This window comes from Sellimonas catena (genome assembly GCF_027924685.1).
Lineage (GTDB): Bacteria > Bacillota > Clostridia > Lachnospirales > Lachnospiraceae > Sellimonas > Sellimonas catena.
The window spans coordinates 1-54584 of sequence record NZ_BSBO01000030.1 but is presented as its reverse complement, the minus strand read 5'-3'; the positions used below and the strand labels follow the sequence as shown (position 1 = coordinate 54584).

50 protein-coding genes and 1 pseudogene are annotated in these 54584 nt (G+C 46.6%); 43 read left to right on the top strand and 8 right to left on the bottom strand.

The features are described from left to right. Nucleotides 1-142: 142 nt before the first annotated feature. From Selli1_RS13745 to Selli1_RS13720, 6 genes are all read left to right on the top strand, one after another. Nucleotides 143-721 (top strand): PTS sugar transporter subunit IIA, encoded by a 579-nt coding sequence (locus tag Selli1_RS13745; protein ID WP_330677601.1) that lies wholly within the window; start codon nucleotides 143-145, stop codon nucleotides 719-721. A gap of 10 nt (nucleotides 722-731) precedes the next feature. Continuing rightward, nucleotides 732-2186 carry a glycoside hydrolase family 32 protein gene (locus tag Selli1_RS13740; RefSeq protein ID WP_281845605.1) on the top strand — a complete coding sequence of 485 codons (1455 nt, stop codon included), beginning with the start codon at nucleotides 732-734 and terminating at the stop codon, nucleotides 2184-2186. Nucleotides 2187-2314: 128 nt separating this feature from the next. Continuing rightward, the gene (locus tag Selli1_RS13735) at nucleotides 2315-3394 is read left to right on the top strand and encodes a GNAT family N-acetyltransferase (RefSeq protein WP_281845604.1); all 1080 of its coding nucleotides are present in this window, start codon (nucleotides 2315-2317) and stop codon (nucleotides 3392-3394) included. Continuing rightward, nucleotides 3379-3981, top strand: a complete 603-nt coding sequence (locus tag Selli1_RS13730) for an HD domain-containing protein (protein ID WP_281845603.1) — start codon at nucleotides 3379-3381, stop codon at nucleotides 3979-3981. The genes Selli1_RS13735 and Selli1_RS13730 overlap by 16 nt, the downstream gene beginning before the upstream one ends. A 64-nt stretch (nucleotides 3982-4045) precedes the next feature. Further along, nucleotides 4046-7462 carry a hypothetical protein gene (locus Selli1_RS13725; protein WP_118636018.1) on the top strand — a complete coding sequence of 1139 codons (3417 nt, stop codon included), beginning with the start codon at nucleotides 4046-4048 and terminating at the stop codon, nucleotides 7460-7462. A 14-nt stretch (nucleotides 7463-7476) separates the two neighbouring features. Next, nucleotides 7477-9816, top strand: a complete 2340-nt coding sequence (locus tag Selli1_RS13720) for a L,D-transpeptidase family protein (RefSeq protein WP_281873465.1) — start codon at nucleotides 7477-7479, stop codon at nucleotides 9814-9816. A gap of 80 nt (nucleotides 9817-9896) precedes the next feature. On the opposite strand, the gene Selli1_RS13715 is transcribed toward Selli1_RS13720, so the two are convergent. Next, nucleotides 9897-10736, bottom strand: a complete 840-nt coding sequence (locus Selli1_RS13715) for a polysaccharide deacetylase family protein (RefSeq protein WP_405121934.1) — start codon at nucleotides 10734-10736, stop codon at nucleotides 9897-9899. A gap of 90 nt (nucleotides 10737-10826) precedes the next feature. On the opposite strand from Selli1_RS13715, the gene Selli1_RS13710 reads away from it, so the two are divergent. From Selli1_RS13710 to Selli1_RS13605, 22 genes are all read left to right on the top strand, one after another. After that, nucleotides 10827-11738: a tRNA dihydrouridine synthase gene (locus Selli1_RS13710; RefSeq protein WP_138372686.1), complete on the top strand. Its 912-nt coding sequence runs from the start codon at nucleotides 10827-10829 to the stop codon at nucleotides 11736-11738. A gap of 40 nt (nucleotides 11739-11778) precedes the next feature. Next, complete coding sequence (locus tag Selli1_RS13705) at nucleotides 11779-12270, top strand: pyridoxamine 5'-phosphate oxidase family protein (RefSeq protein ID WP_281845601.1); 492 nt, start codon at nucleotides 11779-11781, stop codon at nucleotides 12268-12270. Between the two features lie 73 nt (nucleotides 12271-12343). Beyond that, complete coding sequence (gene yqfC, locus Selli1_RS13700; protein WP_242960197.1) at nucleotides 12344-12676, top strand: sporulation protein YqfC; 333 nt, start codon at nucleotides 12344-12346, stop codon at nucleotides 12674-12676. Beyond that, nucleotides 12670-13905, top strand: coding sequence for a sporulation protein YqfD (locus tag Selli1_RS13695; protein ID WP_281845600.1), 1236 nt, complete (start codon nucleotides 12670-12672; stop codon nucleotides 13903-13905). Before yqfC ends, Selli1_RS13695 begins: the two co-directional genes overlap by 7 nt. Continuing rightward, a complete protein-coding gene (locus Selli1_RS13690) occupies nucleotides 13868-14878 on the top strand; it encodes a PhoH family protein (protein WP_087168929.1) in 1011 nt (336 codons plus the stop codon). Before Selli1_RS13695 ends, Selli1_RS13690 begins: the two co-directional genes overlap by 38 nt. A 1-nt stretch (nucleotide 14879) precedes the next feature. Then, the gene (ybeY, locus tag Selli1_RS13685) at nucleotides 14880-15401 is read left to right on the top strand and encodes an rRNA maturation RNase YbeY (protein ID WP_087251977.1); all 522 of its coding nucleotides are present in this window, start codon (nucleotides 14880-14882) and stop codon (nucleotides 15399-15401) included. Nucleotides 15402-15412: 11 nt separating this feature from the next. Further along, the gene (locus Selli1_RS13680; RefSeq protein WP_281873463.1) at nucleotides 15413-17062 is read left to right on the top strand and encodes a putative polysaccharide biosynthesis protein; all 1650 of its coding nucleotides are present in this window, start codon (nucleotides 15413-15415) and stop codon (nucleotides 17060-17062) included. A gap of 11 nt (nucleotides 17063-17073) precedes the next feature. Further along, nucleotides 17074-17886 carry a pyridoxamine kinase gene (locus Selli1_RS13675; RefSeq protein ID WP_281845599.1) on the top strand — a complete coding sequence of 271 codons (813 nt, stop codon included), beginning with the start codon at nucleotides 17074-17076 and terminating at the stop codon, nucleotides 17884-17886. Between the two features lie 46 nt (nucleotides 17887-17932). Beyond that, on the top strand, nucleotides 17933-18316 hold the full coding sequence (locus Selli1_RS13670; RefSeq protein WP_281873461.1) for a hypothetical protein: 384 nt from the start codon (nucleotides 17933-17935) through the stop codon (nucleotides 18314-18316). 18 nt (nucleotides 18317-18334) lie between these two features. Continuing rightward, a complete protein-coding gene (locus Selli1_RS13665; protein WP_087168924.1) occupies nucleotides 18335-18568 on the top strand; it encodes a DUF896 domain-containing protein in 234 nt (77 codons plus the stop codon). Beyond that, nucleotides 18534-19091, top strand: a complete 558-nt coding sequence (locus Selli1_RS13660; protein WP_281873459.1) for a 5-formyltetrahydrofolate cyclo-ligase — start codon at nucleotides 18534-18536, stop codon at nucleotides 19089-19091. The genes Selli1_RS13665 and Selli1_RS13660 overlap by 35 nt, the downstream gene beginning before the upstream one ends. Before the next feature lie 16 nt (nucleotides 19092-19107). Further along, the gene (locus tag Selli1_RS13655; RefSeq protein WP_330616926.1) at nucleotides 19108-19290 is read left to right on the top strand and encodes a DUF4250 domain-containing protein; all 183 of its coding nucleotides are present in this window, start codon (nucleotides 19108-19110) and stop codon (nucleotides 19288-19290) included. 255 nt (nucleotides 19291-19545) lie between these two features. Further along, nucleotides 19546-20199 (top strand): TasA family protein, encoded by a 654-nt coding sequence (locus Selli1_RS13650; RefSeq protein ID WP_138372682.1) that lies wholly within the window; start codon nucleotides 19546-19548, stop codon nucleotides 20197-20199. 18 nt (nucleotides 20200-20217) lie between these two features. Continuing rightward, complete coding sequence (locus Selli1_RS13645) at nucleotides 20218-20751, top strand: hypothetical protein (RefSeq protein WP_281873457.1); 534 nt, start codon at nucleotides 20218-20220, stop codon at nucleotides 20749-20751. Continuing rightward, complete coding sequence (locus Selli1_RS13640) at nucleotides 20748-22745, top strand: isopeptide-forming domain-containing fimbrial protein (protein WP_281873455.1); 1998 nt, start codon at nucleotides 20748-20750, stop codon at nucleotides 22743-22745. Before Selli1_RS13645 ends, Selli1_RS13640 begins: the two co-directional genes overlap by 4 nt. Next, nucleotides 22742-23866 (top strand): hypothetical protein, encoded by a 1125-nt coding sequence (locus tag Selli1_RS13635; protein ID WP_281873453.1) that lies wholly within the window; start codon nucleotides 22742-22744, stop codon nucleotides 23864-23866. The genes Selli1_RS13640 and Selli1_RS13635 overlap by 4 nt, the downstream gene beginning before the upstream one ends. After that, entirely contained in the window at nucleotides 23859-24317 is a 459-nt protein-coding gene (locus Selli1_RS13630) for a signal peptidase I (RefSeq protein ID WP_281873451.1), read from the top strand. The genes Selli1_RS13635 and Selli1_RS13630 overlap by 8 nt, the downstream gene beginning before the upstream one ends. Nucleotides 24318-24445: 128 nt before the next feature. Next, a complete protein-coding gene (locus tag Selli1_RS13625) occupies nucleotides 24446-25192 on the top strand; it encodes a copper homeostasis protein CutC (protein WP_281873450.1) in 747 nt (248 codons plus the stop codon). Nucleotides 25193-25264: 72 nt separating this feature from the next. Continuing rightward, nucleotides 25265-27793 carry a transglutaminase family protein gene (locus Selli1_RS13620; protein ID WP_281873449.1) on the top strand — a complete coding sequence of 843 codons (2529 nt, stop codon included), beginning with the start codon at nucleotides 25265-25267 and terminating at the stop codon, nucleotides 27791-27793. Between the two features lie 10 nt (nucleotides 27794-27803). Further along, nucleotides 27804-27935 (top strand): hypothetical protein, encoded by a 132-nt coding sequence (locus Selli1_RS13615; RefSeq protein ID WP_275532814.1) that lies wholly within the window; start codon nucleotides 27804-27806, stop codon nucleotides 27933-27935. Nucleotides 27936-27954: 19 nt separating this feature from the next. Next, a complete protein-coding gene (locus Selli1_RS13610) occupies nucleotides 27955-28086 on the top strand; it encodes a hypothetical protein (protein WP_281873444.1) in 132 nt (43 codons plus the stop codon). 335 nt (nucleotides 28087-28421) lie between these two features. Next, nucleotides 28422-28691, top strand: coding sequence for a hypothetical protein (locus tag Selli1_RS13605; protein WP_118636032.1), 270 nt, complete (start codon nucleotides 28422-28424; stop codon nucleotides 28689-28691). Nucleotides 28692-28706: 15 nt separating this feature from the next. Here Selli1_RS13605 and Selli1_RS13600 read toward each other — a convergent pair whose 3' ends face one another. Continuing rightward, nucleotides 28707-30371: an AAA family ATPase gene (locus Selli1_RS13600; RefSeq protein WP_281873443.1), complete on the bottom strand. Its 1665-nt coding sequence runs from the start codon at nucleotides 30369-30371 to the stop codon at nucleotides 28707-28709. Nucleotides 30372-30554: 183 nt separating this feature from the next. Between Selli1_RS13600 and Selli1_RS13595 the strand changes: the two genes are divergently transcribed. From Selli1_RS13595 to Selli1_RS13570, 6 genes and pseudogenes are all read left to right on the top strand, one after another. After that, nucleotides 30555-31088: a type II toxin-antitoxin system RelB family anti-toxin gene (locus Selli1_RS13595; RefSeq protein ID WP_087168914.1), complete on the top strand. Its 534-nt coding sequence runs from the start codon at nucleotides 30555-30557 to the stop codon at nucleotides 31086-31088. A gap of 14 nt (nucleotides 31089-31102) precedes the next feature. Next, a pseudogene (locus tag Selli1_RS13590) lies at nucleotides 31103-32191 on the top strand (ABC transporter ATP-binding protein); the annotation flags it as partial. Nucleotides 32192-32680: 489 nt separating this feature from the next. Continuing rightward, nucleotides 32681-33523 (top strand): ABC transporter permease, encoded by an 843-nt coding sequence (locus Selli1_RS13585; protein ID WP_087168912.1) that lies wholly within the window; start codon nucleotides 32681-32683, stop codon nucleotides 33521-33523. Continuing rightward, nucleotides 33520-35415, top strand: coding sequence for an extracellular solute-binding protein (locus Selli1_RS13580; RefSeq protein ID WP_281873440.1), 1896 nt, complete (start codon nucleotides 33520-33522; stop codon nucleotides 35413-35415). The genes Selli1_RS13585 and Selli1_RS13580 overlap by 4 nt, the downstream gene beginning before the upstream one ends. A 148-nt stretch (nucleotides 35416-35563) precedes the next feature. Continuing rightward, the gene (locus tag Selli1_RS13575; RefSeq protein ID WP_087168910.1) at nucleotides 35564-36001 is read left to right on the top strand and encodes a MarR family winged helix-turn-helix transcriptional regulator; all 438 of its coding nucleotides are present in this window, start codon (nucleotides 35564-35566) and stop codon (nucleotides 35999-36001) included. Beyond that, entirely contained in the window at nucleotides 35994-37337 is a 1344-nt protein-coding gene (locus tag Selli1_RS13570) for an MATE family efflux transporter (RefSeq protein ID WP_281873438.1), read from the top strand. Before Selli1_RS13575 ends, Selli1_RS13570 begins: the two co-directional genes overlap by 8 nt. Before the next feature lie 40 nt (nucleotides 37338-37377). Here Selli1_RS13570 and Selli1_RS13565 read toward each other — a convergent pair whose 3' ends face one another. Next, the gene (locus Selli1_RS13565; protein WP_281873436.1) at nucleotides 37378-38298 is read right to left on the bottom strand and encodes an AraC family transcriptional regulator; all 921 of its coding nucleotides are present in this window, start codon (nucleotides 38296-38298) and stop codon (nucleotides 37378-37380) included. Between the two features lie 136 nt (nucleotides 38299-38434). On the opposite strand from Selli1_RS13565, the gene Selli1_RS13560 reads away from it, so the two are divergent. From Selli1_RS13560 to Selli1_RS13520, 9 genes are all read left to right on the top strand, one after another. Continuing rightward, entirely contained in the window at nucleotides 38435-39082 is a 648-nt protein-coding gene (locus Selli1_RS13560) for a sugar O-acetyltransferase (protein ID WP_281845588.1), read from the top strand. Nucleotides 39083-39130: 48 nt separating this feature from the next. After that, nucleotides 39131-40573, top strand: a complete 1443-nt coding sequence (gene miaB, locus Selli1_RS13555; protein WP_281845587.1) for a tRNA (N6-isopentenyl adenosine(37)-C2)-methylthiotransferase MiaB — start codon at nucleotides 39131-39133, stop codon at nucleotides 40571-40573. 81 nt (nucleotides 40574-40654) lie between these two features. Further along, nucleotides 40655-41071, top strand: coding sequence for a putative ABC transporter permease (locus tag Selli1_RS13550; protein ID WP_087168906.1), 417 nt, complete (start codon nucleotides 40655-40657; stop codon nucleotides 41069-41071). A 134-nt stretch (nucleotides 41072-41205) separates the two neighbouring features. Then, nucleotides 41206-43857, top strand: coding sequence for a DNA mismatch repair protein MutS (mutS, locus tag Selli1_RS13545; RefSeq protein WP_330677599.1), 2652 nt, complete (start codon nucleotides 41206-41208; stop codon nucleotides 43855-43857). 9 nt (nucleotides 43858-43866) lie between these two features. Beyond that, complete coding sequence (gene mutL / locus Selli1_RS13540) at nucleotides 43867-45828, top strand: DNA mismatch repair endonuclease MutL (protein WP_281845586.1); 1962 nt, start codon at nucleotides 43867-43869, stop codon at nucleotides 45826-45828. A 15-nt stretch (nucleotides 45829-45843) separates the two neighbouring features. After that, nucleotides 45844-46812 carry a tRNA (adenosine(37)-N6)-dimethylallyltransferase MiaA gene (gene miaA / locus Selli1_RS13535; protein ID WP_087168903.1) on the top strand — a complete coding sequence of 323 codons (969 nt, stop codon included), beginning with the start codon at nucleotides 45844-45846 and terminating at the stop codon, nucleotides 46810-46812. A gap of 1 nt (nucleotide 46813) precedes the next feature. Continuing rightward, nucleotides 46814-48103: a methionine gamma-lyase family protein gene (locus tag Selli1_RS13530; protein ID WP_087168940.1), complete on the top strand. Its 1290-nt coding sequence runs from the start codon at nucleotides 46814-46816 to the stop codon at nucleotides 48101-48103. A gap of 10 nt (nucleotides 48104-48113) precedes the next feature. Beyond that, nucleotides 48114-49415: a BaiN/RdsA family NAD(P)/FAD-dependent oxidoreductase gene (locus Selli1_RS13525; RefSeq protein WP_281873434.1), complete on the top strand. Its 1302-nt coding sequence runs from the start codon at nucleotides 48114-48116 to the stop codon at nucleotides 49413-49415. Further along, nucleotides 49409-51037 carry an NAD(P)/FAD-dependent oxidoreductase gene (locus Selli1_RS13520; RefSeq protein ID WP_281845584.1) on the top strand — a complete coding sequence of 543 codons (1629 nt, stop codon included), beginning with the start codon at nucleotides 49409-49411 and terminating at the stop codon, nucleotides 51035-51037. Before Selli1_RS13525 ends, Selli1_RS13520 begins: the two co-directional genes overlap by 7 nt. Nucleotides 51038-51374: 337 nt before the next feature. On the opposite strand, the gene Selli1_RS13515 is transcribed toward Selli1_RS13520, so the two are convergent. From Selli1_RS13515 to Selli1_RS13495, 5 genes are read right to left on the bottom strand one after another with little or no spacing between them, the layout of a single operon-like run. Beyond that, a complete protein-coding gene (locus tag Selli1_RS13515; RefSeq protein WP_191436454.1) occupies nucleotides 51375-53057 on the bottom strand; it encodes a hypothetical protein in 1683 nt (560 codons plus the stop codon). Next, a complete protein-coding gene (gene tnpA, locus Selli1_RS18585; protein ID WP_087168899.1) occupies nucleotides 53038-53466 on the bottom strand; it encodes an IS200/IS605 family transposase in 429 nt (142 codons plus the stop codon). The genes Selli1_RS13515 and tnpA overlap by 20 nt, the downstream gene beginning before the upstream one ends. Continuing rightward, entirely contained in the window at nucleotides 53450-53641 is a 192-nt protein-coding gene (locus tag Selli1_RS13505; RefSeq protein WP_087168898.1) for a hypothetical protein, read from the bottom strand. Before Selli1_RS13505 ends, tnpA begins: the two co-directional genes overlap by 17 nt. Nucleotides 53642-53690: 49 nt before the next feature. Then, nucleotides 53691-54167 carry a hypothetical protein gene (locus tag Selli1_RS13500; protein WP_281845583.1) on the bottom strand — a complete coding sequence of 159 codons (477 nt, stop codon included), beginning with the start codon at nucleotides 54165-54167 and terminating at the stop codon, nucleotides 53691-53693. Further along, nucleotides 54154-54369, bottom strand: a complete 216-nt coding sequence (locus Selli1_RS13495) for a type II toxin-antitoxin system RelB family anti-toxin (RefSeq protein ID WP_138372670.1) — start codon at nucleotides 54367-54369, stop codon at nucleotides 54154-54156. Before Selli1_RS13495 ends, Selli1_RS13500 begins: the two co-directional genes overlap by 14 nt. Between the last annotated feature and the right edge of the window lie 215 nt (nucleotides 54370-54584).

The window sequence follows — 54584 nt, the reverse complement described above, 5'->3', positions numbered from 1 at the left end:
ACGTGTTTTATTTTGCAACTAACATCATAAAGAAAAACTGTATGATTGGGAAGTAGGGATTTTCTCTGCTTCCCTTTTTATTTAGGAAAAATTCCTATTTTTGCCAATAATAATTATACACTAACGCTTCCTCTTTGCATTCCTGATCGGAATCGGATTTGATAAAAAGAGCGCTGTACAGGCAGTACCTGTATCGACAGTAGAACAGAAAGAAACAGTAAAAACAGTCGAAGCCAGGGAAGAGGCTCAGGAAGAAACAGCAGCACTTCCGGAAGAAATCGGTGCATTTACGAAAGGCGATCTGATCGGAATTGAGGAAGTCAACGACCAGACCTTTGCCCGGAAAGTTCTCGGCGATGGAATTGCGATTGTACCAAAAGAGGGAGCGATTTACGCCCCGGCAGATGCAGATGTTGAGATTGTTATGGATACGAAACATGCTCTGGGACTTCGCACAAAAGCAGGAAATGGAATTCTGATTCATGTAGGAATTGATACGGTTAATCTTGGAGGAAGGTATTTCACTCTTCATACCGGGCAGGGAAGAAGCGTGAAAAAAGGAGAGCTGCTTCTGGAATTTGATCAGGAAAAGATCAAGGCAGAAGGATATGATACAACGACCAGTCTGATCATTACAGAACCAGTGGCAGACAGCCGTCTTGAGAAAGAAGCAGACAAACCGGTTCAGGTTGGTGACCGGATTTTGGAAATCGTGAAGTAGAGGAACCGATATGGGAAAAGAAATAGAAAATGAAAACTGGGTGAATAAAGTCAGAGCAGAAGAAAACCGGCAAAAGGACAGACTGAACAGCTGTCCTTTCCGGATGAAGTATCACATCATGCCGCCGGTCGGCTGGCTGAATGACCCGAACGGACTGTGTCAGTTTCAGGGTACTTATCAGGCTTACTTTCAATATTCACCGCTCAGTGTGAATGGTGGAGGAGGTTTCTGGGGGCATTGTACCAGTCAGGATCTGCTGCACTGGCAGTATCAGGATCCGGTTCTTACGACAGACCGGCCGGAAGACCGAAGCGGAGTGTATTCCGGCTCAGCGCTGATAGAAGATGGAACGATGTATCTTTTTTATACCGGAAATGTCAAACTGCCGGGTGACTATGACTATATTGATGAAGGAAGAATTTCCAGCCAGCTGATGGTAAGTTCAAAAGATGGGCAGCATATGTCAGAAAAAACGGTTCTTCTTGGAATGAAAGATTATCCGGAAGACATGACAGCACATATCCGGGATCCGAAAGTATGGAAAGATCAGGGGCATTACTACATGATTCTTGGCGCGAGAAAACGGGATTTCGATGGTGACAGACGCCGTGATACCGGCTGTGCGCTGGTCTATGTTTCGGATGATAAGAAACAATGGAAGCTGGATCATGAGATTCTTCCGAAAGAAAATTTTGGCTACATGTGGGAGTGCCCGGATCTGTTTGAACTGGATGGAGAGAAAATTCTTTCCTACTGTCCACAGGGACTCCCTGCGGAACCGGAACGCTGCCAGAATCTGTATCAGTCCGGCTATTCGATTCTGACAAACGGCGAAACTCCGGAAAAGACCTTCCGGGAATGGGATCTGGGATTTGACTTTTATGCACCTCAGACATTCGAGGATGAGAACGGACGGAGAATTCTGATCGGATGGGCCGGAGTGCCGGATACCATTGAGACGCACCGGAATCTGTCTGTACAGAATGGATGGCAGCACTGCCTGACGATTCCAAGAGAGCTTCATACAGAAAACGGAGCAGTATACCAGAGACCGGTATGTGAGATCGATACACTATCCTGGAAACAAGAAGAAGGAACCCATTGCAGTTTTGAAAGAGAGATGGTAAAAATCGAGACTACGCTACAGGATGGAATCCCGGCAGAGATCCGGATTGGAACGGAAGAGAATGGTTTGATGATTCATATGGAAGCAGACCGCATCCAAATGACATTCTTAAATAAAAAGGGAGAGCCATCTGCCTGCGGCGGAGGAAGAGCCATACGGATCGGGCGGACGGCATCGGAAATCAGGCATGCATTTGTACTGATTGATAATTCCATTGCGGAGATTTTTGTAAATGATGGAGAAGTGGTAATGACAACCAGGATCTATCTGGAAGAACCGGAGCGGATGATTACGGTAAACGGATGCCGGACATGTGAAATCTGGAAGACAGAAGAATAAAAAAGAAGAGAAGCAGGACTTTCAAAAGAAGTCGAAGCTTCTCTTTTTTTGGTGAAGATCCGACATTTACATCAGGGGAAATTTCAGATAAAATATACTGTAGCAAAGGAGGAAAGGCGGAGAAAAGAATGCGGGGGAAAGAAAATCTGGTCTGGAGGTATGAAGAATATGTGATGCGGCCTGCAAGATTCGAGGATGCAGAGTCCTATTATGAGCAGAATTACAGACCGCTTGATAAAGAAATCATACGCATGACAGGAAGTAAAGAGTCTTATACGAAAGAAGAAGTTGTAAGCTTTTTCAGGAAAGCGGTAGAGGATCCACAGTATTTTTTGTTTCTTATTATTGACAAAGACGGGCAGATTGTTGGGGAGAGTGTAATCAACGAACTAGACGAAACGCTTAAATGTGCCAATTTCCGAATTGCAATCTTTCGTCCGGAAGCACGTGGAAAAGGGATTGGATCCTGGGCGGTACGAGTAACGCGTGACTTTGCGTTTCAGGAGCTGAAGTTACATCGTCTTAGCCTGGATGTGTATTCTTTTAATAAAAGGGCAGAAAGAGTCTATCGTAAAGCTGGATTTCAAAGAGAGGGGATCTTGCGGGATGCGATAAAAAATGAAAGACAGTATAGGGATGTCATTTTGATGGCGATGCTGGAAGACGATTGGAAAAGAAAAGTGGGAAAAAGCTTGAAGGTAGCGGTTATCGGACACAGCGGCTGCGGAAAATCTACCATCGCGGCATGGATTGCCAAAAAGAGAAGACTTCCGCTTCTTCATCTGGATAAGGTTCACTGGCTGCCCGGGTGGATAGAACGTCCGAAAGAAGAGGAACAGAAAATAGTCAGGGAATTTCTTGACAGTCATGATTCCTGGGTGATTGATGGGAATTATCACAGTGTGGAATACGAGCGCAGGATGCAGGAAGCGGATCGCATTCTTTTCCTTGATTTTCCAAGACTTGTCTGTCTTTACCGGGCATGGAAACGGGCAAGAAGGTATCGTGGGAAAACGAGATCCTCCATCACAGAAGGATGTACAGAGAAACTGGATCTGGAATTTGTTTTCTGGATTCTTTATCAGGGAAGAAGCGGGAAGGCAAAAATGGAGTATCAACGTGTGATGCGAAAGTATGGATCCAAAGTGGTGCGGATCACAAATCAGAGAGAACTGGACAGGGAGAAGCGAAGATGGATAAAGCATTAGATCAGCTGTTTGATTTTATCAGAGAGATTGACAAAGAAAAGTTTATCGGACGCCAGACTTATCTGACGGACGGTGAGAGAAAAGAAAATGATGCAGAACATGCATGGCATATGGCGATTATGGTACTGCTCTTAAGCGGATATTCCAATGAAAAAATCGATGTTCTCCGAACGATTTCGATGCTTCTGATTCATGATATTGTAGAAATTGATGCAGGAGATACCTACGCCTACGATGAAGAAGCCAAGAAGACGCAGAAAGAAAGAGAAGAAAAAGCGGCTGAGCGGATCTTCGGGCTGCTGCCGGAGGAACAGGGTAATTACCTGATGGAATTGTGGAAGGAATTTGAGGCAAGAGAAACACCGGAAGCAAAATTTGCGCGGACCATGGACAATCTTCAGCCGATGATGCTCAATGCGGCTACAGATGGGAAGGCATGGGTAGAGCACGAAGTGTCAATAGACCAGATTATGAAAAGAAATGCGCGGACGGGTGAGGGCGCTTCTGTGCTCTGGGAATACGCTCAGAGGAACTGGCTGGAACCAAATCTGAAAAAAGGCCGGATAAAGCCACAGAAAGATTTGTAGTTCCGGTAGAAGTACGTTATAATAAGTTAGCAGGAATTTTGCTTAGGAATGGAGAGATGAGGGAATGATTAGAACGAAGTTAAAGAGAATGCTTGCAGCATCTTTATGCGCAGCACTGTGTTTGTCATCTGTCCCGGTTTATGCCGAGGAAACTCCGAACGGGCAGACTGAAGTTCAGACAGATACCATGCAGGAAGATGTGCAGCAGGACGGCACAGAAGAAGGAAGCAGTCTGAACAGTGAAACTTCGGAAGAGCCGGAAGAATCACAAGATATGACTTCCGAAGAAGAAACACCGCCGGCAGAGTCGCAAGACGATGTTCAGGAAGAAACGATTCTGGAGACTCAGCCTTCAGAGGAGACCAGGCCGGCTGCAGAGGAAAGTCAGGAGCAGGAGAACAGTACTCCGGAAACATCAGAAGAGACTGCAAAAGCAGCAGCTCAGGAAGAACAGCAGACTAAAACAGAGGAGACTGAGAGAGCAGCGGGAGCACATGTAGTATACAGAACGCATGTACAGGATAAAGGCTGGCTGAAAGAAGCAGCAGACGGAGCTCTGGGCGGAACGGTCGGAGAGTACAAGCGCATGGAAGCGATCGAAATTAAGCTGGAAGGTGTATCGGGCGGCATTCAGTATCGTTCTCATATTCAAAAGTATGGATGGGAGAATGGATGGAAGGCAGACGGCACTTTGAGCGGAACAGAAGGTGAGGCAAAGCGTCTGGAGGCAATCCAGATCCGGCTGACCGGAGAGGCTGCCGAACAGTATGATGTTTACTACCGTGTCCATGCGCAGGACTATGGCTGGCTTGGATGGGCTAAGAACGGTGAAAATGCAGGAACGTCCGGGAAGTCAAAACGTCTGGAAGCAATTCAGATCCAGCTTGTCGATAAAGGAGGAAAGGCACCAGGCACTACAGAAAATGCCTATGTGCATCCACTTGTCAACTACAGTACCCATGTTCAGACGGCAGGATGGCAGAGTTCAGCAGCAGATGGGGCAGTCAGTGGAACAGTTGGAAAATACAGACGCCTGGAAGGAATCAAGATTCGCCTGGACAGTGAAGCTCCTTCTGGAAATATAGAGTACCGGACTCATATTCAGAATATCGGATGGGAAAAAGAATGGAAGTCTAATGGAACACTGAGCGGGACAACAGGGAAAGCACTTCGCCTGGAAGCTATACAGATCCGCTTAAGTGGAGAAATAGCCGAACAGTATGATGTGTATTACAGAGTCCATGCACAGAATTACGGCTGGCTTGACTGGGCGAAAAACGGAGAAAGCGCAGGAACTTCCGGTTTGAATCTCAGGCTGGAAGCAATTCAGATTCAGCTTGTGAAAAAGGGAGAAAAGGCTCCTGGAAAAACGGATACACCGTATGTGAAAATGATGATCCGTTATATGTCTCATGTACAGGATCTCGGCTGGGAGAATTATGTTAACGACGGGGCGATGAGCGGAACAAAGGGAAAAGCAAAACGTCTGGAAGCAATTAAAGTTCAGATCAATAATGCGGATGTTGCCGGAGAAGTAGAATACCGTACACATGTGCAGAATCTTGGCTGGGAAAATAAATGGACGAAAAATGGAGCTGTCAGTGGAAGTGTTGGGAAATCACTCCGTCTGGAAGCGCTTCAGATCCGGCTGACGGGAACCGTGTCAGATCAATATGATCTGTATTACAGAGTTCACGTGCAGGATTATGGCTGGCTTGACTGGGCAAAAAATGGAGAGATTGCCGGAACAACAGGATTATCCAAACGGATGGAAGCCATTGAAATTCAGATGGTAGAAAAAGGCGCGAAAGCACCCGGCTCGACAGACCATCCATACATTACAACCGGATGGGGAACGAAGATTGGACAGATTGGAGATTCCACATCAATTAATATAAGACCGAATAAGCTTGACCAGCTCAAAAAGTCCGGAAAGGCTACAAGTATAGAAGTAACCGCAGCAATGAAATATCGGGGGAATACTGTCCGTCAGGTAAAGAAAGAAGTGGATCTGAACAGTATATCATCCGCCGGATTCAACATGAATGTGGGCTACTACGGAAAGTATTATGTTTCAATTTCTTATAAAAAGAATGGGAAAATTATAGAAGCCGAAGAGCAGATCGCAGGCGTAAAGGCAGGCGAATATAACCTGGCACCGGTTTCCGCATCCTTCCCGGTTGTATACTTTTCACTGTCCCTGTGGGATATTACCACTTCTCCGGAGACAGGAAAAACAATTCCAACGATTGTAATGCTGGACAGACCTTCAGCGTATAACTGGGATCAGCTTCCGGAAGGTGTTTATGGAATGCCTTATCTTACAGATGAACAGATGCAGAAGACATATAATTACAGCATGTATGCACAGTATGTCAAGGATTTGTATGAGGTGAGTCCGGATTCCAGGTTTAACCTGTATATTAATGATATTACCTGTACCCTGATTCATTCACTGATTTATGCAAACCGGATTCCGGATAAGCAATATACAATTACAATGATGTCGGATGGTTCCGGAACATTCAACATTATGAATAAGACTTATAATGTGGCTGATCCTTCCGCAAAACATCGGCAGCTGATTAATGAATGGAAGAGTGCAAAACAGGATGCCTACGAGACTGGAAAGGTTGCAACGGAATGGGGATGGCATAAGCGTTGGGACTGTATGTACGCAGTGCTTGCGTGCGAACCTGGAACCGAATGGTGGGTAGCACGAAACAATCTGTTCACCAGCGGGGATAATAATGCTTTTGCCGAGAAGATCAAAGCAGATGTGACAGTGAAAAATGTTAACACAATGCTCCAGGATCTTCAGGCAAAAGGCGAGGGAACCGTAAATGCCTTTAAAGCCTTGTATGATTTTAATGATGGATATTTTGCGGAATCCGAAATTCAGAATAAGAAATCCATGATGCTTTTAGGTACTTATGCATACAACGAAGAGACATTTGAAAACTATGCAAGACTGACAATGCTTTATTACGGGGATGAGTATGTTTATTATTACAAAGGTCATCCAAATACCCCGACCGGAATGTATCCGGCAAAACAGGAGCAGTTAGAGCGGCTGGGAATGATTGACGTAGATTCCTCAGTGGCGGCAGAGCTGATTTTATTCTTCAATCCGGAAATCAGTATGTCCGGTTACAGTTCCAGTACATTTAACTCTGCATCCAGAGAAATGGCATGCGGGCTGTTCAGTTCGACGAAGTCAGAGGCGCTGGGTCAGGCAGGCAGCATCGACTATTCCGGAATTGACTGGTTTGCTTCCGTAATTGATCCGGATAATGTGGACAGCAGGATTGCAGCATTATGTCCGGATGGAGCAGACTGCTATCTGCTTGAGTTCTCGGATGAAATTTTAAGCAGGAGCAAATACGACATTGGAATTTTCAATGCAGATACTGGAGAACTTACATACTACGGGCAGGATGCACAGGGAAACTACATAAAAGTTGCATCCGTAACAGAATAGGGAGGAAATGAACTATGAATGTAAAAAAGTTCATGAAAAGAATGACCGGAGTTATTTTAAGCCTGACAATGATAATGGGATCTTTTTCAGTACAGGCAGCTGATTCGTCCATAAATACAACAGATACAGCTGTTTTATCAGAGCAGGAAGCTGAAAATCCGGCAGAAAGCGGGCAGGAGATTCTGATTGAATCCGAAGACAGTCAGGCAGAAGAGACGGTGGAACCTTCAGGGGAGACAGGTGACCAGTCCGTAGCGGATAAACAGGAAGAAACCGGAGAGACTGATTCGGACATCGATGTGCAGGAACCGGTGAAAAATACAGAAAACCAGACAGATACTGCTTCGGAATCAGAAGCAGTATCTGAAGAATCAGAAGCAGCGGAAGTGCCGCAGGTGCAGGCGGAGGAAACAGAAGAAGTCAGCACGCCGCATATCTTTTATCAGTCCCAGGTTCAGACAGACGGCTGGCAGGATGAAGTACAGGACGGTGCTACAAGCGGAACGGTCGGAGAATACAAGCGAATGGAAACGCTCAAAATCCGTCTGGAGGATCAGTCTTACAAAGGCAGCGTAGAATACCGTTCTCATGTGCAGAATCTCGGATGGGAATCCGCATGGGCAAAAGACGGTGCTGCAAGCGGTACTGTTGGAAAAGGACTGCGTCTGGAGGCGGTTCAGATCCGTCTGACCGGAGAGATGGCACAGCATTATGATATTTACTACCGTGTTCATGCACAGGAGTTTGGCTGGCTTGGCTGGGCAAAGAATGGAGAAAGTGCCGGAACGGCAGCATTCAGTTACCGGCTGGAAGGTATTCAGATTGTTCTTGTGGAAAAGGGAGGCCAGGCACCGGGAAATACGGCCGATGCATTCTGGCAGCGCCCGTCGGTTTATTACCAGTCTCATGTTCAGTCAATCGGCTGGCAGAAAGAAGTAAAGAACGGTGGCATCAGCGGAACCGTTGGACAGTACAAACGAATGGAGTCTGTAAAGCTTCGTCTGACAGATCAGGCATACAGCGGGAATATTGAATACCGTTCCCACATTCAGAATCTTGGATGGGAATCATCCTGGAAAGCAAACGGAGCTATGAGCGGAACGACTGCAAAGGCTCTCCGTCTGGAGGCAATTCAGATCCGTCTGACCGGAGAAATGGCACAGCGTTTTGATGTGTATTACCGGGTTCATGCGGAGCAGTTTGGATGGCTTGGCTGGGCGAAAAATGGCGAGAGTGCAGGGACAGCCGGATTTGGCTATCGGCTGGAGGGACTCCAGGTGGTACTGGTCGTAAAAGGAAAAGCGGCGCCGGGAAGTACAGCATCTGCATTCCATCAGCTTCCATCTGTATATTATCAGACACATGTACAGAATGACGGCTGGAAAAGCGAAGTGAAAGATGGGGGCACAGGTGGAACCGTCGGACAGTATAAACGCATGGAATCCATCAAAATCCGTCTGGCAAATCAGGATATCAGCGGAAATATTGAGTATCGTTCCCATATTCAGAATCTTGGGTGGGAGTCATCCTGGAAAAAGAATGGCGCTTTAAGCGGAACAACGGGAAAAAGTCTTCGCCTGGAAGCGATTCAGATTCGCTTGACAGGAAATATGGCAAAGTACTTTGACATTTATTACCGCGTTCATGCGCAGCAGTATGGCTGGCTCGGATGGGCAAAGAACGGTGCAAGCGCCGGTACCGAAGGATGCAGCTACCGCCTGGAGGCAGTACAGATCCGTCTGGTAAAGAAAGGAGCGGCAGCACCGGGTTCCACGTCACGTCCATTTGTGAAGAGTAAGAATGGATGGTACTACGAAAACGGATATAAGTATTATTACAAGTCCGGTGTCAGACAGACAGATATCCGTAATATCATCGGAAAGCAGTCCTCTTATCTGATCAAGATTAACAAACAGATGAGCTGCGTGACAGTTTATGCAAAAGATGGAAGCAGAGGATATATCATCCCGGTTGTGGCATTTGCTTGTTCACCGGGAGCAGGAACACCGACCGGTACGTTCCATACCTCTGACAAATACCGCTGGCATGCACTGTATGGGGCTCAGGGCCAATGGTGTACGAGAATTACAGGACACATCCTGTTCCATTCTCTTCCATACACACATTTCAACAACCGGACAATGATGCCGAATCAGTACAACAGACTTGGAACATGGGCATCTTCCGGATGTATCCGGCTGAGAGCCATTGACGCGAAATGGATTTATGACAACTGTGCTTCCGGCACAACAGTCACCATTTACAACAGTTCTGCAGCAGGACCGCTTGGAAAACCGGTATATGCGAAGATTCCGGCTTATCAGAACTGGGATCCGACCGACCCGACGATCTGATGATCCGTTGGTTGGGCAGAATGGAAAAGTAATATGAATAAGAAAGAGGGATACGGTTCAAAGACCATATCCCTCTTCTGCTAAAGCTGATTTTCTACAAGCTGTGAGAGCGGAGCAAAGTGATAGCCCATTTCTTCCCATTTGGTCAGCAGTTCATCCAGAATCTGCGCGTTGGTGGAAGATGTGTTGTGGAGAAGAACGACTGCGCCGGGATGAATACGTCCGAGCAGCTTTTCAAATGCTTCTTCTCTGGTGGGCTGGTCGTCTTCGTACCAGTCTACGTAGGCGAGACTCCAGAAAAAGGTAGAGTATCCCAGCTCTTTTGCCATCTGTAGATTTGCGGTACTGAATTTCCCCTGCGGAGGTCGATAATACGGGCTCATTTTCTGTCCGGTTGTCTCTTCAAAAAGAGATTCTACGCTTTCCAGTTCTTCGCGGAAAGCGCCTTCTGTAGAGATGGCGGACATATCCGGATGATGCCACGTATGATTTCCGACTGTATGCCCTTCTTTGACCATCCGTTTTACGATGTCCGGATTGTCACGAAGAAAGGTGCCTACAATAAAAAAAGCCGCGGGAGCGTCATGCTTTTTCAGGGCATCAAGGATTGCTTCCGTATTTCCGTTTTCATATCCGCAGTCAAAAGTCAGGTAGATGACTTTTTCATCCGTATCTTCACAGTACGCGGCATTCAGAGCGGAGAGCTCGGAAATATCGGCATTGCCGACGGGACGTTCTCCTTCGTTTGGAAAGCTTAATCCCCAGTTCCCGGAGGCTTCGGCAGACGTCTCCCGGACCGGGGCTTCCCGGAAGGAGGAAATAAGAAATCCGACGCCGGTTCCGGCGCAGTAGGCGGCTACAAAAAGCAGGAGAAGAAGCAATGCTTTTTTTAATTCAGGAGCATGTTTCATAGTTTTGATTCCCGAAAATATTGTTGGTTTCAGTGTATGATGAATTAAAAGAAAATAGAAGCAGGCTCAGAAAAGGAAAAGAGAGAGGAATACACGAACATGAAATATTATCTTGCTCCCCTGGAAGGGATCACAGATCATATCTATAGAAGAACATATCATAAGCTGTTTGAACCGATGGATAAATATTTTATCCCTTTTCTTACGCCAAATGAGAATGGAAAACTGTCCAAACGGCAGCGACAGGACGTACTTCCGGAAAATAATGAAGGAATGTATGCGGTTCCACAGATCCTGACAAATAAAACAGAAGAATTCCTGAGCGCAGAGGCGTATCTTGGCAGCCTTGGATATGAGGAGATCAATCTGAATCTGGGTTGTCCTTCCCGCTGTGTGGTGTCGAAAGGAAGGGGAGCAGGATTTCTGGCGGATCCGGACGGTCTGCGCAGATTTCTGGATGAAATTTTTGAAAAATCCAATATCCGGATTTCCATTAAAAGCAGAATCGGAGTGAGGGATGTGGAGGAGTTCGGAGCACTGCTGGATTTGTATAATCAGTATCCGCTCGAGGAGCTGATTCTCCATCCACGTACCGGGAAAGAATTTTATAAAGGCAGCCCGCACCGGGAAGTTTACCGGTATGCAATGAAGGAAAGCAGACATCCATTATGTTATAATGGCGATCTTTTTACGAAAGAACAGTACGAAGACTGGGAGAAGAAATTTCCACAAAGCGATGCGGTGATGCTTGGGAGAGGAATACTTGGCGATCCGCTTTTGTTATCTAAAATTAAACAAAACCACAGGCCGGCCCATACCTGGATGGAGCTTCAGTATGAGCTTTATCTCGCATATCAGAAAGAAATCCAGGAGGAGCGGCATGTGCTGTCGAGACTGAAAGAATTCTGGACATACCGTGCATTGGTACACCGGGAAGAACGGGAAATGATTCAGAAGATTTACAGAACAAATACGTTGAAAGAATATGCGGAGCTTCTGCATTTTGAATAGAAGATGATCAGAAAAAAAGGAGGAAGACAGGATGCGGACTATGAGATTAAAGAAAAGAGAGATTCGGGACAAAGAGGTTTTAAGAGACCTGATTGATGGATGCAGTGTTGTACGAATCGGCGCGGCGGATGAAGAAGGAATGTTTATTGTGCCGGTGAATTATGGATATGAATTACTGGAGAAAGAAGACGGGACACTTGACTGGAAACTGTATTTTCATTCCGCGGCTCAGGGGAGGAAAGCAGAGGCTTTTGCAAAAGAGCCGGTAGCAGCGCTGGAACTTGACCGGGAAGGTGGGGTGATCCGGGGAGATTACACCTGTTCCTATTCATATGCCTACCAGAGTATTATGGGGACAGGAAAGATCAGAAAGCTGGAGTCGGAGAGCGAAAAGCGTTACGGCTTCGAAAAGATTATGGAGCATCTGGCACCGGAGGCAGAATTAAAATTTGATGAAAATCTGCTGAAAGCGGCGGATGTGTACTGCATTGAGGTCATTTCTTTTACCGGGAAGGAGAGAAAGGCACAGTAGCTTTTGGAAACAGATGGTGTATAGGATTGGAGACTGCCGCATATATTGCTAGAAAAGCAAGGTGTGCGGCAGCATGATGGGAAGCAGACGAAGAGACCAGACCAGGCAGGAAGAGACACGAGGGGACGTGATCCGCAAAAAGATCGCGGAGACTGCAGATGCACCAAAAGACGTGATCATGGGGCTTCCGCTGATCCATCTGACCGGACAGTGTGAAATCTGTATAGAAAATTATAGAGGGATTCTGGAATATACGGAGGAACTGATCCGTGTAAAAACAAAATCCGGAACGATCCGGATTATCGGAAAAAGAATGTGCATAGAATACTATATGAACGATGAGATGAAAATTACCGGGAAGATCTGGAAGGTAGAGTTTGAAAAGAAGGAGGATGCACATTGCTGACACGGATCCTGCGGTATGTGAAAGGGTATGTCCGGATACGGATCACCGGATATTCTCCTGAACGATTTCTGAATCTGTGCAAATACAAGAAGATTCCGGTCTGGGGACTTTTGCCGGGCCGCAATTTTTATGACATGAATATTACAATAGCCGGCATGAAGAAACTAAAACCGATTCTCAGAAAAACCGGCACGAATTTACGAATCATAGAGAAAATCGGACTTCCTTTTTTCCTTTTCCGGCACCGCAAAAGGAAGATTTTTTTTGCCGGAGCAGCGGGCTGCGTTCTGCTCGTATATATCCTTTCCCTTTTTATATGGAATATTGAGATCAACGGAAATCATGTCCGGACGGATGAGACCATTCTGGCTTTTTTAAGAAAACAGGATGTGCATTGCGGAATGCCGGCTTCTTCTGTGGACTGTGCCGGGATTGCACGGATGATCCGGAAAGAGTACGATGATGTCATCTGGGTGTCGGCATCTCTGAAGGGCAGTAAAATCCAGATTGATATTAAGGAAAACAGTGATTCCAGAGAGATTGAGGAAGAGGAAATGACAGAGGAAGGAACCGATCTCATCGCTGAAAAGGACGGCGTGATCAAAGAGATTGTCACCAGGTCCGGTGTTCCGATGGTTCATGCCGGAGATGAAGTAAAAACCGGAGATATTCTTGTGTCGGGACGTGTGGAGATCAAAAATGACAGTCAGGAAGTCGTAGGATATCAGTACCAGAATGCGGATGCGGATATCCGGATGGAGACAAAAGAAGCATATGAAGATACGCTGGATTTATCCTATACGGTAAAGAGATATGAAAAACGAAAGAAACGTCAGGTGTTCTTACGTTTCTCGGATCAAGAATACACTCTGGGACAGAAAGTTGAAGCAGGGGAGAAAAAAGAAATCTTTTCGTTTGAGATCCTTCCTCAGTTTTCAAAAAGCTTTCCTCTCCCGTTTTCATTTGGCATCCGGGAGGAGAAACAGTACCGGGAAGTGAAGAAAACCTATACAAAAAAGGAATGTCAGGAGATTCTAAGCAGAGAATTTGAACGCTTCTGCAAGGATTTAAGAAAAAAAGGGGTTCAAATTCTGGAGAATGATGTTAAAATATACAAGGACACGCAAAGTGCAAAAGCAAAAGGAACACTGATTCTTCTGGAATCATGCGGAAAGGAAAGAAAGACAGAACATGGGAATCTTGGAGAGAACAATGCAGATACCAGCTGAGCATGAGGCAAATGTGTTCGGTCAGCTGGATGCCTACGCAAAGAAAATTGAACGCACGTTCCATGTGACTTTGATCGAGAGAAACGGCGAGATCAAAATCATGGGTGAAGAGGGAAGGACCAGAAAAGCAGAAGAGATTCTGGAAAAGCTGCTGGAGCTGTCCCGGCGGGGAAATGTGATCACAGAACAAAATGTAGACTATCTCATTTCATTGGCTATGGAAGATGATGAAAAGGGCGATGTTCTGGAAATAGATAAAGAGGTTGTCGCATATACAGTTCAGGGGAAGCCTGTCAAGGCGAAGACTCTGGGGCAGAAAAACTACGTGGATGCAATAAAAAAGGATATGATTGTCTTTGGACTTGGACCGGCCGGTACGGGGAAGACCTACCTCGCAATGGCAATGGCAATCTCAGCATTCAAAAATAATGAAGTGGGAAGGATCATTCTGACCCGTCCGGCAATCGAGGCGGGGGAGAAACTTGGATTTCTTCCGGGAGATCTGCAGAGCAAAATCGATCCGTACCTGCGGCCGCTCTATGATGCGCTTTATCAGATCATGGGGGCAGAGAGCTTTGTAAAGAATTCAGAGAAAGGACTCATTGAAGTGGCTCCGCTTGCCTATATGAGAGGACGTACACTTGACAATGCGTTTATCATTCTGGATGAGGCGCAGAATACAACGCCGGCCCAGATGAAAATGTTCCTGACACGGATCGGGTTCGGATCAAAGGTTGTTATTACCGGTGACGAGACACAAAAGGATCTGCCGTCCGGACAGACTTCCGGCCTTGATGTGGCAGTCAAAGTTGTAAACGGACTGGAAGGGATCAGCGTCTGCCGCCTGACCAGCAGGGACGTTGTAAGACATCCGCTTGTTCAGAAAATCGTAAAGGCTTATGAGAATTACGAGAAAAAGGAAGAGAGCGGAAAACGGGGAAACAGAAGAAAAAGTATAAGACACAGAGGTTGATATGACGATATATTTAGAAGAAGAATCAGAAATCAGACTTCCGGTAGACTGCCGGAAAACAGCAGAGCAGGTGGTGGAGGAAACTCTTGATTATGAGGGGTTCCCATATGAAGCGGAAGTAGAAATCCTGCTCACCGATAATGAATCAATCCGGGAAATGAACCGGGAACAGAGAGGAATTGACCGGCCGACAGACGTACTGTCTTTCCCGATGATTGATTATGAAAAAGCGGGAGAATTCGATTTTCTGGAAGAGCGCCCGGACTGCTTTCATCCGGAAACCGGGGAAGCACTTCTTGGAGATATTGTGATTTCAAAGGAAAAAGTACTCTCACAGGCAGAGGAATACGGACATTCTCCTTTGCGGGAGTACGCCTTTTTGATTGCGCACAGCATGCTTCACCTGCTCGGATATGACCATATGGAAGAGCAGGAGAGGGTTATTATGGAAAAGAAGCAAAATGAAATTCTGGAGCGCCTCGGCATCTCCAGATCAGGAACTGCAAAAGACGAAACGAAATAGCGGGGTGTTTTATGGGTAAAAAGAAGAACGGAAATGAATTTCTGGTACAAGGCGGAATCCTTGCGGCGGCTGGAATGATTTCCAGAATCATAGGGATGATCTACCGGATTCCACTGCTCAATATTATGGGGACGACCGGTCAGGGATTCTACGAGGTTGCTTATCAGATTTACAGTATTGCACTGATTCTTACATCCTACAGTATGCCGCTTGCGGTTTCCAAACTTGTTTCCGCAAGGCTTTCCAAAAATCAGGAAAAAAATGCGTTCCGGATTTTTAAATCGGCATTATTGTTGACATTAGTGGTAGGTGGAGTTGTCAGTCTGATTATTTTCTTTGGAGCAGATGTTCTTGCAGGCGGGGTTATGAAGATGAGCATGAGTGCCTACGCGCTCCGGGTTCTGGCACCTGGACTTGTCATTGTCTCCGTGATGGGAGTTTTAAGAGGATTTTTCCAGGGGCGCGGATCCATGGTGCCGACAGCGGTATCACAGATTCTGGAGCAGGTTGTTCATGCGATTGTCAGTATTATCGGGGCATATATTCTGCTTCAGTACGGAAAAACCGTAGGCTCTGAGCAAAGAGATGATCTTTACGGGCCGGCTTTTTCAGCTGCAGGTGCTACACTTGGCGTTATTGCCGGAGGATTGATCGCACTGATTTTCCTTGTGCTGATTTTCTATGCGTATCGCGGAAAACTGCGGAATAAAATCAGACGGGACAAAACCGTGGAGGTGGAGAGCTTCGGATTTATTTTCAAAGTGCTGATTCTTACGATCGCACCGGTTATTTTAAGCTCTACCGTATACAATATTCAGAATGTGATTGACAGCGCCATGTTCAGCAGCATTATGTCCGCACAGGGATTTTCAGAGGAGCATTGCGCGGATCTGCTTGGAAGTCTGGGACAGTACTATACGCTGTTTAACGTGCCGCTTTTCATGGCTAATGCGCTCGGTTCATCGATTGTACCGCCGCTTGTACGTGCATACGAGAACGGAAACCGGGAGCAGATGCATCAGAAGATTGAGATGGCAATGCGCGTAACCATGCTGATTGCAGTGCCAAGTGCAGTTGCGTTTATCGTAATACCAAAGCCGATGCTGGATCTGATCTGGGGATCTATTGATAATACAGTGGCAGCAAATCTGTTCCGGATCGGTGCAATTTCGATCATTTTCTATGCGGCATCTACTCTGACCAATGCAGTGCTGCAGGGAGTCAACAAGATGATGTCACCGGTGAAAAATGCGGCGACTTCCCTTGTGATTCATGTTGTTTCCCTGTTTATCATGCTTGTATTTTTCCACTGGAGCATTTATGCAGTTGTTGCAAGTAAGGTGATCTTTGGTCTTGCCATGTGCATCTTAAATTCACATGATCTTCGGGAAGCGGTCGGATACGTACAGGAAAAGAAACGGACCTTTGTATACCCGGCAGTAGCTGCTGTCATTATGGGGGTCGTTGTTTTCGTACTTCAGTTTGTACTGGCTCTTGTGATCAGTGATGCTGTTGCAACGGTCATTTCGATTGTGGCTGGAGTCTGCATCTATGCGGTCAGCCTCCTTGCAATCGGCGGACTGACAGAAGCGGAGATTCTTGCACTTCCGAAGGGCGCGAAAATTGCGGCAGTTCTGCAGAAAGCACATTTGTTAAAATAGAGGTGCACGAGATGAAACGAGTGTTATTGATCCATGATCTGTGCTCGGTTGGGAAAGCGGCCATGATGAATATGATTCCGGTTTTAAGTGTTATGGGAATGGAGGTATGTCCGCTTCCGACCATGCTGCTGTCAACCCATACCGGAGGATTCGGCAGGCCGGAAATGCTTCCGGTACCGGGGACGTATCTGGAAGAAAGCCTTAAACATTTTCGGAGAGAACAGATCCGGTTTGACTGTATTTTTGTCGGGTATCTGGGAAATACGGAAATGGCACAGACTGTTTCCGGACTTCTGGAGATGGATTGCAGGCCGTTGGTGATTCTGGATCCGATTATGGGGGATCACGGAAAATATTATTCTAATTTTGATGAAACATATAAGGAAGCCCTGCTTCCCCTTCTTGGGAAAGCGGATCTTCTGCTTCCGAATCTGACGGAAGCGGCCTTTTTGAGCGGAATTCCCTATTCCGAATGTCAATCGGAAGAAGGACTGGGAAAAGTTGTGGAGAAACTTCGAAAAATGGGAATGAAAGACGGTGTCATTACCGGAACAAAAGCAAGAGAAGATGAGATCGGCATGGCGGTTCTGGAAGGAAATAACATGAAAATCTGCAAAGAACCGGAGATTCCGTATCATTCTCATGGTACCGGGGATCTGTTTGACGCGGTACTATGCGGAGCTCTTCTTGGCGGCGTTTCGCTTGAGGCTTCTGCGCGGAAGGCCCATGCATTTGTTGCGGACTGCTTAAGGGCGAAAGCAGTGGAAGCGGGCGAAGAACGCGCAGGACTTCCGTTTGAACGTCTTCTGGGAAAACTTGTATAAATTTCAGTGAGAAGGCAGATACTGTATAAAAAAGGAGTGTGCTTCTATGAAAAAATACAGTATCGGACTTTTCGTCCTTTTTCTCGGCTGCGTTGCGCTGATCGGCGCGGCCTATCAGTTCAGCTTTCAGTATTCAAAAAGACAGGCAGAAGAGGAAGCAAGACTGAAACAGGAAATCATGAAATCTGTAAAAGAAGAAGAGGAGGACGCCGTAACGGCGGAAGGTGATGTCAGTAAAGGGGAAGTTTTTTACCTTATGGATCTGAACGGATTTGTCGCCGTATATAGATCAGATAAAGAAACGATTTATGAATATACCAATATTGTTGTAGAAGATCTGCCTGAAGATATCAGGCAGGAAATTCAGGAGGGAAAGGAAATCCGGACAGTGGAAAAACTGTACGGATTTCTGGAAAATTACTCCAGTTGACGGGAAAGGTACAAAAAGATGAAAGAAGAAAAAATCAGAAGAATTAATGAGCTATACCATAAGTCAAAAGCAGAGGGGCTGACTGAGGAGGAGAAGAAAGAGCAGAAAATTCTGCGTCAGGAATACATCGAATCATTTCGTGAAAATCTCAGAGGACAGCTGAACAATATTTCAATCAAAGAAAAAGACGGTACGATTGTTAATCTTGGTGAAAAATATGGAAAAAAAAGAAATCAGAAAAAAGGTTCTTGATAGGAGAGACAGGATACCGGAAGAACAGCGAAGAGAAAAAAGTATCCGGATTGCAAAAAGGCTTTGCGGGATGCCTTGTTTTGCAGGGGCGTCCTCTATTTTAATTTACCGCCATTTCCGGTCTGAAGCAGAGACTACTCTTTTGATGGAACAGGCCTGGAAGACGGGAAAGAGAGTCTATTGTCCCCGTGTGGAAGGAAAGACAATGGAGTTTTTTCTGGTCCGGACATGGGAAGATTTTGAACAGGGATGTTTTGGAATCGAGGAACCGGGATCGGAGTGCCCTGCCTTTGAAGAAGACCCACAGGAGCAGGCGCTTGTAATTCTTCCGGGAGCAGCTTTTGACCGAAAACGGAACCGGATTGGTTACGGAGGCGGATTTTATGACCGGTATCTGGCAGAACATCCGGGCCTTGAGACTGCGGCAGTCTGCTTTGAAGAGCAGATTGTGGAACAGATACCCGCCGGACCGTATGATATCCGGCCACGGATCATAGTTACCGATCAGCATTGTTACGAATAAGAAAAGGATGTGAGAGATGATGGCAGACCTGCCAAAAGATCCAGTGATGCTTCTTGGCACCATAAATATGAAACTGCGGGATTTTTATCCGACTCTGGATGCGCTGTGCGAAGATCTTCAAGTTGGAAAAGACTGGATTTGCAGCACGCTTTCCGGAATCGACTATGAGTACGATCCGAAGCGGAATCAATTTGTATAAGAAAGCAAAAGGAAGACTGCAAAATAGGCAGTCTTTTTTCTTGCTTTTTTGCGGAGGGCATGCTATACTTTAGACATTTCTAACAGGGGCAGATCATTGCCCTGATCTATTTTTCTATATTTATCTATTTGAGACCGAGACGAATTCTGTTTCGGAATCCCGAAGAAAAGAAAACTTCATGTTCAGAGGGGGTGAGGCCGTTGATTGTCTGATCATATTTTGTGCAGCCAGTAGATATGACATGGAGGAAATACTATGAGAAAAAAAAGAATATGGAAACACATCACGGTCATTGCATTGGCAGTGGCTGCAGCAACTGCTGCGATTGGCGGGATTTCCGCGTATTTTACGGATACCCAGGAGAAAACCAATACATTGACTGTAGGAAGTGTAAAAACAGATCTGGAGGAGCCGGAGTGGGAAGATGTTCCATCGGACGAAAAAACAGATATTACACCGAACCAGACGATCAAAAAGGATCCGAGGATCACCAATACCGGAGCGAATGATGCGTACGCATTTCTGGAAATTCAGGTTCCGGTGAAAAAGATTATTACGGTAGGTCCAGACGGGAAAAAGCTGCCGGCAGCAGATACAGAGCTCTTTGCTTATAAAGTAAATGACGGATGGGTACAAGTCCGGAGCTCCGATATTACCACATCGGGGAAGGTGACGGCAAGAAGCTATGTTTACGCCTATGGAACAAAAACCCAGTGTACGGTTCTGAAGAAAGGAGAGACGACGACTCCACTTTTTGACAGTGTTACTCTGGTCAATGCCATTGAGGGGCAGATTGACGAAGAAACGCTGAATATTCCGGTGAAAAGCTACGCAATTCAGGCGGAACACATTGGAGAGTCCAAAGTACCTTCAGACGTATTCCAGATTTACATGAAACAGAACCAGTAAACAGAAGGGGAGATTACAATGAGAAAAAGAAAACGAACTCCCTGTGGCCGGGCTCTGGCGGTTTTGGTGCTGACCGGAATAGTGGTACAGTTGATTCATATGCCGGAAGTGTCAGCTTATTTCGCGGACCGCAATGAAAAGAATAATGTACTTCAGGTCGGTGATAATACATCTACGATTGAAGAGAAATTCGATCCGCCGGATACGGTCACCCCGGATACAACTTACAACAAAACCGTTTCTGTCAGAAATCAGACTGACACGCCATGTTACGTCCGGGTTTTTGTAGAGAAAGATCAGTCGGAGATCCCGCTGTTCATTGCGTTTGACACGAAACACTGGACGGAAAAACAGGCGGACGGCTATTATTACTACCGGACAGTTCTGGAAGGAAAGAAAAAGACAGAACCGCTCTTTACCAGCGTAACAACCGGAAAGACTGAAGAGACATTTCGGATTCTGATTTATGAGGAGACAGTACAGGCGCAGGGATTTCAGACGCCCCAGGAAGCATTTGCTTCCATCCGGGGAGAACAGGAGAGTGGTGTATGAAAAAGAGCAGATGGAAAAAGGGACTGGTTCTGGCATTGTTGCTGGCCTGTACAGGAACAGTCAATGTAAGGAGTGCAGGTCATGTCAGTGCGCTGGAGGCGGCAGAACAGGCCGGTTCACCGATTACAGTGAAACAGTACGGGGAGGAGGAAGATTCCAGCTTTTCCTTTCGCCTGAAAAGGACTGAACATACAACCTGTACCTGGAAAGATACGAGTGGAATCGCCGATCCGCAGCTGATTCATCAGACAGGAAACGGAATTGAACGGTGGGGACAGATGGTGACCAGCGATGCCCAGAAGGGAAAGATTTCCTGCTATCTGACGAATATGGGAAGTTACAAAGGGAAAAATACGAATCTCAGGATCACCTTTACGGACTGGCCGTCTTACCGGACAGAGTCAGGGGAACGGTATTATCCGGTTCTCGGGGTCTCACTTTCTCTTACGACAGATTTTTACGGCCTGATCTTCAGCGATATCTGGTATGAGGCAAAGATGGAGATTCTGGATGATCAGGGACGTCCCCTTGCCGTCAATATGACCTACCGGGCGGATGATCTGGATTTCGGACAGATCTTCGGCGTGAAAAAAAGTGATGCCATATCCGGACTTGCGGTTCCGGAAGACAGCCGGGTATATTATATCGACCGGGATGGATTTTACTATTTTTATGCGGACAATATTGCTTCCAATGAATACGAAAAAGACAGTGTACAGGTACAGTACAAAAATGCTTCTGCATTTACCCTTCGTGTTGGCGGCGGTGTTGCATTTCCGGACAGCTTTACCTATACCAGGTATGTGTCGGAAAAAGTAAAGAAAGATTACGAACGCTTTCGGGATCATCTGGTCGGAGAATCAAGTGTAGAAGAATCAACGAATGCGGGAGCAATACTTGGATGGATTGCAGGTTCCGCAAGAGGATATGGTCCGTTTACTCCGCCGGTTCCGGTAAAGAGCGTAGACCGGACAGAAGTCCATGGAGAGGACTCGTTTACATACCGGATTAATTTTAAAGTGCCGGAATGTCAGCCGGCTGACTACTATCAGAGTCTGGTTCTGACAGATCCGATGCCGGAGGCTTTGACGGTGGAGAAAGTCGTTGTATATGATGCGGACAATCAGCAGGATGTCAGCACAAAATTTCATATCCAGATAACAAAAGGGACATCGGATCAGGTGAAAGTATCTGCAAGAGATACGTCATCCGCATGGATCTATGGTCGAAGTTTTGAAATACGCATTCAGGTTCATAAGCGGCCGGAGTACATCTTCGGGAAATCCAATGTGGTATCCAACAAAGCCGGGCTGAGCGTAGATCAGAAAACACCGAAAGAAACAGAGCAGGTCAAGACATCCTTCTATTATCAAATCACAACGGAAGCAAAGAATGGTTCGATTACCGCTTCCAATCTGAAAGTTCCCGCGGGAGGAACGATGCAGGTCACCTATTCTCCTCTTCCGGGATACTATCTGAAGTCGGTTACCGTCGATCAGAAAGAAACCGATAAAAATCAGTACATTTCGGGTTATTCTTTTACAAAAGTCAATGCAGATCATCATATCCGGGTCGTATACGAAAAAAATCCCATTCTTACAATCACAAAAGAAGTAAAAGGAAAATGGGACGAATTTGGAACGCCTGTCTTTTTATTCCAGATCACGGGAACAGATTATAACGGAATCAGCCGGACGTATTATGAGGCGCTGGAAATTCCGGAACAGTTTAAAGAAGACGGTGTTTACAGGAAGTCCTTTACCATGCAGATCCCTGCCGGGATCTGGACGGTCCGGGAAATTCCGGTTTCCAGATACCGGATGACAGGAATCAAAGAGGTGGAAAATGGAAGCATCGAGGGCAGTACAGTCAGGCTGGACACAAAGGATCACGATACGGCAAAGGCAACATTCTGCAACGAACTGGTGAATTATGGAGATTTCAGCCACAATGATCTTGAGATCAATGTATTTGGAAAGCAGGTGGGAAGGTGAAAAATAGAAGGCAACTTGCAGTGATGGCTGCCATCTGGATGCTTGGCGGTATTCATGCGGCGGCAGCGGAACAAGAGGCTTCTGTGACAACGGATATCCAGTCCGGCGGGGTCAGTATCCGGATGAACCGGTACGGTGACGCTGAAAAAAAGCAGGAATGGGAAGATGTCGAAGACATTCTGCCGGGGCAGGAGATTCCCATGATTACAGAGATTGAGAACCTGGGGGAAGACTGTTTTATCCGTTACCGTATAAGGGCGGAAGCAGAAAGTAAGCGGGAAATACCTTCCGCTTCTTTTCGGGGCCTGCCGGATGACTGTGTGCAAAAGGGAGAGTATTTTTATGATACGAAAATTTTAGAACACGGTGAAAAGGAGGAGCTGTTTACTGCGTTTATGCTTCCGGAAACATGGGAGCAGGAAGAGGAGGATGAAATCCGTATTTATGTGACAGCCGATGCGATTCAAAGCCGAAATTTCACACCGGATTTTGAATCGGAAAATCCATGGGGAGATACGAGAGTCCAGAAAGTTTCGGAAGAGGAAAAAGAAAATCAGCTTCGTGTAGCGGTACCTCAAAAAGGGCTCTGTCGTGTTGTAGTGGAAGGGGACCGGATTATCACCGTACCGGACAGCTTCTTTTCGGAACTGGGAACGGTCGTTCCCGGAGATACGGTTCAGGGAGAAATCCAGATTGAAAACGGGTGTGAGCAGACAGAAGCGGTATACTGGAAACTGGATTCGGAGGAGCAAACCCTGTTAAATCCGGTGGAACTCAAAATCGAAAAGAGCAGCGGTGCAATTTTGTATCAGGGAACCATTCAGGAATACCAGACAGATCAGTTTGCCCTGCTTGGGCGTTATTCACCGGAGGAGAAAGACAGTCTGATGTTCACGCTTCATTTCCCGGAAGAGATGGATAATCTCTACCGGCTTCTGAATGGTCAGATGACATGGACATTCCGGGCAGTTTCCGAGACACAGGAGGCAGACTTCCTGCAGGAGGAGCGGCGGGAAACCGTGAAAACCGGAGAAGAAAGCCATTTGTTTCTGCTGTTGCTGCTGATGGGATCAGCCTGTCTGGTTCTCCTCCTGATCAGAAAGAGGAGAGCTGATGAATAAGTGGTTCCGAAGGCTGGATACCATTCTGATTCTGTGTGCGGCATGCTATGTTCTTTTGTTCGCCTGCCCGACCACATTTGGAATCCTGCCTGTCCGGGTATTATCCGGCTCCATGTCACCTGAGATTCTGGAAGGGGATATGGCCTATATCCGACAATGTAAGGAGAATGCTGTCGTGCCTGGTGATGTGATTGCCTTTCGGACGGAGAATGATCAGCTGGTGCTGCACCGCCTGATTGAAAAGACATCCGAAGGGCTCGTTACAAAGGGAGATGCCAATGAACACGAGGATTTCAGCACGGCAGATCCCGCAAACGTAGTTGGAACACTTTTATTCTGTCTCCCTAAAGGAGCGGTCTGGTATGAAAAGATCACTTCGTGGAAAACACTTGGAATCCTGCTTTTTTACAGCGGAATCCGCATGATAACAATAGTTCACCAGAAATTTTGACGGCAGATTTTCGGTTCCTGCTGTTGTTCTCCTTCAAACTGCGGTATAATAACCGAAAAGTGTAAAATGAAATGATTGAAACAAAAATAGAATGATGTGCCTGATGGTCAGGAGAAAGAGGGAAGAATATGCAGGATTACATACTGGAAATCTGTGCAGACTCGGCAGAGTCTGCGATAGCGGCCGAAAAAGGCGGGGCCACAAGGCTGGAACTTTGCCAGAATCTGATTATCGGAGGGACAACGCCGGGCCCGAAACTCTTTGAGATAGTACGACACGCAGTGGAGATCCCGGTTCATGTGCTGATCCGACCAAGATTCGGTGACTTTTGTTACTCGGACTATGAGATGGAGCAGATAAAAGAGGAAATCAAAATGTTCCGGGAACTGGGAGCGGATGGAGTTGTCATCGGTGTGCTGAGCCCGGACGGAAGCATTGACCGGGAAAGGATGGAAAGACTTCTGGAAGAGCGGGGAGACATGTCGGTGACACTTCATCGGGCTTTTGATGTCTGCCGGGATCCGTTGAAATCACTTCAGACGGCAAAAGATCTTGGAATCCAGACGATTCTGACGTCCGGACAAAAGGACAGCTGCATGGAAGGAGCAGATCTTTTACGGGAGCTTCAAAAAGAGAGCCAGGGTGGGATCCAGATTCAGGCGGGCGGAGGCGTGACACCGGAGAATCTGGAAACACTTTTCTGTCAGACTGGGATCCGGGCATGGCATATGTCGGCGAAAACCGGAATTGAGAGCCGGATGAAATACCGGAATCCGGACGTTCATATGGGAATTGCAGATATCAGCGAATATATACTGTTTCAGACATCCGAAGCAAAGGTGCGTCAGGCAGCAGATATTCTAAAGCGGCTGTAGGCAAGAGTGTCTAAAACAGGAGAAAGAGAAAAGCAGATAAAAATCGAGCAGGAGACAAAGGAGAGAAAGCAGATGTTTTCAGAACAGAGCCGAAAGAAAATCGAGGAAGCATACCGTAAGGTCAAAGAGGATCTGGGGGATTTTATGGAACCGGTGGATCAGTATATACGGTCTCTTCCTGAAGCAGAAGCGGCTGCGATGCACTATCTTTACGCATCCATGCCGTACAGTGATGTAGGGAATTATCCGGTGGAAACGTTTCTGGACTTTGCACGCCATGGAGTGTGGCTGTATAAACATAATATGTATGTACGGGAACTTCCGGAAGAATTGTTTTTGCAGTATGTTCTTTACCACCGGGTTAATGAGGAAGAAATCCGTCCGTGCAGGAGTCTGTTCTATCAGGAACTGAAAGATCAGATAGAAGGTAAAGATGCAGAAAAGACAGCGTTGGAAGTGAATTACTGGTGTGCGGGGGAAGTCTCCTATGAAGCGGGAGATGACCGGACTCTTTCGGCTCTTTCTGTCTGGCAAAGAGGATATGGACGATGCGGGGAAGAATCTGTCTTTAGCGTCAATGCCCTTAGAAGTGCGGGGATTCCTGCCAGACAGGTGTATGCGCCGTACTGGTCCCATTGCGATGACAATCATGCCTGGGTAGAAGTGTGGATTGATGGAACGTGGCATTTTCTGGGAGCCTGTGAGCCGGAACCGCTTCTGGATCTGGGCTGGTTTGAATATGCGGCTTCCCGGGCGATGCTGGTTCATTCCAGACGTTTCGATGGCAGAATCGAATCTGCAGGACAGGAGGATGCGGACCGGAAAAGCGAAATGGAAGAAGTGATTGGAAAAGACGGAATGGTCGTGATGGAAAACGTGCTTTCCAGATATGCCGATGATGTGAAGAAGATAGAAGTGACAGTAGTAGATGAGAAAGGACGTCCGGCCGCAGGAATTTCTGTGTGGTTTGAAGTGTTTAATTATGCCGCATTTCGCCCAATCGCACAGTGCCGGACGGATGAGCATGGCAAAGTTTCTCTCAGCACAGGGGCGGGAAGCCTTCATTTGTTCGCAGCAGGACAGGGACGGTATGCGGACGAAATTCTGGATACACGAGAGAGCAGGAGTTGTACATTGACACTTGCAAAACGGCTGGATTGTGGTCCGGAGATAGAAGGATGGAGAGATCTGGACCTGATTCCGCCACACGACCGTGCGCCGTTAAGCAAAAGGCCGAGTCCGGAGCAGAAGGAAAAAGGAAAAGAGCGCCTTGCTTTACTGAGAAACAAACAGGAGAACAAGCGAAAAGAATGGGGCAATCCGGAGCGGGAAGCATTTCTGAGCTATCTGGAAACAAAAACTTCGCAGGAGCGGAAGCTGGGAGAGCAGTTACTCGAGACATTGACTGCAAAAGATCAGACAGATGTACGGTGCACCGTCCTTCTGGATCATCTGGAAGGAGTTCTTCCATACTGGAATACAGTACCGGAGGATATTTTTGCGACAGCGCTTTTGAATCCGAGAGTGGAGGATGAAGTACTGACGGAATACCGTGGATGGTTTCAGAGGGAAATCAGCACCGAAGAACAGGAGAGGTATCGAAAAGATCCCGGCAGACTTTGGGAAAAGATTCAGAAGGAAGTCCGGGAATGTCCGGAACAGGAGCGAAGTACCGTACTCACGATACCAACCGCCTGTTACAGGATGCGGTGCGGCAGTGGGCGCTCGAAACGGATTCTTTTTGTTGCCATGGCAAGGAGTTTTGGAATCCCGGCAAGGCTTTGTCCGGAGGACGGAACAGTTCAGTACTGGAAAGACGGAAGATTTTTGTCAGCTGATCCGGACCGGACAAAATCAGCAGTTCTCATACTACACGCGGAAAATCCAAAAATGTGGCGGTATGGTTTGAACTGGAGCATTACAAAATTAACGGAAGAGCAGGGAGATCCTCTCCGGCTTACAGACACGGGATGGGATAATGGAAAGAGAGAAATCCATCTGGAGAATGGAATCTACCGGATTCTGACATCTGTCCGTCTGCCAAACGGAACGGTTCACGCCCGGGAGTGTCAGATACTGCTTTCTTCCGGCTGCAGAAAAGAGATTGCACTGCAGCTCCGGGAAGAAAAACTTTCCGAAATGCTGGAGTCCCTCTCGATTCCGGAATTTCCGGTGAGGGATCTGAATGGACAGGAAATTTCCTCCGGAATTCTGACAGAAGAGGGAAGTCATGTGCTGATCTGGGCAGGGGAAGGAGAGGAGCCGACGGAACATATTTTCAATGAAATGCTGGAAGAACAGGAACGGTTTACTCCATGGGCTTCCCGGATTCTTCTGTTTGTCCGGTCAAAGCAGGCATGGGAACATCCTCTATTTGCCAAAGTAATGGAGACGTTCCCACAGATCCGGGTGTATGAAGATGACTTTGAGGATCATGTTCCGGCAGTGGGAAGAAGACTGTATGTGGATCATGAAAAACTTCCAATTATCGCCGTGACAAAAGGCAGACTCAATGTGATTTATGGAACAAGCGGCTATCAGGTTGGCCTGGGAGATTTGCTGCTGCGGATTTTGGAAGAGGAGACATGCTATAACAGGTAGAGGAGAGATAATGAATCAGGAAGCACAGGAATATTACAATATTGCCGGATGGGGAAAAGATAAATTAAACTACCATAGAATTTCAAAGTTTCATACAAACAGACGAAGGCAGAGTGATACCGGATTTTATGCATGTCTATGATTTTTTGGAGAAAGATAGTATGGTACAGTGTGAGGAAATACGGGCAGTAAGTATGGCAAGACTGGATGCAGTCCGTGGTTGTGTCGGCACATTGACGCCGGAAGATTTTGAAATGGTAAAAGGGAAATTTCGTAGGGCATACAGATTGTAGAGGAATAAAATCTGTTGACAGGAAAAATGTGTCTGTATATAATAAAAATGAAGAAGAAACTATGATTAAGTCCCACATCTGTTTTCAGAATACAGTGGGTATTTTATAAATGTTTCAACGAAGCCGTATGACCGAAAGGTATAGCTTCTGAAGGCTCCCCAGTCTGTCTGGGGAGTTTTTCTTTTCATAAAGATGGTATTTTATCTAAAGGGGTATATATTTACTTTTTGTGTTGGATTACATGGAGAGGGGAATTATCAGCAAGTGGGCAAATGAGTTGGAAGTAAAGTGTTTGTTGCTACAGATTTTGGAAGAGGATAAAAGAGAAATTTCCGATGATCCTTGGTAAGGAAGAGGTCAAAGTTATGACAGAAGCTGCCCTGCGTTATACAAAACAGTTTCAGATTGAACATCTGCTCAAGAAGAATCCGTATGAACTCTCCGGAGGAGAAAGGGTGGTAGAGAACAGTTTTATCAGGAGATTATCGGAAGAATGGCAGATTTGTAAGAATATAACAGCAGACTGTCCAGCCAAGAAAGTAAGGAGACAGTCTGCTGTATGCATTGTCCTGACGGATATAATTATTTTTTTAAGTTTGGCTTGAGCATTTCTAGAAGTACTATTTCACCATACATTCTTTTTTATAAAAAGCTATCCCATATTTTAAGATCGTCTGGTATCCTTCTTTTTGAAGGGAGTCTGCATAATGCCTTTCTTCAATCTGCTGTAGGGCCTCATCACATTTACATTCCAGATCCTGATAGCTGTCGGCTGTCTTGATTTCAAAGATGACAGCCTTTCCCCGGACACTTGGATATTTCAGAATCAGATCCGGTCTGCCGCTGCCGGATTCCCGGTTTGATACGACGATATAATCGCCAAAATGCTTTAAAAGACCGGCAAGAAAACCGTGATAATAGTTTTCCTGATAATCATAAAAACTAATTGTCTCCATGAGCATTTCAGAAAGGAACTCGGAGAGCTTTTTACGGTCACCGTCCAAAATACTGCGGTACAGTTCGGATAAATCTTTCATTTTTATTTTTTCTTCAAACCAGAGCAGGACAGTATGCTTATAGATATGCCGGACTTCCATGTTTGGAATTGCCAGCTCCATATAGATTTCGCCGTTTTCCTGATACTGTTTTCTTTTCTTGAGATAACCTGTAAAAAAAAGAAAATTCCACAAATAATCCTGGGAGGTGTCGATGTCGGCATAGGTGATGTCTTCATGGACTGGTTTGATAATTGTACCTCCTGCAATCAAGGATTCGATTTCCTGACGGACAGATAAATCCGCTTTTTCAATCAGCGTACGGACGATACTGTTGGAGCTTGTATTGGACCAGTACGGCTTAAAAAGAGCATGTTTGTCTTTGTAACAGGAATTCACGTCGTTGATCACGCTCCAGGGATTATATACTTCTGTGTTCCCGAAGCAGTAGCCATCGTACCACTTCCTGATATCTTCCCGGCGGTCTTCCAGCTGATAATCCCGAAGCATCTGGTCCACCTCTTCTTGAGTAAATCCAAAGTGTTCCGCATAGGACTGATCCATGATGGAAATCATTGACAAATTGTTTAAGCCGGTAAAGATAGATTCTTTGCTGATCCTTAAGCAGCCGGTGATGACAGCGAATTCCAGAGTGTCGTTCGTTTTGAGTGCAGATTCAAAAACAGACCGGATCAACGAGAGCATTTCCGGATAAAATCCGTGAAAATATACATTCTCCAGAGGGACATCGTATTCATCAATCAGGATAATGCAGCGGGTCTGAGAGGAAGCATAGAGACAGTCTGACAAAAATCTTAGTGATGTCAGGTATTCCTCTGACGCCGCCTTTTGCTCCACAAATCGATTGTATTTTTCCTGCTTGTCTCTGGAATCCAGAGAAGAGACAAGCGAAGCATGACGGTCAAATTCCCTTGCAATTTCCTCACGCAGACAGTAAAAAGCTGATTTAAAATCAGTCTGTTTTAATGATTTCAAAGAAAGTGTGATAACCGGATACTGTCCCATCTGATCCGTATAAGGATGGCCGGCATCCCAAATTTTAGTACCTTCAAAGAGAGGGGCTGGATTCACATCAGACTTTTCAAAAAAATACCGCAGCATACTGAGATTTAAAGTTTTACCAAAACGGCGCGGGCGTGTGAACAGATTGACTTTCCCTTTCAGATCGATCAGATCTTTGATCAGTAATGTCTTATCTATATAGTAATATCCTTTTTCAATGAGTTCTGCATAATTTTCAATGCCGACAGGCAGTGGGATCCAGCTCATGAAATATTCCTCCTATTTTTTGATATGATTTTATTTTACTACTTAGTAGAAAATGGTGCAAGCAAAGGAAATGTGAAAAAATCATCAAAACCTGTTGCATTTTGTCGTCGAGGATGTATAATTAGATTCGGTTCGCATATTTTGAACAAAAAGTATAGTATTAGAAAACCGGAGGTGCGGTAAGTGGACATTGGAAAGAAACTGAAAGAACTGAGGCTACAGAATGATCTGACGCTTGGAGATCTTGCGTCCCGCAGCGAGCTGACAAAGGGATTTCTCTCACAGGTGGAGCGTGGGCTGACGACGCCGAGTATTGCGACGCTTGAGGATATTCTGGAGGCGTTGGGAAGTAATCTGTCCGATTTCTTTCATGAAGAGGAAGAGAAGCAGATCGTGTTTCCTGTACAGGATTTCTTTGTGGATGAGCAGGAAGATTATACGATCGAATGGATTGTCCCAAACGCGCAGAAAAATGAGATGGAGCCGATCATTTTGACACTGCATCCGAAAAAAAAGAGCCATGTGCTCTCTGCTTATCAGGGCCAGGAGTTCGGTTATGTGCTGAAAGGAAGCGTAACCATCGTACAAGAGGGGAAAAAGTATAAGGTGAAGGCTCATGAGACGTTCTATATGGACGGGTCCAAGAGTCATTATCTGTACAATCACGGTACCGGCGATGCGAAGATCCTCTGGATCACAACGCCGCCGATGTTCTAGGAAGGAGAAATGAGATGGAAGAGAAAAAACTGATCGAGTTTCGCAATATTGTGAAAAATTTTGACGGCCAGATTGTCTTAAAAGGAATCAATCTGGATATTTATGAGAATGAATTTGTCACTCTTTTAGGTCCAAGCGGCTGTGGTAAGACAACACTTTTGCGTATTCTTGGGGGCTTTCTGGATGCGGACGAAGGTTCTGTGATCTTTGACGGGGAGGAAATCAGTAAAAAGCCTCCTTATGAGAGAGAGTTAAATACGGTTTTTCAGAAATATGCCTTGTTTCCGCATCTGAGTGTATATGAAAATATCGCTTTTGGACTGAAAATCAAGAAGATGAGTAAGGACGTCATCGACCAGAAGGTCATGAAGATGCTGAAGCTGATTGGACTTGAGGGATACGAAGATAAAAATACGACACTTCTTTCCGGCGGGCAGCAGCAGCGTGTTGCCATCGCAAGAGCGCTGGTAAATGAGCCGAAGGTGCTTCTGCTGGACGAGCCTCTGGCGGCGCTGGATTTGAAGCTCCGCAAGGAGATGCAGTACGAGCTGAAACGGATTCAGCAGGAGGTCGGAATTACCTTCATCTTTGTTACCCATGACCAGGAAGAAGCGCTGACCATGTCTGATAAAATCGTGGTCATGAAAAACGGGGAAATCCAGCAGGTAGGATCTCCGGAGGACATCTACAATGAACCGGCAAACCGTTTTGTAGCGAATTTTATCGGGGAGAGCAATATTATCCCGGGAACCATGGTGGAAGATTACAAGGTGCGTTTTGATGACATTACCTTTGACTGCGTGGACTTTGGATTTAAAGAGAACGAACCGGTAGATGTGGTCATCCGTCCGGAGGATATTGATATTGTGGATGTCAAAGACGGAAAGATGACAGGAGAAGTATTAAGTGTCCTGTTCAAAGGTGTCCATTATGAGATCATGGTGGAGACAGTTCCGGGAACAAGCGTCACCGTCAATATGCGTGTGATCCGGAATCAGGATGTAAAGAGTGAGGACGGCAAAGAGATGATCAGCGCCAATGATTTCTACGTGGATATCGACGACGTGGAAGAACTGGACGACAAGGAGATCATCGCCCTTTCCAATGCCCAGGCGTGGGACCCGGCGGCAGATGAACTGATTTCCATTGCCAAGGTAGAGTACAGTCTGGAAAAAGAAGAAGGAAAATATCCGGTTACCTTCTCCACATCCAACGGGACAAGTATTGTGCGGAATATCTATGTAGTAGACCAGCCGTTTGTTAAGAATGAAAAGGCAAATGAGGGTGTCATGGCGTTCAACTTCTTTAAAACAGTGGACGAGATCACAGAGTCACAGGCTCTTGATACGGATCTGAAGACCTGGGCCGGGGCACAGGGCTGGAAGCTCAGTAATGAAGATGAATCCGTGGATCTCAGCGTTGACTACGATTTTGAGCCTGAGGATGTCAAAGAGGGTGTATACCAGATCACCTTCTCCACGACAGGCCGGGAATTCAAAATCCATACAACGGATTATACCGAAGAGGGACAGGAGGTAGGGCTTACCTTTTTCCCGGAGGATATCCATGTCATGTCCAAGGAGGTATTCTAAATGAAACGATTTTCAAAGCTGGCAGTCCCTTATATTATCTGGGCTGCGTTGATGCTGGTACTTCCTATGGCGCTGATTGCCATGTATTCGGTCATGGAGCCTGGAAATAGTATTATTTCCTTCTCCCTGACACTGGATCATTACATCAAGTTCTTTACAGACCCGGATTTCCTTCTTATTCTGTGGAGATCTTTGTTAATTGCGATTAAAACAACGATTATCTGTCTGATCCTCGGTTACCCGGCAGCGTACTTTATTGCCAGGAGCAGTGAAAAGGTGCAGAATATTCTGATTCTCTGCATTACGATTCCGATGTGGATCAACATGCTGGTAAGAACCTACGCATGGATCGGCCTTCTCAGCGAGGGCGGAATCATTCAGCGGATCCTTGGAATTTTCGGGCTGGGAGATGTCGAGCTTTTGTATACAGAAGGATCAGTACTCCTTGGTATGGTGTACAACTTCCTTCCATTTATGATTCTGCAGATTCAGACGTCTTTAAGCAAGATGGATCATTCCCTTTTGGAGGCAAGCGCGGATCTTGGAGCAAGTCCGGCGCAGACTTTCCGGAGGGTAACGCTTCCGCTTTCCCTTCCGGGAGTCATCAACGGAATTACGCTGGTATTCCTTCCGGCAGTCAGTTCCTTCTTTATCCCGAAACTTTTGGGAGGCGGACAGTATTTCCTCATCGGAAATATGATTGAAAACCAGTTTATTACAGTTGGAGAGTGGAACTTCGGAAGTGCCATCTCCATGATTATGGCAGTGATCATGATGCTCCTGATGATGCTCGTGCGTAAAATTGAAACAAGAAATCAGGGCGGAAAGGGGGCAAAAGCATGAAAAAGAAGAAACGTACTTTAGGGAAGGCTTTGATGATTCTGATGATCGCATTTTTCTATTTGCCGATCCTCTATATGATTATCTTCTCCTTCAATGATGGAAAATCGCTGACCAGCTTTACCGGATTTTCCCTTCGCTGGTATCAGCACATGCTGGAGTCCCAGGACATGATGACCGCGCTCTATACCACCTTTAGTATCGCGATTCTTGCGACGATTGTGGCAACTGTCGTAGGTACGGTGGCGGCAATCGGATTGTCCAGTTCCAGAAAGGTAATCCGCAATATCATGGAACAGGTAAACAACCTTCCGATGATGAATCCGGAGATCGTGACAGCCATCGGTTTCATGCTTCTGTTCATCACCTTCAAGGTGGAAAAAGGGTATGTTACCATGCTTCTGGCACATATTGCCTTCTGTATTCCTTATGTTATGCTTTCCGTTATGCCGAAGATCCGCTCTCTGGATCCGAACCTGGCGGATGCGGCGATGGATCTGGGGGCAACACCGTTCAAGGCACTGACCAAAGTCATTGTGCCGCAGATTACACCGGGAATTGTCTCCGGTGCGCTGATTGCATTTACCATGTCGGTGGATGACTTTATTATTTCCTACTTTGTCACAGGAAGCGGCGTGAAGAACTTAAGTATCGTGGTATACACGATGAGTAAGCGTGTCAACCCGAGTATCAATGCAGTATCTACCCTTGTGGTAGTCATCATCACCATCGTGCTCCTTGTGATCAATCTGGCTCCGGTTATAGCGGCGAAGAGAGTGAAAAAGGGCGGTGCCGTGAAACGGAAAAGATGGGTACCGGCTGTTGCGGTATGCTGTGTTCTTGTGGTTGCCGTTGCCGCGCTGCAAAGAGGAGGCATCACAGGCAAGGATCGTCCTTTCGAAGGACAGACACTCCATATTTACAACTGGGGTGAGTACACCGGGGAAAATATTATCGGTGATTTCGAAGAAGAGACAGGTGCTACAGTCGTGATGGAAAACTTCGATTCCAATGAGCAGATGTACATTAAGGTGGCAAACGGAGAAGCCTACGACATTCTCGTCCCGAGTGATTATATGATTCAGCGTCTGATTGAGGAAGATTATCTGCAGAAACTGGATAAATCAAAACTGGACTGCTTTGACAAGCTGTCTGATGCGGTACTTGGTCTCCCGTACGATCCGAACAATGACTATTCCGTTCCGTACTTCTGGGGTACCGTGGGAATTGTGTATGACAAGACGAAGGTAGACATCAAAGATCTGGAGAGAGAAGGATACAATATTTTCCTCGATCAGAAGTATAAAGGAGACGTCTATCTGTACGATTCCGAGCGAGATTCCTTTATGATGGCGTTAAAAGCACTTGGATATTCCATGAATACCGAGAACGAGGCAGAGCTAAATGAAGCATACGAATGGCTCGTACAATGTGTGGAAACGATGGATACGGAAATCGTAACAGATGAGATCATTGACAACATGGCTCAGGGAAGAAAAGCGCTCGGACTGATCTATTCCGGTGACGCAAGTTATGTCATGGCCGAAAATGAAGACATGGGCTACTTCATGCCGGAGACCGGAACCAACCTCTGGTCTGATGCCATGGTGATTCCGAAAAACGCCAAGAATCCGGATCTTGCTCATGCATTTATCAATTATGCAAGCGATTATGACGGCGCATATGATAACTCCAGCTATGTAGGATATACCTCGGCCAACCAGGAGGTTATGGATGACCTTTCCGGGGAAGGCGGAGACTATGAAGGAATCAATGCCTACATCCCGCGGACGGACAATGAAAACGATGAAGTTTTTGAGTACAATGCGGATACGAAAAAGATTATCAGTGATCTCTGGAGCCGCGTCAAGATTGCGGCAAGTAACGCAGGTTAAAAGAGAATAAAAAAAGGGAAGACTTTCTTCTGCAGAAAAGCGGGAGCAGGTCTTCTTTTTTGTGTGCAGGAAATAAGAATTGACATTTCTTAGGAAACGAACTAAAATACTTAGGAACCGAAACAATTACAGAGGAGTGTGAACCTGCATGGAAACAGGAAAAATGATAAACCGGATTTCCAACCGGCTCCGGAGACGTTCCAGAAAGGTGCAGGAGACCCTGGGTATTACCGGAGCAAAAGGGAATGTGCTGGATTATATTCTGGTGGAAAGTGAAAAACACAACGTGTATCAGAAAGAGATTGAAAAGGAATTTGACCTTCGTCCTTCTACAGCGACAGAAGTATTAAAGCATCTGGAGGAGGAAGAACTGATTGTCCGTGTACCGGACGAAGAGGACGGACGGCTGAAAAAAATTGTCTTTACGGAAAAAGCAAAGGCGATCCGAAGTGCCCTCCGGTCGGAAATCAAGCAGTCGGAAGAAGTTCTGCTGCGTGGCATTTCCAGAGAAGAGCAGGCTGTATTTATGAAGATTACGGCTAAAATGCTGGAAAATCTGGAAGAGGAGGAGAAGAGAAATGAATGAGAATGAACTGATGGGACAGATGAAAATCTCAAAGGCCGTGGCAAAGATGGCTGTTCCCAGTGTCATCAGCAGTCTTGTGACAGTCGTCTACAACATGGCGGATACCTTTTTCGTGGGACAGACCGGGGATCCGCTTCAGGTGGCGGCTGTTAGCCTGACCAATCCGATTTTTATTCTGATGATGGCGTTTGCCAACATGTTCGGGATGGGAGGAAGCGCAGTCCTTTCCATGGCCCTCGGTGCGAAAAATGAGAAACGGGCAAGGCAGACTTCATCCTTTGTCACCTATGCCTCTCTGATTGTCGGAATACTGTTTGCAGTAATCCTGATCGTCTTTATGGATCCGATTCTGGCAGTGTTTGGCGCCAATGCAGAGACATATGAGTTTGCAAAAGGGTATACCTTCCACATTTCCTATGGCGCGCCGTTCATCATCTGGTCAGCGGCTGCCAGCTTTATTGTCCGGGCGGAAGGATCCAGTAAGGAGGCGATGATCGGAAGCATGATCGGAACGGTCGCTAATATTATTCTGGATCCGATCTTTATTTCCGTACTCAATCAGGGAACAGCCGGCGCGGCAATCGCAACGACCATTGGAAATATCCTGGCAAGTGGTTATTATCTCTGGTATTTCCTGAAGAAAAGCAAAGTGCTTTCGCTGAAATGGAGTGACTTTACCGTCCGGGAGTCAATCCTGACGAAGGTCTGCGGTTCCGGTCTCCCGACGGCAATTTTCTCTGCTCTCATGAGTGTTTCCACCATTGTGCTCAACCAGCTTCTGGTGGTCTATGGCAATGACCCGGTGGCGGCCATCGGAATTGTATTCAAGGCCAATATGTTTATCACCTTTTTGCAGATGGGAATTGCAAATGGAGTGCAGCCACTGCTTGGTTACAATTACGGCGCCGGAAATATGAAGCGGTTCCGCGGTGTGGAATCCTACACAAAGAAATGCTGTCTTGTGGCAGGAATTGCGGCAACGGCATTGTATTTCCTGTTCCGGGAACAGATCATCCGTCTCTTTATCAGCGACAATGAGGTCGTTTTCTACGGTGTGGATATGCTTGTTGCTTATATGCTCTCCGGACCCGTGATCGGATTTCTCTTCGTGAATATGAACTGTATGCAGTCCGTAGGAAGGGCGCTCCCGGCCACGATTCTTTCAGTGCTTCGACAGGGAATTCTCCTGATCCCGTTATTATATCTGCTCCGGGCGCTGTTTGGGCTGAACGGCGTGATTCTCGGACAGTCCGTGACAGACTATATCGCGGTCATTTTGTCCTTCTTCCTGTGGAGGAAAATCCGGAAATTACTGGAAAAACAGGCGGCACATTAAGGCCGTCTGTCTCTCCGGTTCTCATCCCGCCCTCAGGAAGTCAGCTCTTTTTTCTCATCTTATATTCCAGGGGCGTAAGCCCTGTCTTTTCTTTAAACTTGCTGATGAAATAGCTTGCGGAAGTAAATCCGGACTGAACAGCGATTTCCGTGACGCTGTTGTCTGTGTTGTCCAAAAGAAACAGTGCCTGGGATAGCCGGTATTCATTCAGATAATCAGAGATGGACATATTCATCATCTTCTTAAAATATCTGCAGCATGCACTTCGGCAAAGATTTACAGAATCACAAAGCTCATCAAGAACAAATTTTTTCTGATAATTTTTCTGCAGGAAATCAATCATTTTCAACAGTCTGGAATCATCCGTCTGGTAAGAACTGATACTCTTTGTCAGGATGAGGTGATCCCATAACACCATCCAGATCTTCTGAAGTTTCTGCTGAATCCGGCATTCCAGAAACGCATTTCCCCGATACTGCTCTTGAAAGATGTCGTGAAAATCGTCAGCAAGCGGTCGAATCAGAGAATCCGTCATGGAAAAATGAAAAAACCCGTTTCTGCTTAGGATTTCCGGCTGATAATACTGTTTCTCAAAATAACTTCCCCGAAAACCGGTGATCAGACAAGGATCAAAAAAGAATGTCTCATAGACTGCATTTTGCGCTTCTGTACCGCTTCGGATACTGTGAAGCATTCCCGGAAGGATCAGGAAGCCTTCTCCGGCTGCTACCTGTTCCTGATGCTTCAGCAGATTGACCGTCACTGCCCCCTCTTTTACCACGGAGATTTCGATGGAACCCTGCTTGTGCCAGTTGACAAAATGGTTCTGATAGGAAGACAGATTGTCGTGGGAAACTGCCAGGGGAAATTCCGGATTCAGCCGCAGCAATGTATTCAGTTCATGATCCACAGGGATCGTATTCATCGGCTCCCAGGGCCAGTCCAGGTATTGATGTTTCATCGATGCTCCTTTCTGACGAAAAAGCTAATATTTTGATAAAAACAGGGAAAATTCATATATATTTCCCGTTCTCTAGTCTATATAATTATATCAGGGAACCAGACTGACAACAAGATTGTATTAGAAGGAGAAAAAGATGGACAAGAATCAAACTGTAAGTGGACTGTCAATGGCTGAGCGGAGAGAAAAAGGATTATTATGGATTGATACAGGAGAAAATTTGAATCAGCAGGTGTATGCAAGAGGACTTTGCCAGGAATTTAATCAGACCAGACCGGAAGAAACGGAAAAAAGGAAGGAAATCTGGAAGAAGCTGTTTGCTTCCTGCGGAGAGGATAGCTGGATTGAACCGCCGTTGACACTGGCGATGGGAAATACGGTTTCGATCGGAGACGGGACCTATATTAATTCCAATCTTACCCTTGTAGATGACTATAAGATTACGATAGGAAAAAACGTACTGATTGCACCGAATGTGACAATCAGTGGCACAAACCATCCGATGTACTATAAAGCGCGTCCGCGGGGAGAGATGTACTGTAAAGAGGTAGTCATTGAGGATCATGTCTGGATCGCTTCCAATGTGACGATTCTGCCGGGTGTGACAATTGGAGATCATTCCATTATCGGAGCCGGTTCTGTCGTGACAAAAGACATTCCGCCCAATGTCATTGCCTTTGGCCATCCGGCGGAAGTGCACCGGGAAATCACAGAGGAAGATGAGATTTTTTACGATCACGGGAAACGGATCTCGGAGCATATTGTACTTGACATTCATGGATAATTTCGTTAGTCTTTTCCTTATAATACTATTGAGGAAAGAGAGCGCTATATGATGCAGACAAATGAAAATGCAATTGAACATATACCGGTAACAGAACCGGAACGGCAGTATTACTTTATTGAAAAGTGCAAAGACTATGTCAGGAAGATTTCAGAGGAGCTGAGACGTCCGCTGACAGCGGCGGTCATCACATTTGGCTGTCAGATGAATGCCAGAGACTCCGAAAAGCTGACCGGAATTCTTGAGAAGATCGGTTACACGATGATCGATCAGGAGGAAAAGGCGGATTTCGTTATCTACAATACCTGTACGGTCAGAGAAAATGCGAATCAGAGAGTCTATGGAAGACTTGGCCAGCTGAACCGTGTCAAAAGAAAAAATCCACACATGCTGATCGGACTCTGCGGCTGTATGATGCAGGAGCCGCATGTGGTGGAAAAGCTGAAAAAGAGCTACCGGTTTGTAGATCTGATTTTCGGAACCCACAATATTTATAAATTTGCGGAAGTGCTTGCCACCCGGTTTGAATCCGAACGGATGGTCATTGATATCTGGAAGGATACGGACCGGATCGTGGAGGATCTTCCGAGCGAGCGGAAATATTCGTTTAAATCAGGAGTCAATATCATGTTTGGCTGCAATAACTTCTGCAGCTACTGTATTGTGCCGTATGTCAGAGGACGGGAACGGAGCCGGAATCCGCGGGATATCATCCGGGAAATCGAAAATCTGGCAGCGGACGGCGTGAAAGAAGTCATGCTTCTGGGACAGAATGTCAATTCTTATGGAAAGACGCTGGAGGAACCGATGACGTTTGCGGAGCTTTTACGGGAAGTGGAAAAGATCGACGGCCTGGAACGAATCCGCTTTATGACGTCCCATCCGAAGGATCTGTCCGATGAACTCATTGAAGTCATGCGGACTTCCAAAAAGATCTGCCATCATCTGCATCTTCCGGTACAGTCCGGAAGCACGGAGATTTTAAAAAAGATGAACCGCAGATATACAAAGGAACAGTATCTGGAGCTTGTACACAAAATCCGGGAAGCAGTGCCGGACATCTCCCTTACAACCGACATTATTGTAGGATTTCCGCAGGAGACAGAAGAAGATTTTGAGGAGACGCTGGATGTGGTGAGAAAGGTACGCTACGACAGTGCGTTTACCTTTATCTATTCCAAACGGACCGGAACACCGGCAGCAGTTATGGAAGGGCAGGTGCCGGAGGATGTGGTGAAAGACCGCTTTGACCGCCTGTTAAAAGAAGTTCAGACGATCGCTTCCGAAGAGTGTGCAAAGCATGAAGGAACCATTCAGACCGCACTGGTAGAGCAGGTCAACGAACACGATCCATCTCTTGTGACAGGAAGACTTGGCAACAACCTGCTTGTTCATTTTCCGGGAACAAAAGAGCAGATCGGAAAACTCATCGATGTGAAGCTTCTGGAGTGTAAAGGATTTTATTACATTGGAGAAGCAGTGGAAAAATAATCCGTCAGCCTGACAGATGTATAATGCCGGAAATAACGCCCACACTATGTATGGAAATGTACAAAAGTGAGGGCGTTTTTTATGAAAAAATTAAGTGAATACTTATTTCTGTGGGCAGTCGGAGGCTGCCTTTATTATACATTTGAAATTGTTTTCCGGGGATTTTCCCACTGGACCATGTTCGTACTTGGCGGCCTGTGTCTTGTATTCTGCACGGCCCAGGGGCGGGCGGGAAGATGGAGGGATCCGCTGGGAATCCAGATTTTACGGTGCATGATCTTTGTGACTTCCTGCGAATTTATTACAGGAATCATTGTCAACAAATGGCTGAATCTCGGCATCTGGGACTACAGCAACGTACCGTTTCAGCTATTTGGCCAGATCTGCCTGCCCTTTATGGCGCTGTTTGGTCTTCTATGTACAATCGGAATCTATCTGGGCGGCTATCTGCTGCATGTGCTTTACGGGGAAGAAAAGCCGAAAATCCCCATTTGGTAACAAAAACGAAATTTTTCTTTTGCTGCCCGGAAAATGGTGATATAATGTAATATCAGGGCAAAGTTCCCTGAACACGAAAACAGGAAGTAAAAAAGATAAAATAGAACAAGCAGCAAAAGAAAAGGAGAACAAAAGTGGCAGAATTAACACCAATGATGCAGCAATATATGGAAACGAAAAAAGAATATAAGGACTGCATTTTATTTTATCGTCTTGGGGATTTTTATGAAATGTTTTTTGACGACGCACTGACGGCGTCCAAAGAGCTGGAAATTACTCTGACCGGGAAGAACTGCGGCCTGGAAGAGCGCGCGCCGATGTGCGGGGTGCCGTATCATGCAGTAGACAGTTACCTGTCCCGGCTGGTGGAGAAGGGATATAAGGTTGCCATCTGTGAGCAGGTGGAGGATCCGAAGCAGGCGAAAGGGATCGTGAAAAGAGAGGTCATCCGGATCGTCACTCCGGGAACAAACATCGATTCCATGACAAGGGATGAGACGAAGAATAATTATATCATGTCCATTGTCTATGACGCGGGAAGATACGGAATCTCTATTGCGGACGTTTCCACCGGAGATTATTTTGTGACAGAAACAGACAGCGAGAGCAAGCTGTTTGATGAGATTTATAAATTTTCACCATCCGAGATTATCTGCAACGAGGCGCTTTATGTAAGCGGGATTCAGCTGGAAGATCTGAAAAACCGGATGCATGTTGCCATTTCCTCTCTGGATGCCTGGTATTTTGACGAGGAACTTTGTAAAAAAGCATTGAAAGAACATTTTCAGGTGGCATCCCTGGAGAGCCTTGGGATCGCCGATTATGACTGCGGCGTGACCGCTTCCGGAGCGCTTCTTCAGTATCTGATCGAAACACAGAAGACATCCCTTGCCCACCTGACGAAGCTGACTACGTATTCCACAGGAAAATATATGGTGCTGGACAGCTCCACAAGGAGAAATCTGGAGCTCTGCGAGACTCTGCGGGAAAAGCAGAAGCGTGGATCCCTTCTCTGGGTGCTGGATAAGACAAAAACAGCCATGGGAGCCAGACTTCTGAGGAAATATGTGGAGCAGCCGCTGATTGATAAAGAGGAGATTACGAAACGTCTGGATGCGGTGGAGGAGCTTTTAAAGGAGGCAATTTCCAGAGAAGAGATCCGGGAATATCTGTCCTCGGTCTACGATCTGGAACGTCTGGTAGGAAGGATTTCCTATCAGTCGGCCAACCCGAGAGATCTGACAGCCTTCAAGGCATCTCTTTCCATGCTGCCACATATTCGGACAATTCTGGGAGACATGAAGAGCCCGCTGCTTCAGAAACTGTATGACGATATTGATCCGCTGGAGGATCTGTGCAGCCTGGTGGAAAATGCAATCATTGACGATCCGCCGATGGCAATGAAGGAAGGCGGAATCATACGGGACGGTTACCATGAAGAGGTAGACCGCCTTAGAAAAGCAAAGACGGACGGAAAGACCTGGCTTGCCGAGCTGGAGCAGAAAGAACGGGAAAAGACCGGTATCAAAAATTTAAGAATCAAGTATAACAAGGTGTTCGGATACTATCTGGAAGTAACAAATTCTTTCAAAAATATGGTGCCGGATTACTATACAAGAAAGCAGACACTGACCAATGCGGAGCGTTACATTATTCCGGAGCTCAAGGAGCTGGAAGATCTGATCCTTGGAGCTGAGGATAAGCTGTATGCGCTGGAATATGAGCTTTACTGTGACGTACGAAACCGGATTGCGGATGAGATTGTCCGGATTCAGACGACGGCGAGGGCGGTCGCAGCGGTGGATGCTTTTGCCTCCCTGGCACTTGTAGCAGAGCGGAATCATTACGTGCGTCCGAAAATCAATGAAAAGGGAACCATTGATATCAAGGATGGAAGACATCCGGTCGTGGAGAAGATGATCCCGAATCATATGTTTATCGCAAATGATACATACCTGGATGACAAGAAGAACCGGGTGGCCATCATTACAGGGCCGAATATGGCCGGGAAGTCCACGTATATGAGACAGACCGCACTGATTGTACTGATGGCGCAGATCGGCTCCTTTGTTCCGGCTTCCCAGGCCAATATCGGGCTGGTGGACCGGATCTTTACGAGGGTCGGGGCATCCGATGACCTGGCATCCGGCCAGAGTACCTTTATGGTGGAGATGACTGAGGTTGCGATTATTCTTCGTAATGCCACGAGCAAAAGTCTTCTGATTCTTGACGAGATCGGAAGGGGAACGAGTACCTTTGACGGTCTCTCGATTGCCTGGGCGGTGGTGGAGCATATCAGCAATGCCAGACTGCTGGGGGCAAAGACGCTCTTTGCGACTCATTATCATGAGCTTACCGAGCTGGAAGGAAAGATCGACAGCGTCAACAATTACTGTATTGCAGTCAAGGAAAAAGGCGATGACATCGTATTTCTGCGTAAAATTGTAAAAGGCGGGGCGGACAGAAGCTATGGAATTCAGGTGGCAAAGCTTGCAGGCGTGCCGGAGACTGTCATCACCCGTGCAAAGGAGATTTCCGAGGAGCTTTCCGATGCGGATATTACGACGCGGGTACGCGAAATGAGCGTGCAGGGACAGGAGACGAAGGCAAAAGAAAAGCCGAAGAAAATGGATGTCGTGGACATGGCTCAGATGTCTCTGTTTGACACGGTATCGGACAATGATGTGATTGAAGAGATCAAGGGAATGGATATCAGCCGTATGACACCGATGGATGCGATGAATACTCTGTATCAGCTTCAGAACAAGCTGAACAACCGGTGGTAAGGAGGAACGATGGGAAAGATTCAGGTTTTAGATCAGGTTACAATCGATAAGATCGCCGCCGGAGAGGTGGTAGAACGCCCGGCCTCCGTAGTCAAGGAGCTGGTGGAAAACGCGATCGATGCCAGAGCAACCGCCGTGGAGGTGGAAATCGAGGACGGCGGAATTTCGCTGATCCGGATTGCGGACAACGGGACCGGGATGGAGCCGGACGATGTGCGGAATGCCTTTTTGCGCCATTCTACAAGTAAGATCCGCCAGGTAGATGATCTGATGCATATTTCCTCTCTGGGATTCCGCGGCGAGGCACTATCCAGCATTGCGGCAGTTTCCCGGATCGAGATGATTACAAAGGGGCGGGATCATGTTCTTGGAACCTCGTATCAGATTTCCGGTGGAAAAGAGATTTCCATGGAGGAGACCGGAGCGAAGGACGGAACAACCTTTCTTGTGCGCCAGCTGTTTTACAACGTGCCTGCCAGAAGAAAGTTCCTGAAAACCCCGATGACGGAAGCCAGTCATGTCAGCGATCTGATGACCCGGCTTGCCCTGTCCCGGCCGGATATTTCCTTTCAGTTTGTCAACAACGGGCAGGAGCGGATGCATACGTCGGGGAATGGCCGCTTAAAGGATGTGATATACCATATTTATGGACGGGAAATCACGGCCAGTCTGATCGAGATTTCTGTGGAAAATGAAGAGATCCGGCTTTCCGGATTTATCGGAAATCCGACCGTGACACGGGGGAACCGGAATTTTGAGACATTTTTTGTGAACGGACGATATATCAAGAGCGGGATTCTTTCAAAAGCAGTGGAAGATGCGTATAAAGATTTTACGATGCAGCATAAATATCCGTTTGTGGTACTGCATCTTGAAATTCTGGGAGAGGAGATAGACGTCAATGTTCACCCGACCAAGATGGAGCTGCGGTTCGGGCATCAGCAGGAAGTGTACCGCTTCCTGTATGAGGCAGTATCAAAGGCGCTGCACGGAAGAGATCTGATTCCAAGAGTCGAGGCGCCGGAAGCGCCGAAGGCTCCTGTGCCGGAACAAAAGAAAGAAATACCGGCAGCCGCAGAACCGCCTGTCAGACCGGAGGAAAAACCGGAAGCAAAGAAACCGGTTCCGGAGCCGGAAAAGAGGGATTTAAACTACTTTATGGAACGGATGAAGGAGCGGGTGACCTCTTATCATAATCAGTATGCATCGGCAGAGGTAAAAGACCGGAGCGATATTCACAAACCGGCCGTAGACAGCGGGCGCATCCGGGAGGCGGTATCTTACCGAGTCAGAACAGAAGGGAAAAAAGACGAAATCAAGAACCAGAAGCCGGAACAGACGGCGGAGCAGCTTACGCTTTTTGATGAAAAGCTGCTGGATGAGGCATCTGTACCGGACTATCAGATCATCGGACAGGTCTTTGATACTTACTGGATTGTCCAGCTTCATGACAGCATGTACATTATCGACCAGCATGCGGCTCATGAGCGGGTGCTGTACGAGCGGACATTAAAGGGAATGAAGACGAGGGAATATACGTCTCAGTACATCAGTCCTCCGATTATTCTGGATCTGTCCATGCAGGAGGCGGAGCTCTTTCGCAGGTACATGGACCGGTTTACCAGAATCGGGTTTGAGATCGAGCCTTTTGGGGGAGATTCCTTTGCAGTGCGCGCAGTGCCGGACAATCTGTTCAGTGTGGCAAAAAAGGAACTTCTTATGGAGATGATCGACAGTCTTTCTGATGAGGTCAGTACGAACATGACGCCTGAGATTCTGGATGAAAAGATTGCATCCATGTCCTGTAAGGCGGCAGTAAAAGGAAACTCCAGATTGTCAAGAGCGGAAGTGGAGGAACTTCTAAAGGAGCTTTTGAAGCTTGACAATCCATATCACTGTCCGCACGGGCGTCCGACGATTATTGCCATGACAAAGAGGGAACTGGAAAAGAAATTTAAACGAATCATATAGATAGGGTGAATAAAAATGAAACGACCACTGGTTATACTGACAGGTCCGACGGCGGTAGGGAAGACAGCCCTTTCCATCGGGCTTGCAAAGAAAATCGGCGGAGCGGTCATCTCGGCGGATTCCATGCAGGTATACCGGTATATGGACATCGGTTCGGCCAAGATCCGCGCGGAAGAAATGGACGGTGTGCCGCATTATCTCATTGATGTGCTGGAACCGACAGAAGAATTTCATGTTGTGAAATTTCAGGAGCTTGCCAGACAGGCGATGGAGGAAATCTATGAGAAGGGCATGATTCCGATTGTGACAGGGGGAACCGGATTTTATATCCAGGCACTTCTGTATGATATTGATTTTACGGAAAGCAGCGAGGACACCGGTTACCGGAAAGAGCTGGCAGATTTTGCAGACCGGTACGGCGAGGAAGCGCTCCATGCAAAGCTGCGGGAAGTGGACGAACGGGCGGCTGAAGAGATCCATCCGAATAACCGGAAACGGGTAATTCGTGCGCTGGAGTTCTATCATCTGACCGGACAGAAAATCTCCGAACACAATGAGACGGAGCGGCAGAAGGAGTCACCGTATCAGTTTGCGTATTTCGTCCTGAACGATGAGCGGGAGAGGCTTTACGGGCGGATTGACCGGAGAGTGGACCAGATGCTGGAGGAGGGCCTGGTCGACGAAGTCCGGAAACTGAAGGATATGGGCTGTACAAGGGACATGGTGTCCATGAAAGGGCTTGGATATAAAGAGATTCTGGCTTATCTGGAAGGAGAGATCCCTTTTGAGGAGGCTGTCCGGATTTTGAAGCGGGATACGAGACACTTTGCGAAGCGTCAGATTACCTGGTTTAAGCGGGAAAGAGATGTGATCTGGGTCCCGAAGCAGGAATTTGATTACGATGAAACGAAAATACTGGAATTTTTACTGGAAAATCTAAGGAAAAGAGGAATAATACAAAATGGATCAGATGACAGGTCATAAGATGGATGAGTTCATAAAGGCAAAGTACGAGGAGGCAGGCATCTCGCGGAAGGTCTATGAGTTTGGGGCAAAGATTGAGGACTCCTTAAAGGAGCGTTTTGCAGCCATTGACCGGATCGCAGAATACAATCAGTTGAAAGTTGTCCATGCGATGCAGAAAGCCAGAGTGAATTCCGAGTGCTTTCAGTATGTATCCGGCTATGGCTACAATGACTTTGGAAGAGATACGCTGGAGCAGGTGTATGCGAACATTTTTCACACGGAAGATGCTCTCGTACGCCCGCAGATTACCTGCGGCACCCATGCCCTTGCCCTTGCGCTGGCTGCCAATCTTAGACCGGGAGATGAGATGATTTCCGTGGCAGGAAAGCCGTATGATACGCTGGAAGAAGTCATCGGAATCCGGGAGTCCAAAGGATCTTTGAAAGAATACGGCATCAGCTACCGCCAGGTAGATCTTCTTCCGGATGGAAGCTTTGATTTTGAAAAGATTGCAAAAACGGTGCGTCCGGATACCAAGCTTGTCACAATCCAGCGTTCCAAGGGATATCAGACGAGACCGAGCTTCTCGGTTGACCAGATCGGAGAGGCGATCCGTTTCATCAAAGAGCGGTTCCCGGATGTGATCTGTATGGTGGACAACTGTTACGGCGAGTTTGTGGAGCTGCAGGAGCCAAGCGATGTGGGGGCAGACATGGTAGTCGGCTCTCTGATCAAAAATCCGGGAGGCGGACTTGCGCCGATCGGAGGCTATATCGCAGGAAGAAAAGATCTGATCGAGAACTGTGCATACCGTCTGACTTCGCCGGGACTTGGAAAAGAAGTAGGTGCGTCCCTTGGAGTTATGAAGGACTTTTATCAAGGGCTGTTTCTGGCGCCGACTGTGGTCAAAGGAGCAGTGAAAGGAGCAATCTTTGCGGCCGGAATCTATGAGGAACTCGGTTTCCACGTCATCCCGTCCAAAGATGAAGAACGGCACGACATCATTCAGGCGGTAGAATTCGGAACTGCGGAAGGTGTGATCCGTTTCTGCCAGGGAATTCAGGCAGCCGCTCCGGTGGATAGCTATGTGACGCCGGAACCATGGGCAATGCCGGGCTATGACAGCGATGTCATTATGGCAGCAGGAGCATTTGTTCAGGGATCTTCCATCGAACTCTCAGCAGATGCGCCGATCAAACCGCCGTATGCGGTGTATTTCCAGGGGGGACTGACCTGGGAACACGCCAAATTCGGAATTCTGATGAGCCTTCAGAAATTAGTGGAAGCTGGTGTGGTAACGATTCAGTAAAGGAGCAGGCATGGAGAAAGTATTGGTGATCGGAGGGGGCGCCTCCGGCATGATGGCCGCCATTGCGGCGGCGGGGCAGGGTGCAGAAGTGACCATTCTGGAACAGAATGAGCAGCTCGGAAAAAAGATTCTGTCCACTGGAAACGGAAAATGCAATTTTACAAATATTAACCAGATACCGGGAGCCTATCGTGGAGAACATCCGGAATTTGCCCAGGATGTGATTTCCCGTTTTCCGGTGCCGGATACGATCCGTTTGTTTATGGAACTGGGACTTTACTCCAAAAACAAAGACGGGTATCTTTATCCGCACTCGGAACAGGCATCCGCTGTGCGGGATGTCCTTCTCATGGAGCTTCGACGTCTGCATGTCCGGATTGAGACATCGGTCTGCGTGGAGGAGATTCAAAAAGAAGGAAACAGTTTCCGGGTAAAGGCAGTAAAAAGCATTTTGAAGCAGGAGAAAAAAAGTAAAAAGCGTATGGTTCTTGTAAAAACCGGAGAAGAGGAAAAGGTCTATCTGACAGAAAAGCTGATTTTGACAGCAGGCGGACTTGCGGGAAGAGTACAAAAGGCGGACGGAACCGGAATGCAGATCGCCGAACATTTCGGACACCGGGTCGTTCCGTGTGTACCAGCACTGGTTCAGTTGAAATGCCGGGAAACGTTTTATCCATCCCTTGCGGGAGTACGCGCGGGAGCCAAGATCGAACTTCTCTGTGATGGAGTTGTGGAGGCATTGGATATCGGAGAAATCCAGTTTACAGAATACGGGATTTCCGGAATCCCGGTCTTTCAGGTAAGCCGTTTCGCGGCGCGGGCTCTGGAACAGAAGAAGACCAGTGTTGCAGCGGAGCTTGATTTCATGCCGGAATTTACAGAGACTCAGCTGGAAAGCTTTTTCATGAGCAGAATTCAGATGCGGCCGGAAAAGACGATGAATCAGTTTTTTACCGGAATCTTTCATGAGAAACTTGCGGCGGTGTTCCTTAAGAGGGCAGGAATCCCTCCGGAACTGAAAGTGGACAGCCTGGGAGATCAGAACCGTTACCGTCTTGCAAAGATCATCAAAGGATTTCAGACGGAAATTACCGGTACAAACGGCTTTGAACAGGCACAGGTAAGTGCGGGCGGAATTTCCACCGAAGAAATCTGCCCGGATACGATGGAATCACGTCTGATCCCGGGACTGTATTTTGCCGGGGAGATCGTAGATGTGGACGGCATGTGCGGCGGCTATAATCTGCAGTGGGCTTGGTCCAGCGGTCATGTGGCCGGCATCAGTGCTGCCGGAAAGGAGAGGCCATGCTAAGGATTGGACAACTGAAAATTAAAACCGGACATACAAAAGAGGAGCTGGAAAGAAAGGTCGAACGTGCTCTTGGCGTGTCCAGAGAAGAGATCCAGTCCATTGAAATCCGGAAGCGTTCGATTGATGCCAGAAAAAAACCGGAAATTTATTATGTATACACGGTTGATGTGAAGCTGACAAAAGTGAAGAAGGAAAAAGCGATTCTGTCCCGCAGAAAACTTAAGGATGTATCCGAAGCAAAAGAAACATCGTATGAGTTTCCGGCGTGCAGGGAAGCGTCTGAGATGAAACACCGGCCGGTAGTAGTAGGAAGTGGTCCTGCCGGACTGTTCTGTGCGTATCTGCTTGCAAAACACGGATACCGTCCGATTCTGATTGAGCGCGGGGCGCCGGTGGAAGAACGAAAAAAAGCAGTGGAGGCGTTCTGGGAGACCGGAGTGCTGGATACAAGGACAAATGTTCAGTTTGGCGAGGGCGGTGCAGGGACTTTTTCCGACGGGAAACTGAACACTCTGGTGAAAGATCCGGCAGGAAGAAACCGGGAAGTGCTGAAGATCTTTGTGGCGCATGGTGCACCGGAGGAGATCCTGTATGAGAATAAACCACATATCGGAACGGACATCCTGATTGATGTGGTACGCCGGATGCGGGAATCCATAGAGGATTCCGGCGGAGAATGCCGGTTTTACACAAAGCTGACCGGAATCAACACCGGGGACGGCAGAGTGAAGGAAATCCGGATCGAAGAGCAGGGGAAAGAATCCCTGATTCCTGCGGAAGTGGTTGTACTGGCTTTGGGACACAGCGCAAGAGATACCTTTGCGATGCTGAAAGAGACAGGAGTATTTCTGGAAGCAAAATCCTTTGCGGTGGGCGTCCGTGTCGAACACCTTCAGAAACGGATCAATCTGTCCCAGTATGGTACGGAACAACATCCGGATCTTCCGGCGGCTGCATACAAGTTGACGGCAAAAGCGGAAAACGGGCGGGGAGTCTACACGTTCTGCATGTGTCCGGGAGGCTATGTAGTCAATGCGTCCTCTGAAGAGGGGCGTCTCTGTGTCAATGGAATGAGTTATCATGGAAGAGCCGGAAAAAATGCCAACAGCGCCGTGATCGTGACTGTGACACCGGAAGACTACGCTGCAGATGGAAATCAGGGACCGCTTGCCGGAGTGGAATTTCAACGACATCTGGAAGAGCGGGCATATGAAGCAGGAAACGGAAAGATCCCGGTACAATGCTTCGGAGATTTTAAAAATGGCCGAATTTCCCATTCCTTTGGAGAGGTGTTTCCGCAGATGAAGGGGGCGTACTGCTTTGGCAATGTACGTGGAATTTTCCCGGAGGAGATCGCTTCTTCCATTCAGGAAGGGATCGAAGCATTTGAACAGAAAATTCATGGATTTTCCCGAGACGACACGGTTCTTTCCGGCGTCGAGGCAAGGACGTCCTCCCCGGTGAGAATTACAAGAGATGAAACGATGCAGAGTGTGAATGTTCAGGGGCTGTATCCATGCGGAGAAGGCGCCGGATACGCAGGCGGAATTACTTCGGCTGCCATGGACGGCATGAAAACAGCGGAAGCAGTTGCGAAGAAGTATCAAGCATTTTGCGAGTGATTTTCCTGATATAAAAATAGTCAGGGCAGTCAATTGTGTTTCTGTACACGATTGACTGCCCTGGTTTTTGTTACCGATAGCGTTTGAGCAGATGATTGTAAATAATTCTACCTCTGACTGCTCCTCGGGGCAAGCCCCGTGGGTTCTATTGACAGGATTAACATGATAGCGTACACCGCAAGGTATCGAACTCGAAAGTACCGAATACCAAGGGCTTTGGCTTCATACTTTGCCCTGGAGCAACAAAACTGGCGTTCAAGCAGACTCGATTGTCCACATTAGCGGACGCCTTCTATCTTTCGATAAGGATGCACAGTCAAACACCCTATATTTGGTCTTAACAGGCGATGCCGGAGTTCAGTACGTGGATTCCGGCATGTTTTATATAATCAATCATTTTAATGTGCATTTCGTTTAGGGTACCAAAAGTTTTCAGGCAGGTTTCACGGTCTGGTGCAGAAAAATCCGGGTTTGCGTTGTATAGCAGAAAAGAAGAATACCAATCCCTCTGCACTACTTCTCCATCCTCAAGTGCAAACATTCGTTGAGAGAGCTTTTTCTTGATATAATCATCTGCAGTGTGGTCGTATTGACTCGCGCGGAACATCTTTTGGACTTCATGGTAAACCCCTCCGGTCATCTCAAATCTGGTTTTCAATACGGCCTGAAAGGTTCCGGGACAACGATTTTTTAAAGATTTCCCAAATCGTTTTCGCCGTTGATTTTTCTTTTGGGTAGTCTCCCTGGCAGATTGCGTGTCTTTCTGTTTTGCCCGTTTCTGCAAAGCCTTAAAATTTGGCGGTTCTGTGATTACGGTGTCCCCAATACACCGGAGATGGTTGACATCCTCATGGATTGCATATTTACGGCTTTCTGCATTTTTACGGCAGAGGTTTGCATGCTCTTTCTGTATTTCGATATACCGTTTACTTTTCACCCATTTTTTATAGCCTTTTTTGATAGTCCCGTCAGCATTATAATTATCTGGGTTCGTTGCACGACGGCTCCGGTCCATTTTCCTGAGAAGCTGACGTTCCCGTTTTTCCGCGTGGAAAATGGACAGGCCACGTTCAGAAAGATTTTTCAGGCCGACTTCCTTGTCGGAGGTATACGCGACCGTTTGCGTGCCGATATCAATTCCGATACGTCCATTCCCGAACGTGTGTCTTGGGGTAACCCCGTCAGTTTTGTATTTCGGAGCTGCGTGTCCTTCTATCGTCAGATGCATATATACCCGCAGCTTCCCGCGAATTTTCTTGCAGACCAAAGCCCCATAGCATGGACGGAATGTATCGGTTATTTCCCCTGTTTCCATCATTGCGCTGACGGCCATCTCATCCTTTTGTTCCGGCGATGCAAGGTAATCCAGCAGACGGTTTACTTCGTCCTGTTGGAACTTATCAAGAATCTTCGTAGTAAACTTTTCGTTTCCGATGTTAGAACATTTAAAATACAATTTGCCATCGGCCACATACAGAACGATGCCTCGGTTAATTTGTTTTGCCCTGATTTCTGGCAGCTCTCCGCGTTTCTTGAAATGAATCGTTTCTGCGCCGCCAAAAAGGACTTTCTCCACCCCTGCCCAAATATCTTCTACACGGGAAAGAGCAAAAATGCTGTTAAGATCATCCCGGTCTTTCAGGAATTGCATATATGTACGGGCGTCATCCCATGACACATGATATGCTTTTTGCATCTCTGACATCTTAGAAGCGATTTCTTTCCGTGCTTTTTTAATAGCCTCATTGTCAGGACTACGCTTCAGGCGTTCTGTGAGTTCCCCATAATCTTTTAGTAATGCCCTATATTTTTTGGTTCGGATAAGCTGCGCCAGCCCTTTTTCTAATTTGGCTGTAAGTTTATTCCCGCAGACACGGAGCCGGTCAGATAAAGAAAAGGCGCGGCGTTTCATATCTTCTGACATATCAACTTCTAAAACAAGGACATGCCTTGCCGACTGTGAGCGGAACACTCTACGGCATTTCTCATATTCAGTTTTCTCATGTTTCGTCCTTGCCATGTTTTTGTTCCTCAATATATTTTTTGACCGTAGTTTCACTGATATGTCCGACAGAGGAGATAAAATATCCAGCCGACCAGAGTACACCAGCACGCGCGTAAAATCTTTTGAGTTGCGGATATTCTTTAAACATTTCAATTGCACTGATGCTTTTGAGGGTTCGCGCAATATCACATGGGGCAACAGTCTGTGGGCAGTCCACAAAAATATGTACATGGTCCGGCATGATTTCTAATGCTTTAATTGTGTATCCGTATCGATCACATATGCCTGCCAGAATATTTTTCAAGGCTTCATCTGCCCCATCCTTTAGAACAGAAAAACGAAATTTCGGACACCAGATAATGTGATACTGTGTTAAATATTTACAATGTGATGTCCTATGGTATTGTTCAGTCCCTGAGGTCATTTGACATTTCCCCTAGTTGATATTTTTCCTGGATACCTCGTCGCATCAATTCTAAAAAAGTGATTGTCCGGCCCTCTTCGACGGAGTAGATACGGGCAAGATTTTCAAGTTCGTTTTTCCATTCTATAGGAATTGAGATATTGATCTGTACATTATTACTTCTTGGCCTTGCCATGATGATATTCTCCTTCATTTCTTTATTATACATATATTATATATTAGTTCTATGTCTTTGCAAAGAAAAAAGATGGCTTCATCCCCGGGGCAAGCCCAGGGGTTTTCGCCCATGTTGTATTTATAACAAGTTGAAATATGAGATATGCACCTAAATATAACAATATTATGCCTGAATGAGTAATGATTTCCAGCTGACCTAATATGGAAAATACAACGATTGAAAAACAGATAACGATAATGCCATATACATACGCATAATGCCCTGATTTATCTCTCAGCTTTATATTTAATTCGTCATGCAGTTCAATCGCTTCTTTCTCTGATTTTTCTTGATATCTCTTTTTGTTTTCCGGTTTATTCCAGTAGAAATATTTAAAAATTATCATAAGACCGGGACCGATTCCTACACCGGCAAAGCCACAAAGCAAACTATCCAATTTTGTATTTGTGAATATTGCAATTAAAAGAAGAATCACACCGGCAATGAGATATATAAAGCCGGTTATCAAATTACTCTTTTTCATTCTCTCCACTCCTTTCATGGATGAATATGTTCTCAATACTTTCGCCAAAAAAATCAGATATGACAAAGGCTAATTCCAAAGATGGATTATATTTGCCTGTTTCTATCGAACTAACCGTTTGTCGAGAAACTTTTATCGCTTTTGCAAAATCTTCTTGATTCATACCTAATTTTTTCCTTAACTCTTCGACTCGATTTTTCAAGCAGTGAATCCCTCCTTTTGACAAGGTACCTTTACAATTTGATCATACCTGCCTTGCGAGAAAATGTCAAGGTTCCTTTACAAAAAACCAGGGTTGTTTCATGAACAACTCAGACCGGACTATACCTGAAATTATTTTCCTATATCGGTTCTGTTGAGCTTAATACGAAAAAAAGCGCAAATTCCCCCCTCTTCTCTTTACATTGCCTTTTTTTA

What these genes read in the sequence shown, in the direction of transcription:
- Selli1_RS13560 (WP_281845588.1), top strand. Translation starts at nt 38,435, where the DNA reads ATGGACAAGAATCAAACTGTAAGTGGACTGTCAATGGCTGAGCGGAGA.
- Selli1_RS13610 (WP_281873444.1), top strand. Translation starts at nt 27,955, where the DNA reads ATGGTACAGTGTGAGGAAATACGGGCAGTAAGTATGGCAAGACTGGAT.
- Selli1_RS13575 (WP_087168910.1), top strand. Translation starts at nt 35,564, where the DNA reads ATGGAAACAGGAAAAATGATAAACCGGATTTCCAACCGGCTCCGGAGA.
- Selli1_RS13600 (WP_281873443.1), bottom strand. Translation starts at nt 30,371, where the DNA reads ATGAGCTGGATCCCACTGCCTGTCGGCATTGAAAATTATGCAGAACTC.
- Selli1_RS13735 (WP_281845604.1), top strand. Translation starts at nt 2,315, where the DNA reads ATGCGGGGGAAAGAAAATCTGGTCTGGAGGTATGAAGAATATGTGATG.
- Selli1_RS13655 (WP_330616926.1), top strand. Translation starts at nt 19,108, where the DNA reads ATGATGGCAGACCTGCCAAAAGATCCAGTGATGCTTCTTGGCACCATA.
- Selli1_RS13580 (WP_281873440.1), top strand. Translation starts at nt 33,520, where the DNA reads ATGAAAAAGAAGAAACGTACTTTAGGGAAGGCTTTGATGATTCTGATG.
- Selli1_RS13515 (WP_191436454.1), bottom strand. Translation starts at nt 53,057, where the DNA reads ATGGCAAGGACGAAACATGAGAAAACTGAATATGAGAAATGCCGTAGA.
- Selli1_RS13680 (WP_281873463.1), top strand. Translation starts at nt 15,413, where the DNA reads ATGGGTAAAAAGAAGAACGGAAATGAATTTCTGGTACAAGGCGGAATC.
- Selli1_RS13640 (WP_281873455.1), top strand. Translation starts at nt 20,748, where the DNA reads ATGAAAAAGAGCAGATGGAAAAAGGGACTGGTTCTGGCATTGTTGCTG.
- Selli1_RS13530 (WP_087168940.1), top strand. Translation starts at nt 46,814, where the DNA reads ATGGATGAGTTCATAAAGGCAAAGTACGAGGAGGCAGGCATCTCGCGG.
- mutL (WP_281845586.1), top strand. Translation starts at nt 43,867, where the DNA reads ATGGGAAAGATTCAGGTTTTAGATCAGGTTACAATCGATAAGATCGCC.
- Selli1_RS13645 (WP_281873457.1), top strand. Translation starts at nt 20,218, where the DNA reads ATGAGAAAAAGAAAACGAACTCCCTGTGGCCGGGCTCTGGCGGTTTTG.
- Selli1_RS13740 (WP_281845605.1), top strand. Translation starts at nt 732, where the DNA reads ATGGGAAAAGAAATAGAAAATGAAAACTGGGTGAATAAAGTCAGAGCA.
- Selli1_RS13585 (WP_087168912.1), top strand. Translation starts at nt 32,681, where the DNA reads ATGAAACGATTTTCAAAGCTGGCAGTCCCTTATATTATCTGGGCTGCG.
- Selli1_RS13690 (WP_087168929.1), top strand. Translation starts at nt 13,868, where the DNA reads ATGGGAATCTTGGAGAGAACAATGCAGATACCAGCTGAGCATGAGGCA.
- Selli1_RS13660 (WP_281873459.1), top strand. Translation starts at nt 18,534, where the DNA reads ATGGAAAAAAAAGAAATCAGAAAAAAGGTTCTTGATAGGAGAGACAGG.
- Selli1_RS13520 (WP_281845584.1), top strand. Translation starts at nt 49,409, where the DNA reads ATGCTAAGGATTGGACAACTGAAAATTAAAACCGGACATACAAAAGAG.
- Selli1_RS13725 (WP_118636018.1), top strand. Translation starts at nt 4,046, where the DNA reads ATGATTAGAACGAAGTTAAAGAGAATGCTTGCAGCATCTTTATGCGCA.
- Selli1_RS13705 (WP_281845601.1), top strand. Translation starts at nt 11,779, where the DNA reads ATGAGATTAAAGAAAAGAGAGATTCGGGACAAAGAGGTTTTAAGAGAC.
- Selli1_RS13605 (WP_118636032.1), top strand. Translation starts at nt 28,422, where the DNA reads ATGATCCTTGGTAAGGAAGAGGTCAAAGTTATGACAGAAGCTGCCCTG.
- Selli1_RS13550 (WP_087168906.1), top strand. Translation starts at nt 40,655, where the DNA reads ATGAAAAAATTAAGTGAATACTTATTTCTGTGGGCAGTCGGAGGCTGC.
- Selli1_RS13525 (WP_281873434.1), top strand. Translation starts at nt 48,114, where the DNA reads ATGGAGAAAGTATTGGTGATCGGAGGGGGCGCCTCCGGCATGATGGCC.
- Selli1_RS13720 (WP_281873465.1), top strand. Translation starts at nt 7,477, where the DNA reads ATGAATGTAAAAAAGTTCATGAAAAGAATGACCGGAGTTATTTTAAGC.
- Selli1_RS13665 (WP_087168924.1), top strand. Translation starts at nt 18,335, where the DNA reads ATGAAAGAAGAAAAAATCAGAAGAATTAATGAGCTATACCATAAGTCA.
- Selli1_RS13730 (WP_281845603.1), top strand. Translation starts at nt 3,379, where the DNA reads ATGGATAAAGCATTAGATCAGCTGTTTGATTTTATCAGAGAGATTGAC.
- Selli1_RS13570 (WP_281873438.1), top strand. Translation starts at nt 35,994, where the DNA reads ATGAATGAGAATGAACTGATGGGACAGATGAAAATCTCAAAGGCCGTG.
- tnpA (WP_087168899.1), bottom strand. Translation starts at nt 53,466, where the DNA reads ATGACCTCAGGGACTGAACAATACCATAGGACATCACATTGTAAATAT.
- Selli1_RS13630 (WP_281873451.1), top strand. Translation starts at nt 23,859, where the DNA reads ATGAATAAGTGGTTCCGAAGGCTGGATACCATTCTGATTCTGTGTGCG.
- Selli1_RS13650 (WP_138372682.1), top strand. Translation starts at nt 19,546, where the DNA reads ATGAGAAAAAAAAGAATATGGAAACACATCACGGTCATTGCATTGGCA.
- Selli1_RS13565 (WP_281873436.1), bottom strand. Translation starts at nt 38,298, where the DNA reads ATGAAACATCAATACCTGGACTGGCCCTGGGAGCCGATGAATACGATC.
- Selli1_RS13500 (WP_281845583.1), bottom strand. Translation starts at nt 54,167, where the DNA reads ATGAAAAAGAGTAATTTGATAACCGGCTTTATATATCTCATTGCCGGT.
- Selli1_RS13670 (WP_281873461.1), top strand. Translation starts at nt 17,933, where the DNA reads ATGAAAAAATACAGTATCGGACTTTTCGTCCTTTTTCTCGGCTGCGTT.
- miaA (WP_087168903.1), top strand. Translation starts at nt 45,844, where the DNA reads ATGAAACGACCACTGGTTATACTGACAGGTCCGACGGCGGTAGGGAAG.
- ybeY (WP_087251977.1), top strand. Translation starts at nt 14,880, where the DNA reads ATGACGATATATTTAGAAGAAGAATCAGAAATCAGACTTCCGGTAGAC.
- Selli1_RS13625 (WP_281873450.1), top strand. Translation starts at nt 24,446, where the DNA reads ATGCAGGATTACATACTGGAAATCTGTGCAGACTCGGCAGAGTCTGCG.
- Selli1_RS13505 (WP_087168898.1), bottom strand. Translation starts at nt 53,641, where the DNA reads ATGGCAAGGCCAAGAAGTAATAATGTACAGATCAATATCTCAATTCCT.
- Selli1_RS13675 (WP_281845599.1), top strand. Translation starts at nt 17,074, where the DNA reads ATGAAACGAGTGTTATTGATCCATGATCTGTGCTCGGTTGGGAAAGCG.
- Selli1_RS13710 (WP_138372686.1), top strand. Translation starts at nt 10,827, where the DNA reads ATGAAATATTATCTTGCTCCCCTGGAAGGGATCACAGATCATATCTAT.
- yqfC (WP_242960197.1), top strand. Translation starts at nt 12,344, where the DNA reads ATGATGGGAAGCAGACGAAGAGACCAGACCAGGCAGGAAGAGACACGA.
- miaB (WP_281845587.1), top strand. Translation starts at nt 39,131, where the DNA reads ATGATGCAGACAAATGAAAATGCAATTGAACATATACCGGTAACAGAA.
- Selli1_RS13620 (WP_281873449.1), top strand. Translation starts at nt 25,265, where the DNA reads ATGTTTTCAGAACAGAGCCGAAAGAAAATCGAGGAAGCATACCGTAAG.
- Selli1_RS13615 (WP_275532814.1), top strand. Translation starts at nt 27,804, where the DNA reads ATGAATCAGGAAGCACAGGAATATTACAATATTGCCGGATGGGGAAAA.